Source organism: Coprococcus sp. AF102-57 (assembly GCF_027686195.1).
In the GTDB taxonomy this organism is placed as follows: domain Bacteria; phylum Bacillota; class Clostridia; order Lachnospirales; family Lachnospiraceae; genus Allocoprococcus; species Allocoprococcus comes.
On record NZ_JAQCSY010000027.1, the window covers coordinates 1 to 42,458 of the forward strand.

Below are 42,458 nucleotides of genomic sequence, written 5' to 3' on the forward strand. Positions count from 1 at the left end.
ATTTTGCGCAATTCAGAATATTCTGACATCAATTCAACATGCTTTTGCGAATGGCGCGGCTGAACATCCCCTTCCATTTGCCTTTCCATTTCTTTTTTCATTTCACATTTACAAAAAGCAGCCATACCAACACTTTGATACAACTGCTTACATTTTAAAACATCGATTGCATTTTAATTATCAGATATACGGTTGCAAAAACCGCAAACAGATACACACACCCAATAATTACAGAACTCTTTTTTCCTCTTCCCCATTTTCCCGTTGCAAGATACATTGCATCCAATACATCAAACAGAAAGAAAAACTGGAATACCGTATGTACAACTGCCTCGGCAAATCCTATTTTCCCACTTTTGTAGGTCATACGGATTACCTGGATTCCATAAAAGCTTCCCGGTAAAATAGCAAGCCATGTCGCAACAGCCGAAAAAACGACTGCTGCAATCAGCCACGGCAGCAATACCGGAGCAAAGATTATCGCGGCTCCCCTGCTTCCTACCAGCACTGCCATACTTACGAAAAAATAATAAATGAACAGAACCAGAAAATTCACACAGAAAAAGACAACCAGCCCATATTTATGGATCAGCATACGGTTCACGCATTCAATCAGATTCCCCGTTTTGTATATTTTAAATGACTGTCCAATATTTATGATTCCCACAGCTGCCACAAGTCCCCAATAAAAAAGCAGTGGAAGAAACACAATCACCAACGTTAATCCTATATGCCCCTCCGGGATTTTATCCAGCAGTCTCGTAACAAGAATAAAATATACATATGCAAGTGGTACACATAAAGTTAAAAGTATTATATAAAGAAATGTACTTTTCCGTGATTTTCTATTTTCCATATCCTGGCTCTCCGTATTTCAGAAAAAGGGAACCGTAATTTTCTATACAGCTCCCTCTTTTCCTGTTTTCTATTTATCTGCGTCCCATAAACGCTTCAATCTCATCGATTTGTCTCGGGATTGCTCTTGACAGATTTTCACATCCGTCTTCTGTGATCAGGCAGTTATCTTCCAGGCGGAATCCAATGCCCCATTCTTCATGATAAACACCGATATCTACACAGAATACAACACCCGGTACAGCAAGTCCGCTTCCTTCTACCACGTCATGTACATCAAATCCAACATGATGTGCTCCACCGTGCCACATATAAGTTCCAATATCTTCAAAATTTTTGCATATTCCAGCTTCTTTTAACTGTTCAAATGTGTATTTGCGGATGATCTTATCCACATCCAGAAGCGGTACACCTGGTTTCAGTGTACTGAACATATATTCTGAAGTATTGTAAATGCACTCATAAAGCAGTTTCTGACGGTCATTAAATCTTCCATTGCACGGAAATGCCCTGGATACATCGTTGATCTCATAATCCCATACAGCACCAACGTCATTCAGGATCATATCTCCATCCTGTGCCTGTCCGCGATAATCATAATAATGAATTTTAAAGTTGTTCTTTCCTGAGGAAATAATAGACGGAAATCCTGGTGAAAGCACTCCCCTCTGAGCCAGTGCATAATCAAATTCTGCTTTATACTGGTATTCGTACATTCCCGGTTTAGATGCTTTCATCATTGCTTCGATTCCGGCCTTTGTGATCGTTTCCGCTTTCTTCATCGCCTCGATCTCGCATGGTTTCTTGATCAGGCGAAGCTGCTTCATAATCGGATGAAGGTTGCCAAATCCAACAAACGGAGCATGTTCTTTCAGATAATTACCAAGACGGCATGCTTCTACCGCCGGCGTATTTTCATAAACCTTGTCAAAATCAAGATAAACTTTCTTTACATTGCCAGAAAATAATTGTCTGGAAAGATCATTCTGGAATGCTGCCACATATTTGTAATTCGTGATTCCTGAAAGTTCTTCTGCTTCCTCTTCTTTTATACGTCTTCCGGTCCAGCGTTCTGCAAATGCATCCGGAGGAAGAATATACAGAGTTTCTTCAATTGTTCCCTCTCCGACATAAGCCATCAGTACAATATTTTCCTGCTCGATTCCTGTCAGATACAAGAAGTTACGATTTGTAAAAAACGGATAATTCTCATCATTGGTCTTGATCGGTGCATGTCCGCTGAATACAACCACCAAAGATCCCGCTTCAAGTTTCTGATACAGGCTCTTACGATTTCCTGCGTAAAATTCCTTATTCATTTGTCAATCCTCCTGCGCTTAGTGTAAATATTTTTCTTTCAGATATTCAATATAATAATCGGTATTCAGCTCTTCTCCTGTTGCTTTTTTGAGCATCTCACGCGCAGAATAGGTCTGTCCGTACTGGTGAATATGTTCTTTTAACCAGTTTCCAATTGCAGATGAGTCTCCCTTTTCCAACTTTTCAAATGCATCCGGACAATCAGTAAGAAGCTTATGAGCAAACTGTGCAGCGTAAGCATCTCCAAGTGCATATCCCTGGAAATATCCTACACATCCGGAAGCCCAGTGCACATCCTGCAGGATTCCTTCCTGATGATTCTTTGGCATAAATCCCAGATATTCCTGATATTTTCTGTTCCATGCTTCTTCAATTGTATCCACTGTCAGTTTTCCATCAAAATATTCTTTTTCAATTTCGTAACGGATGATGATATGCAGGGTATTGGTAAGCTCATCTGCTTTCAGACGGATCAGTCCCGGTTTTACTTTATTGAGTGCCGCAAGGAATGTATCCAGAGAAATCTCTTTGTATTTTGAAACTTCCTGCTGCAGATATGGGTACAGGTTCTCCCAGAATTCTCTGGTTCTTCCTACATGATTCTCGTAGAATCTGGACTGAGATTCATGCATTGCACCTTCAATTCCGCCCCAGAGTCCGCTTTCTGCAACCTCATCGTTCGCATTATAATTATAGAGTCCGTGTCCGGTCTCATGAACCACTGCCAGAATCGCATGGATCAGCTCATCACAGTTTGTGGATGGTCTGGAATCACGAGGTCCGGTGCAGACACATACCGGATGATGGATCTCAAATAAAGTACTCTTATCTTTATCAAGTCCCAGAATCTCCTGCGCTTTCTTCACAATACGAAGTACTGTATCATGATCTGCTTCACATTCCAGAATGGAATCATCAATCTTACTCTGTTCTTCTCTTACCGCATTTAAAATTTCGCAGACAGCATCTTTGATTTTTGCCAAAATTGCATCAATCTCTTCCAGACGATAATCCTTATCAAACCGGTTCACCAGAACCTGATATGGTTTTTCATCCGGATTGATCGCTGTTGCTATCTTCTCCTGTAAATCAAACTGTTTTTTCAGTACCGGCTTAAAGCTTTCAAAATCATCTGCCTCATAGCATTTTCCCCATGCCAGCTGTCCATCTGCATTTGCCTGATTCAATTCTCCCTGCAGGCTTGCCGGAATCTGTACTGCTTCTTTATATTTTCCGATCAGATAACGTACCATACCTTTGTCTGTATCTGACTCAAAAGCTGTCTCTCCTTCCAGTGACTCTACCAGTTCTTTTATCTCTTTGCTTGTCAGTTTCTCATTAGAAAGCTCTGTCAGATATGCTCCGACTTTCCCTTCATAATCAAATCCGTCCTTCGGGCAGTTATTCCATCTGTCATAGTAAATGATATTATCCATACACTCCAGATAACGGAGTTTCATAACAATATCCTTCACCTTTTCCATCTGTTCTTTTGTAGCCATTACCGTACCAACCTTTCTCCTTAGACTAGTGTTTAAACTTTGGTTCGATTATACCATTTGTTTCCCCGTAGTGTCAATCTTTTGGCAAAAGCCGGTTCCTCTGTTATGCCTTTATTTCTTCACTGTAGATTCGTTCGATATGCATTGCCAGATACCCGATTTCCATCTCATCAAGTTCTTTTCCAATACTCTTTCCGAGCATATCGCAGACTTTTTTTGCAGTCATATACGCTTCCGGAAATTTGGATTCTATATATTCATTCATATTGATACGAAGATCCTCCCCCGTCATAGCACGTGCTACCATATATTTGATATGGTTCATCAGACGATTATAGGAAAGCGAGATCACATCGATCTTTTTTCCTGTTTCTTTTTCGATCATCTCAATACATTCTCTCACTGCACGGGCCGTCTGCATTGCCACAGACACTTTTTCATCCTCGATTGCTGAATGAATGTGAAGTGCCACGTATCCGATTTCATGCTCATCGATCGTGATCTGCATTCTCTTCTGCAAAATATCTCTGAGCACGGATGCTGCTTGAAATTCATTATGAAAAAGTACTCTGATATCATCTGTCAGTGGATTGCTGATCTGCTCCTGATTCCGGATTCGCGAAACAGCAAAGGAGATATGATCTGCCAGCGGGATCATGATCCGGCGGTCTACTTTCCCAAAAACTTTTTCTGCTTCCCGGATCACCTCATCTGCGATTTCCAGAAATTCCGGATCCATCTCCTGCACCAGAGATTTGGCAGATCCTCTGTCTGTCTGTTCGGTCAGGCGGTAAGTTGCTGTATCTTCTGTCACTTCAAAACGCTGACTGACCTTCTTTCCAAAGCCAATTCCTTTACCGAGAAGGACGTATTCCTGGTTATCCTCTGTATTGATTGCGATCACGCCATTATTATTCAAAATTTTGCTTACTCTGTACATATCTGATTCCCCCGAAGACGAGTTTTAAGTTCTGATTTTATCCTAGCAGAGAATGAGGGGAAAGTCAAAAAAAGGTTGAGAAAAAGGGAACGCAAATTTGGCTGTTTTCTGACGGGTGTGAAATAGCTTCCGCAAAAAACAAATAAAAGCAGAACGGGGCTGTTGCACGATGGATCGTGCTTAGCCCCGTAAGTTTGTTTGATGTTTTTGATGTGATTATCACAAAATCTGTGAATAGATTTTATTTGGTTTCCCGGATCTTCTTTCTGAGCGGAAGTACCATTGCAGGGGATACGGATAATTCGTCTAATCCCATGCTTAAGAATTCTTCGGTCAGTTCGAGGTCAGCTCCGAGTTCGCCGCAGATTCCGATCCATTTGCCTTCTGCGTGGGCATTTTCGGCTGCCATGCGGATCATTGCAAGGACTGCCGGGTGGTGCGGATCGTAGAAGGCATCCAGCTTCTGGTTCTGACGGTCAATTGCCAACGTGTACTGGGTCAGATCATTGGTCCCTACGCTGAAGAAATCCACTTCTTTTGCAAGCTCACGGCTCATCATAACGGCAGCCGGTGTCTCAATCATGATTCCCAGTTCCACATCCTCACGGAACGGGATCTTTGCCTCACGAAGCTCTTCTTTGACCTCTTCGATGATCACCTTGATCTGCTTCACTTCTTTTACCGAAATGATCATCGGGAACATAATGGCGATCTGTCCGTAAGCAGATGCCCGGTACAAGGCACGAAGCTGGGTCTTGAAGATCTCCGGTCTTGTCAGGCAGATACGGATTGCCCGGTATCCCAGTGCCGGGTTCTCTTCTTTGTCAAGTCCAAAGTAATCCACCTGCTTGTCTGCTCCGATATCCAGGGTACGGATAATGACCTTTTTGCCTGCCATATTTTCTGCAACCTGTTTGTATACCTGGAACTGCTGTTCTTCGGTCGGGAAATCTTCGCTTTCCAGATACAGGAATTCGCTTCGGAAAAGTCCGATCCCTCCTGCATCATTTTTAAGTACGGCGCCCACATCGGAAAGATTACCGATATTCGCATAGACATTGATCTTCTGTCCGGAAAGGGTGACATTCTCTTTGCCCTTCAGTTCTTCCAGAAGTGTTTTCTGTCTGCGGTCTTCTTCGCGCTTTTCACTTCATGGTCTCTTCATCCGGATCAATGTAGATGGTCCCGGTAAAGCCGTCGATGGCTGCCATATGTCCGTCATATTCTTTTGCAAGCCCTTCTCCCAAACCAATAACGGCCGGGATGTTCATGGTCCTTGCAAGGATTGCCGTATGGGAATTTGCTGATCCGTACATGGTTGCAAATGCAAGCACTTTGGACTTGTCGAGCTGAACAGTCTCACTCGGTACCAGATCATCTGCTGCCACGATCACCGGTTCGTCTGCCACAACACCGCTTTCCCCGGCATCCGAAAGGATACCGAGAAGTCGGTCCGATACATCTTTTACATCGGCCGCACGTCCCTGCATGTAAGCATCATCCATAGATGCAAACATCCGGGAGAAGTTATCTCCTGTCGTCGCAACAGCATACTCTGCGTTGACTTCCTGGGTGGTAATAATATTCTTAATCGAATCCACATAATCCAGATCCATCAGCATCATCTGATGTACTTCAAAAATTGCCGCATTGGCTTCTCCTACATCTTCCATTGCCTTGTCATACAACTCACCGAGCTGTGCGATCGCAGTCTCCTGAGCATCCTCAAAACGTGCCACCTCTGCTTCGGTATCCTCTACATGATACCGTCTTACCTGCTTTTCCTGTCTTTTATAGAAAGCAATCTTCCCGATGGCTACGCCACCAAAAACACTTTTACCACTTAGTGTAATCATAATCCTACAGATTCTCCTCTAATACTTTCTGGATTTCGGCGATTGCTTCTTCTTCGTCTTCGCCTTCAGCTGTGATGATAACCTCATTTCCTTTTTTTACACCAAGACTCATAACTGCCATAATGCTCTTTGCATTGACTTCACGTGTATCTCCTGCTTTTTTGATCTTAATATCTGAAGTTTTTTTCGCAATTGCTTTTACCAGAATTCCTGCCGGTCTTGCGTGGATTCCCTGTGTATCTGTTACTACATACTTAAATTCTTTCATGATAAATTCTCCTCGTCTTTTTCTTTCATTTTTAGTTTACTTTTTTGACAGCGTTTTGCTTGCCAAAGCACCGCCATTATTAAAACAGCTTTCGCTGTTCTATTCTACTGTATCTACGGCAAATAGTGGATCGCCGGCTTTAACTTCTCCCGTCGCAAGGAGACGTACTCTCTGATTCTCTTCCAGTTCTGTACAAAGTACCGGTGAACAAAGAGACGGTGCATGCGAAGTCAGGAATGGAATATCGATCTTCATAAGCGGATCCCCCTTCTTCACTTTCTGACCATTTTCTACAAATACTTCAAATCCTTCACCGTTCAGAGATACGGTATCAATACCGATGTGAAGCAGCATGCCAAGTCCGCTTTCTGTCTGGAACCCAAGTGCATGCTTTGTTTCAAATACGAAAAGCACTTCTCCATCTTCCGGTGCGCAGATCACAGCATCTTCCGGTGTAACAACAGCTCCGTCACCCATCATTTTTCCTGCAAATCCTTCATCCGGACAGGTTGTAATATCGCCTGCCATACCGGTGATCGGACTGGATACAACAATTGTATTTACCACTTTTTCCTGGGTTTCATTATTTTCATTTACAGTATCTGTATTTTCTTCAGCTGAATTCTCTTCTGACACAGCAGCGCTCTCATAATATTCATCCGGAGCTGTTTCCAGATAATCTTCCAGTTTAGACTTAATCACAGTTACCTGTGGACCATAAATGATCTGGACACCCTGTCCCTTTTTCACGATTCCTCTGGAACCTGTTGTCTTGATGATCTCATCATTTACGCGGGCTGCGTCATGAACTGTGATACGAAGTCTTGTTGCACAACAATCCACATCACTGATATTTTTCTTTCCGCCAAGTCCCTGTGTGATTGCCTCACTTACCGGATCTGCGGTCCCTGTATTCCCTGCTGTTTCTTTTCCTGCTTCTTTTCTGGCATTTACATCTGCCTTTGTATATAATTTTGTCTCTGTATCATCATCTTCACGTCCCGGTGTCTTGAAGTTAAACTTTTTGATCAGGAAACTGAAGATAAAATAATACAGGAAGAAATAAATAATTCCAACCGGAATGATCCGAAGCCAGCTTGTCTTTGCATTTCCCTGCAGGATACCGAAAAGGAACAGATCCAGAAAACCACCAGAGAAGGTAAGTCCTACTGCTACATTCAGGATATGTGCGATCATGTAAGCAGAACCTGCAAGCACTACCTGTACAGCAAAAAGTGCCGGTGCAACAAAAAGAAATGAGAATTCCAGTGGCTCTGTAATACCCGTCATCATGCAGGCAAGTGTTGCAGAAAGGAGAAGTCCTCCTGCCTGTTTTTTCTTTTCCGGTTTTGCACAGCGGTACATCGCAAGTGCCGCTCCCGGAAGTCCGAAGATCATAAAGATAAATTCACCTGAGAAATATCTGGTCGCATCTGCGCTGAAATGTGCGATATTTGCAGAATCAGCAAGCTGTGCAAAGAAGATGTTCTGTCCTCCCTGTACCATCTGTCCCGCAACTTCCATTGTTCCACCGACTGCTGTCTGCCAGAATGGCATGTAAAATACGTGATGAAGTCCAAACGGAATCAAAGCTCTCTTAATAATACCAAAAATCAGGGTTCCCAGATATCCGCTTCCGGTTACCAGTCCGCCAAGTGCATAAATTCCATTCTGTACAACCGGCCAGGCAAAATACATTCCAATCCCGACAAACATGTACACCAGTGTAGAAATGATCGGAACAAATCTGGACCCTCCGAAGAATGATAACGCATTTGGAAGAACGATTTTGTGAAAACGGTTATGCAGAGCAGCAACACCAAGTCCTACAATAATACCACCAAACACACCCATCTGTAAGGACTGGATTCCGCAAACAGAAGTGATGGTTCCTTCCAGTACATTCGAAGCGATCGTTCCATCTGCGGTAATCTCTCCTGTGATCACAAGCATTGCATTGATTGCAACATTCATAACAAAGAATGCGATCAATGCAGAAAGTGCCGCTACTTCTTTTTCTTTCTTTGCCATACCGATTGCAACTCCAACCGCGAAAATCAGTGGCAGGTTGTCAAATACAGCACTTCCTACTTTGTTCATGATAATGAGTAACGAATTCAGGATAGTTCCGTCTCCTAAAATTTTCTCCAGACCATAAGTCTGGATTGTGGTAGCATTGGTAAACGAGCTACCGAATCCCAGCAGCAGACCCGCTACCGGAAGAATTGCGATTGGAAGCATGAAGGATCTTCCTACTCGCTGCAATACGCCAAAAATTTTGTCTTTCATTGCATGTACTCCTTTTCCTCAAGAAATTTTAATTACCTGGCTTATGCCTATGATATTATTTTCTTTCGTGGAAGCCTTTTATCCGAATTTTTGACGCAAAAAAGGCACTAACCCCACACAAATATCAAAATAATATCTATGTATGGTTAATGCCTGCCGTACAGTTACACACCAAAATCTATAACTTACAATAATTTATTTTCCACTAAATGTCAAGCCTTTTCTGAAATTTTCTTTTTATAATCCTACGGACTGCACTAAAAGAATCAGAAGCATCAACGGTGCAATTACCTTGATCATTGCAACATAAAGCTTTTCTCTGCCAAACCTGTATCCGCCAAGTGTCACTTCATCGATGATCACTTTTGGTTTTACAACCCATCCAATCAGAATACAGGTAAGCAGTGCCACCATCGGCATCAGACAGTTATTGCTGATATAATCCATCACGTCCAGAATCTGCGCTACCGCGCCGTTCGGAAGTTTCAGTTCGAAATAAAGCTTGTTGTATCCAAGACATACGATCACACCAACGATCATTCCATATAAAGTAGTCAGGATCGTTCCTTTTTTTCTGGATACATGGAATTTATCCATCATGCTTGATACGATTGCCTCCATAACAGATACAGAAGAAGTAACCGCTGCAAAAGATACCATCAGAAAGAATACAATTCCTACCAACACTCCTGCTGCCCCCATTGCTTTAAATACTTTTGGCAGAGATACAAACATCAGTCCCGGTCCTGCAGACATTCCTTCGGTTCCCATAAAAGTATAAACAGCCGGAATGATCATAAGTCCTGCCAGAAGCGCTACAAGCGTATCAAAAAACTCAATCTGGTTGATCGACTTCATCAGATTGGTCTCTTTCTTCGCATAGGATCCGTAAGTAACCATAATTCCCATCGCCACGCTGATTGAGAAGAAAAGCTGTCCCAATGCATCCATCACAACCGAAAGGAAACTTTTAACCGTCATCCCTCTAAAATTCGGGATCAGGTAAATCGCCAGTCCCTGCATACCGGTTCTTGTCACTCCATCTGCATTTGTATGTTTCAGGGTAATGGAAAATACAGAAATTCCCGCAATCAGTACAAACAGGATCGGCATCAGAATCTTACTGTATTTTTCAATTCCTTTATTTACTCCTTTATAAACAACCGTTGCCGTAATAAGCACATAGATCAGCATCCATATGATCGGCTGTCCGACCTGTGTAATATAGCCTGTAAAATATCCGTCTTCTGCTGCCTGCGTCCCATAACCTGTGAGAAATGCCGACAAATATTTGAGTACCCATCCACCAATCGAGCAATAATACGGAAGAATGATAACCGGTACTGCACATGCAAGCACACCGATTCCTCCCCATCCTTTATGCATCTGTTCATATGCAGTAAGCGGACTCTGTCCTGTCTTACGTCCGATCGCGATCTCTGTTGTCAGCAACGTAAACCCAAAGGTAAGTGCCAGTACCACATAGCACAGAATAAACACTCCGCCTCCACCTTTTGCTGCCAGATACGGGAATCTCCAGATGTTCCCCAACCCGACTGCACTTCCCGCAGCCGCCAGCACGAATCCGATCGAGCCGGTAAAATTACTCCTCTTCTTTTCCATCTTTTCTACACTCCTTTTACAGTGGTGCCTCCGTACACACCATCTCCAGCTTTTTAATAATATGATGTGAGTGTCAATAAGTATCAATTGTTTATTTGTGCGAGCACAAACGCAATTGATACTTTTGACACTTACATCATAATATAGAAATTATATTTTTCTATAAGCCAAAAACACCTCCGCCGTATGGCGAAGGTCCCTTCTTTAGCTTTCTTCTTATTTTAACAATCGGATATAGGAAAGTCAATGGAAGTATTTTACTCATTTTCTTGATCTTTTTTACACTGGGGCAGGCTCTCACCTGCCCCTTTATGAGTAGTATATCAATAATTTTTACAAAACGTCTTATTTATGCAGTTGCCGGAAGAACACGGGATAAGAATGACTGCGTCCTTCTCTCTCTTGGTGCTGTAAAAATTGCATCCGGTCTGCCTTCTTCAACAACATATCCGTCTGCCATAAAGATGACCCGATCTGCCACATCACGTGCAAAGCCCATTTCATGTGTTACAACGATCATCGTCATTCCTTCTTTCGCAAGAGATTTCATAACATCAAGTACATCTCCTACCAGTTCCGGGTCCAGCGCCGATGTCGGCTCATCAAACAACAACGCTTTCGGTTCCATTGCCAGTGCTCTTGCAATGGCAACTCTCTGCTGCTGTCCACCTGAAAGTGTACTCGGATATACATCCGCTTTATCCTTTAATCCTACCTTATCCAGAAGTTCCAGTGCTTTTGCATGCGCTTCTTCCTTATTCATGTGTTTGGTAAGGATTGGTGCCATCATAACATTCTGAACAACAGTCTTAAGCGGAAACAGATTGAATTTCTGGAAAACCATTCCGACTTCCTCACGGAATTTGCGGATGTCACAATTCTTATCGAGAAGATTCTTTCCCTCATACTGTACGGTTCCGCCTGTCGGTCTTTCAAGTTGATTGATGCATCTTAAGAAAGTACTCTTTCCCGATCCGGAAGGTCCGATGATACAGACCACTTCACCTTCATTGATATCAAGATTGATATCCTTTAATACCTCCAGGTTCCCAAATTTCTTCGACAAATGATTTACTTTAATCATACCAATCACCTCATTTTCCTTTCTATCTGTTTCTGGACAATTATCAGTACCGAAAGTATCACCAGATAAAACGCTGCCAGTGCTGTGTATGTAGGAATTGCTTTAAAGCTCAACGCTGCATACGCCTGTGCCTGATGCGTGATCTCATTAACCGCAATCGCAGATAAAAGTGCGGTATCCTTAACAGAAATGATAAACTGGTTAAATAATGCCGGAAGTGCCGCTTTAAATGCCGGTGGGATAACCAGATGGATCATCGTCTGTGCACTTGTAAGTCCAAGTGATGCACCTGCTTCTTTCTGTCCCGGATCAATGCTCATCAACGCACCTTTTACAATTTCTGAAATAAATGCACCGGAATTCAGTGCGATAACGCCAATTCCCACTGCAGTGCTTCCAATATCGACACCCAAAAGCTTCGGAATTACAAAATATCCGTATAAAGCCTGCACCATAAGTGGTGTCGCACGAATGATCCAAATGTAAACTTCTGCAATTGCTTTCCCTATTTTATATTTCGACTGAAGCAGGTATCCACAGAGGCTTCCGATCAGGAAGCCAATTGTGATACCGACAACAGCAATTAAAATCGTAAGTTTTAATCCCTCAAACATCATTGGAAGTAAAACATTCAAAAAAGTCATATCCATATACTATCTCATCCTATCTTCTTTTTAGTTGCTGTCTGTTCTTTGATTATTCACACCATTTCGCATAGAGTTCATCTGTTGTGCCATTATCAATCAGTACCTTTACAGCTGCATTGATTTCATCATAATATTTGCATTCTTTAGAAATTGCTACGCAATACGGTGCCTGGCCCTGATTAAACTCATCCCCGACTACCTCCAGGTTGCTGTCCGGTGTTGTCTTAATATAGAAATATGCTCCAGGTCCATCCTGAATAACAGCATCTACTTTTCCCTGCTCCAAAGATTCATATGCAGTTGTGATCGTGTCATGTACTTCAAGCGTTGCACTTGTAAGGTTCTTGCTTGCATAAGTATGAGATGCGGTTCCCTTTTCAACGGCTATTTTTTTATCCTTCAGATCATCAACACTCTTAATTCCTTTATCGTCATTTTTATTTACCATAACGACCTGACCGGAATCACAATAGATATCACTGAAGTCCATAACTTCTTTTCTTTCATCTGTTGCACAAAGTGCTGCTGCTCCGATGTCCAGTTTATTTTCAGCAAGTGAAGTAGTAAGTGCCGAATAATCCATTGCCTGGAGGCCACCATCGATTTCGAATCCCAGAAGCTCCTGCAGATCATTTAACAGATCAACATCATATCCGATCAGCGTCTTTCCGTCCTCATCATAGTATGTAAATGGTCCGAAAAGTCCGGTTGTTCCGACTTTCAGTTTGACACCTTTCATGCTGTCCTTCAGCTCGTCTTCTGTATATTCTTTCTTTGTATCAGAGGTTTCCTTTGTATCTTCTTTTTTACTTCCACATCCTGCTCCAAGTACTGTTACCATTGCTGCACACATTAAAACTGCTATTAATCTTTTTTTCATAATAATAATCCTCCTTAACTGTGTAGTGAAAACGTAAGGGCGCATCACAAATTCTTTTGTAATGCGCCCTTGCATTTCCGTCCGCAGACACTCTCTCGTTCCCGGGATTGTTTGAGAAATTACTTTGCACTTCTGATTACTTTCTTTTCTGAAATACAAAAAGGATGCCGCATCTGATGCGACATCCTTGTCTGTTCTGTTCTTTATGAACTTGTGATTATTTTACCGCACTTTCACACTTTAGTCAATGAAACTTTTATCCAAAATTGCCAGTTTTATATGTTTCTTTTAAGTAAATTTTCACAAAATTGATTTTCTATAGTATATGTGTTACACTATTTTCAGATTCAAACTGACTGCAAAGGAATTCCTGCGCAAAAAGAATACAAAAAAGGAGATTACAAAAACTATGAGTCTTAACAGCACCCCTTCTGCAGATCGTGTACATATCGGTATCTTCGGTCGCAGAAATGCCGGAAAATCCAGCATCATCAACGCTATCACCGGACAGAATCTTGCCATTGTATCTGATGTTCTCGGAACAACTACCGATCCGGTTCCAAAGGCAATGGAACTTCTTCCCCTCGGACCTGTCGTGATCATTGACACCCCGGGGCTTGACGACATCGGAGAACTCGGTGAACTGCGTGTCAAAAAAGCCTACCAGATTTTAAACAAAACAGATATCGCTGTTCTGGTAATCGATGCCTCTCTTGGCATGACACCAGAAGATTTATCCATCTTAAAGAAAATACAGGATAAGAAGATCCCTTACGTTGTGGTAAAAAATAAATCTGACCTCTGCTCTTCTGCTGAAAATAGCGCAGTCTGTCCGAACCTGGATTCTATGCCGGATGCTTCTTTTCATATAGATGCTTCCAACAGTATCGAAGTCAGCACAGTAACCGGATACCATGTTCATGAATTAAAAGAACTGATTGCAAGCCAGGCTCCGGAAGAAGATCAGGATAAATATCTCGTCCGCGATCTTTTAAATCCAAATGATTTTGTCGTTCTGGTCGTCCCGATCGACTCTGCCGCCCCAAAAGGACGTCTGATCCTCCCGCAGCAGCAGACCATCCGCGATGTACTGGAGGCTGGTGCAATCTCTATTGTAACCCGTGACACAGAATTGAAGGAAACACTTTCGTCTCTTGGCAAAAAGCCACGCCTTGTCATCACCGACAGCCAGGCATTTGCCAAAGTGTCTGCCGATACACCGGAAGATATTCCACTGACCTCTTTTTCCATCCTGCTTTCCAGATACAAAGGAAATCTGAAGCTTCAGGTCGAAGGTGCACAGATGCTGGACAAGTTGGAAGATGGTGACAAAATCCTCGTCTGTGAAGGCTGCACCCACCACAGGCAATGTGATGACATTGGAACAGTGAAGCTTCCTCGCTGGATCCGCCAGCATACCGGAAATAAAGACCTGCACTTTGAATTCACAAGCGGGACCGAATTCCCGGTAGATCTCTCACCTTATAAACTCATTATTCACTGTGGTGGCTGCACCCTGAACGAACGCGAAATGCAGTATCGCCTCAAATGCGCCGAAGATCAGGGCGTACCGATCACGAACTACGGAACCGCTATTGCTCACCTGAAAGGGGTATTGGAGCGGAGTCTCATACCGGTTAGGGGAAGTTTGGAATAAGGTTACGGGCGAAGTAGGGACGAGGTGACGGTTTCACGCCGGTCTTCATCGCCTGCATTCTGTAAAATTTAATCGGGACGAAAGTTGCGACACCGGACTGATTCGCTGGAAAATCTAATGATTTTCCGGCTCAGGCAGTCCTCAGATTCCGTACTTGTAGTACGAAATCTGGTCACAATTTCCGTCCCGATTAAATTAACAGACTGCACGGCTCTTACGAATGGCGTGAAACCGTCACCTCGTCCCCGCTTCACCCTTACGTTATTCAAAGCTTCCGCATTGGCGCATCATAGATGCGCCTCGCTGTGGATGGAAGGATTGTTTGTTCAGAATTGAAATCCATTCTTATTATATTTACTTTTGTTCTGGCTTATATGTTATGAGTGATTTTGTTTTGGTATAGACACACATAACGGTTGAATAAAGCTTAAAGCCAGGTATCATTTTAAATTGTCTGCAGCGCCCAGGGCGTCGGATCACGGTGTGGATTTGGCGGTATATGGCGGTGTGTTACAGCCTGTTAATGAAAAAAAGAGAAAAGTGTGATCGGATTTCGTACCCCAAGTACGAAACTCCGAAGACTCCTGAGATGGAAAATCATCAGATTTTCCGTCGAATGAGTCTGGTATCACACTTTTCTCTTTCTTTTCATGTTACAGGCTGTTCACGCCAGAGTCCACCGCCAAATCCACACCGTGATCCGACGCCCGTCCCTGCAGCCAAATTTTCAATTAAATATTCTCAATTCTCTTGATCGCTTCCAACGTATTCTCGTAACTTCCAAATGCTGTCAGGCGGAAGTATCCTTCCCCGCTCGGTCCAAATCCTGATCCCGGAGTTCCGACTACATTTGCTTTTTCAAGAAGGAAATCAAAGAATTCCCATGAAGTCATGTTATCCGGCGTCTTTAACCATACATATGGTGAGTTCACTGCTCCGGATACCGTGTATCCGGCATTCTTCAGACCTTCATAAATCGTTCTTGCATTCTTCTGATAGTATGCGATCTGCTCTTTAATCTGTGCTTTTCCAGCCTCTGTATAAACAGTAGCTCCGGCTTTCTGTACGATATAAGGTGCTCCATTATATTTTGTTCCGTGACGTCTTGCCCACAGTGAATGAAGCATCACATCTCCGCACTTAAGATCTTTCGGAATGATTGTTGCGCCAAGACGTACTCCTGTAAATCCGGCATTCTTAGAAAAACTTCTAAGTTCGATTGCACAGGTTCTTGCTCCTTCACATTCAAAAATACTGTGTGGTACATCTTCCTCTGTGATATATGCTTCATATGCAGCATCATAAATGATCACTGCCCCGTTTTTATTTGCATAATCTACCCATTTCTGGAGTTCATCTTTTGTGATAGCCGCTCCGGTCGGATTGTTCGGGAAGCATAAATAGATCATATCCGGTACTTCTTTTGGCAGTTCCGGTACAAATCCATTTTCTGCTGTACAAGGCATGTAGATTACATTGCTCCATGTTTCTGTCTTTGGATCGTAAGTTCCGGTACGTCCTGCCATTACGTTTGTATCCACATATACAGGATATACCGGGTCTCCTACTGCGATTCTGCAGTCAGGTCCAAAGATCTCCTGGATATTTCCAGAATCACTCTTTGCTCCGTCTGAGATAAAGATCTCATCTGCAGCAATATCACATCCTCTTGCCTGGAAATCATTCTTTGCGATCGCGCTTCTTAAGAATTCATATCCAAGATCCGGTGCATATCCGTGGAATGTCTCTGCGTGTGCCATCTCATCAACTGCACTGTGAAGCGCTTCGATGATCGCAGGTGCAAGCGGCTGTGTTACATCACCGATTCCCAAACGGATGATCGGTGCATCCGGATTCGCTGCTGAGAACGCTGCAACTTTTTTGGCAATATTGGAAAACAGATAGCTTCCCGGTAACTTTAAGTAGTTTTCATTTACACTGTACATATGTCGTCTCCTTTGTGATTTGATCTTTATAGTACACCATCAAATACTTTAACCGCAGGCCCCTCCAAAAATACATGATTCACCTTACGGTCCCATCTGACAGATAACTCTCCACCTAATAATTTAACGATTACTTCCTCATCTGTCAAGTCATTCAGCACAGAAGCCACAACTGCTGCACATGCTCCGGTTCCGCAGGCAAGCGTTTCACCAACACCCCGCTCCCACACACGGATCTCCATCCGGTCCCTCGCAGTCACATGACAAAACTCGATATTTGCTCTCTCCGGAAATCTCGGATGAAATTCTAACTCCCTTCCTGTCTCTTCCAAAGAAATCCCGTTTATCTCTTCTGAAAAGATTACCGCATGCGGATTTCCCATCGAAATCCCGGTCATGCGGTAGTTCTTCTTCTGTACCTCAATCGGATCATTGATCACCAGATCCTTTTCACTCAGGATTGGAATGCTATGTGCGTTCAGTCTTGGAACACCCATATCTACCATAGCACCGCAGGCTTTCCCATCCTGAATATGAAGGTGCATGTTACGAATTCCGGATTTCGTCTCGATACTGAGAGTTTCCTTTCCGGTAAGTCTGTAATCATATACATATTTTCCCAGGCATCGGATGCCATTGCCGCACATCCCGGCAACAGATCCATCCGAATTGTATATCTCCATTTTAAAATCAGACACCTTTGACGGACATATCAGAATCAGACCATCCGCTCCGATCCCGTAATGCCTGTCACAAAGCGCTCTTGCAAATCCAGGTGGATCTTCCACCCTTTCTCTGAAGCAGTTTATACACACATAATCATTTCCAAGACCATGCATTTTTGTAAAGATCATATATCCTGCCTCTTCAATCTCCTTTATTCCGCCATAATACTAAGTACCATCTGAGCTGTCTCCACCATATTGACACCGCTCTCCATACTACATTTCTGCAGATAGCGATGCGCTTCTTCCTCCGTCATATTATTACGTTCCATCAGAAGACTCTTTGCCTCTTTTACAAGTGCCTGCTGCTCCGGATTCCGGTTCTTAAGCTCTGCTCTTCTTTTCTTTCTCCGCCTGCCAATCGATTGTGCCATCATCTCGATCGTGTTCATCAGATCAAATACCTTAAACGGCATCGACAGGCTGATCACTCCCGGCGTCCTGTCACTGCATTTCTCCGGCGATGCGATCAAAAGCATCTCAATCGTACCCGGCAGATAATCTCTCAATTCATTATATAACATATCTTTCATTTTATAACCACAAACTACAATTCCATCATCCAGATTATCTGCCAATTGAACCGCCTGTGCTCCGGTTACCCCCACACCAATCACGTCAAATCCATTTCGTACCAGTATATTGCGAATATTGGTTGCAATCTCCTTTTTTGGAAATACAACAATAATACTGCTCATAATACCAGCCTCCTGCCTTTAGAATTGGAAAGTTTCTTTAGAATTTCTGTAAGTACTCATTAATTTCCCATTCTGTAACCTGAGTGCGGTATTCTCTGTATTCTGCACGCTTTGACTCGATCAGCTTCTGTGACAGTTCTTCTCCCAGTACTTCCTGCATAAACTGATCTTTCTGGAATTCTGTGATTGCTTCTCTTAAGCTTGCCGGAAGCTCCTCAATTCCAAGTGCATTTTTCACCACATCTGTCATTTCGTAAATATTCTCATCTACACTCTCCGGCGGCAGGATCTTGTTTTTAATTCCTTCCATTCCGGCAGCCAGACATACGGCAAGTGCCAGATATGGATTTGCTGCCCCATCCGGACTTCTGAGTTCAACTCTTGTGCTTTCCCCTGATACCCGTGGAATACGGATCAGAGGAGTCCGATTATTGGCTGACCAGGCAATATATACCGGTGCCTCATATCCGGGAACCAGCCTCTTATAGGAATTCACGATCGGATTTGTGATAAAGCTGATCGCTTTGATATGTCTCATAAGTCCGCCGATAAAATAGTAAGCCTCCTGGCTCAGACCATTCGGATCTTTTTCATCTGCAAAAACATTCTTTCCGTCTCTTGACAGAGACATATTCAGATGCATTCCTGAGCCATGGATACCATCCTTTGGCTTTGGCATAAATGTAGCATGAAGCCCGTGTCTTTTTGCGATTGTTTTGGTAACAAGCTTAAATGTCATGATATTGTCTGCTGCATCCATCGCCTCTGTATATTCCAGATCGATCTCATGCTGTGCCGGTGCCATCTCGTGATGAGACGCCTCCACACCGTACCCCATATCTTCCATTGTAAGAACAATATCACGTCTTGCATTCTCTCCCTGGTCCAAAGGTCCCAGATCAAAATATCCTGCACGTTCATTGGAAATCGTCGTCGGATTTCCCGCATCATCCGTCTCAAACAGGAAAAATTCGCATTCCGGTCCTACGTTAAAGTCATATCCCATCTCTTTTGTCTCGGAAAGTACCTTCTTAAGAACATGTCTCGGATCGCTTTCGTAAGCTGTTCCATCCGGTCTGTAAATATCGCAGATAAATCTTGCAACCTTTCCCTGCTGCGGTCGCCACGGGAAAATTTCAAATGTATTCAGATCCGGGTGCAGATACATATCCGATTCTTCGATTCTGGCAAATCCTTCTATCGAAGATCCATCAAACATACATTTGTTATCCAGTGCTCTCTTAAGCTGGCTTACTGTAATCGCTACATTCTTCATTGTTCCGAAAATATCGGTGAACTGCAGCCTGATAAATCCCACGTCTTCTTCCTCGACAAGATTCAGGATATCTTCTCTCGTATAATTTTTCATACTCATACAAATCCTCCCGTTTTTACTACTCATAAAATGGCGTATTCACACTATCTCGCTTATCAGCCAGGTGATGTACATTCGCCAAATGCAGATCCGTTGTGCAAGCACAAATCTGCACTTGGCTCATCGTATCCACAAAAAGGGCGTTCTCAATCCATTTTGAAAACGCCCTTGTTTGTTATATTATAATTTTCGTCTGAATATTTGTCAATACTCTTAGTCTTCTACGAGTGCTGCTGTAATGATTGCCATAGAATAAACTTCTTCTGCATTGCATCCACGGGACAGGTCGTTGATCGGTGCATTAAGACCAAGAAGGATCGGTCCGTATGCATCAAAGTTACCAAGTCTCTGTGCGATCTTATATCCGATGTTACCTGCGTTGATATCCGGGAAGATAAATGTATTTGCCTGACCTGCTACTTCACTGTTCGGGCATTTTGTTCTTGCAACACGCGGAGATACAGCTGCATCAAACTGAAGCTCTCCTTCGATCGGAAGTGAAGGATACAGTTCTTTTGCTTTTGCCGCTGCATTACGCATCTTATCTACATCTTCACCCTTTCCAGATCCAAGTGTAGAGTAGCTTAAGAATGCAACCTTTGGATCGATACCAAAGTGTTTACCACATTCTGCAACTTCCCATGCGATTTCTGCAAGCTGCTCCTCTGTTGGTTTGAGATTAATCGCGCAGTCACCCATAGCAAGAACTTCGTTCTCACCTGTAGCTGACGGACGAACCAAAATGAAGCAGGAAGATACACAGCTTGATCCCGGTTTGGTCTTGATCAGCTGAAGTGCCGGACGTACGGTATCTGCTGTAGAGTAAGTAGCTCCTCCAAGAAGTGCATCTGCAACTCCCATCTTAACCAGCATGGTTCCAAAATAGTTGTTTCTCTTAAGTGTCTTTGCTGCCTGCTCCGGTGTAACACCTTTGCTCTTACGAAGTTCGCAGAACAGTTCTACCATCTCGTCAAATCTCTCATAATCATCCGGATCAATGATCTCTCCGCCACGGATGTTGTATCCATACTTTTCAGCTGCTTCTAATACTGCTTCTTTATTTCCAACAAGAATTGGTGTAAGGAAGCTTCCTGCTAAAAGACGGGAAGCTGCCTCAAGAATTCTCTCATCTGTTCCTTCTGTAAAAACGATCGTTTTTGGATTTTTCTTCAGCTCTTGAATCATCATGCCGAAGCCTTTCATATTGTCCATTAAATTGCCTCCTTATTTCGTGTGTTCGATACTTTCACATATACTTTACCACGTTTTTTTTGGATTGCAATTTAATTAAATTTTTAACAAGGATTGTATTTAAAAATAACCAAAAACCGGCGTTTTTTCCTTATTTACGGTATCCTTTATAGCCTTTCAAATTGTTGGCAAGAGCCATAACGATCGTATCTACATCATCTACCATCAGTTTTACACGTTCCGGAATCTGCTCTTCCTCTATCCCGTTTTCATATACATCTTTGAAATAGCCTTCAAAGAGCATGCACACCATCCGGTTTAATTTTACTGCATTGTCATATGTAATACCACCAACATTGATACACCGCTTGCACATCTCAAAATCACGTGCCAGAAAGCTTGGTGTCTGAAGCATATTGTAGAAAAAGCGGTTAACATTTACAATATCTTCCGGAAACATTTCATAATATTCCCGCATTGCTTCTTTGAGTTTTACATTGTTATACTCAAAAAATAACAGATTATATGCTTCCGGATTATGAAATGCCTCCGTTGCATAACAATCCCACACACCTACATATACCTGCCACATATTCTTCCAGGATTTCTCAGCCTCATTCAGCCTGTCTATGTAACCGGTTAAAATTCTGAGTTCTGCATAGTATAAAAGTTCAGACACATTATCAAAGTACCTGTACAGACTTGCTGATGAGCACCCCATCTCCTTAGCAATCCTGCGGATAGATACTGCCTGAATCCCTTCTTGCTGAATGATCTCATGTGCTTTCTGGATATAATCCCTTCTGGATAATCCTTTAAAATAATTGCTGCTCGTACTCTGCTTCTGTTCTTCCATAGTTGCCTCTCATTTTCCATGTGAATCTCTACACAGGTTGTATCCGGCACTCTTCCATACCGAATTCAACCATTTTTTAATTTTAGTCATATTACTCTTTATTATACATGATTCTGTTTTTGATATAAAATAGAAAAAAGCTATAATATTTCATAGCTTTTTTCTATACATTATACCTTTAATTTCCCAATTGTAAACAGTTTTTTAACAATGAAAAATAAGCTCCATTTTTGTACCTTTTCCTTCTTCACTTTCCACATGGATTTCTGCGTTATGCAAAAGTGCTCCATGCTTTACAATTGAAAGACCCAGACCTGTTCCGCCGGTCTCTCTGGAATGGCTCTTATCCACCCGGTAAAAACGCTCAAAAATACGCTCCTGATGCTCTTTTGGGATTCCGATTCCGGTATCCTGGACAATGACCTTTTTCCCGTTCAGTGTATTTCCAACCCAGATATTTACTTTTCCATTTTCTTTATTGTATTTGATGGCATTTTCACAGATGTTGTAGATCATCTCATCCAGGATCTGACGGATTCCAAAACATTCCACATGTTCTCCTACCACTTCAACCTGTATTCTGTGTTTTTCTGCCTGAAGTGCCAGACGGCTCACGATCTCCCTTGTCATCTGATACAGATCCACATTCTCTTTTTCAAGCTCCACACTGCCCTCATCCAGTTTTGACAGCTTGATAATATCACCGACCAGGGTGATCATCCTGCTTGCCTCTTTATAGATCCGTTCACTGAATCCCTGCATATCTTCCGATTTTACAAGACCGTTCATCATAATTTCTGCATATCCCGAAATCGAGGTCAGAGGAGTCTTCAGCTCATGGGAAACATTTGCAGAGAATTCTCTCCTCATCTGTTCAATTGCTGCTTTTTCTTTATTCTGCCTGTCAATTCTTTCAAGCAGCGGATGCAACTCTTCATATACATCATTTTCCAGTGGTTCTTCCAGATCCAAATTGTTAATCGGTGCAATCAGCCTTTTCACCTGATGCCTTGTCATAAACCATGCAACACACCCCATCATGACCCCGATCGCAATCATATACGGTAAGATCATAAATGCTGTATTCCAGACCGTATCCATGCCTCTTGACACACGCAGGACAGAGCTATCATCCATCTTCAACGCATAATAGTACATCTCCTGTCCTTTGCTGTCTGACATACGGATATCCTGCCCACTGCCATTTGCCAATGCCTCTTTGAATTCTTTTCTTGATTTGTGGTTTGCCAGCGTTTCCTGATCATTTCCGGTATCATAAAGTACTTTTCCGTCTTTATCGATCCATGTTACCCTGGTGCGCCTACTGACCTTATCCATGGTGCCAAAATATTCTTCTCCGGATATATCTATTGCCGCCCGGATATATTCTGCCTCCTGAACCAGTTCACTGCGCCGGATATCCAGCGCCTGCCGGTAAATAACCAGAGTAACCAGAATATACGAGATCAGGAGTGACATCGTAACCACAAAAATCATACTTTTCTGGATTCTATTTCGCATCGATCTCTCCTATACGGTATCCAACCCCCCGGACAGTCTCAATATATTCTCCTGCCTGTCCCAGCTTCTGGCGCAAGGTTCTTACATGGACATCTACCGTTCTGGTCTCACCGTCAAAATCATATCCCCAGATTTCTTCCAGTAATTTATCTCTTGTCAGAACAATATTCTGATTCTCCATAAGTTTTCTCAATAGCTCATATTCTTTCAATGTTAATGCTACCGGTTCTCCCGCTACCGTTACTTCATGCTTTTTACGGTTCATGCGGATCTCACCCAGCACATAGGTATCATCCTCTTCTTTTTTCGATGTCCGTCTGAGTACTGCACGGATTCTGGATACCAGTTCCATCATTCCAAATGGTTTGGTCACATAATCATCTGCTCCCGCATCCAATCCCATGACCTTGTCATATTCTGCACCCTTTGCCGTAACCATGATGACCGGAATATCTTTGGTTCTCCCGGAAGTCTTCAGCTTCTTCAGGATCTCCATTCCATCTTCTCCCGGGAGCATGATATCAAGCAAAATCAGCTCTGGCAGTTCCTCTGCCAGAGCTTCAAAGAATGATGTGCCTTCTTCAAATCCACGGGCCTCAAATCCCGTAGTTTCAAGTGTATATACTACTAATTCCCGGATGTTCGCTTCATCCTCCACACAAAAAATCATTCTCGTTCTCCTTTAATTTCTTTTAGATTGCAGTTCCGCCTGCATGAATACCTGTAATTGAAAATTCAACCCACTCTGCAATATTTGTTGCATGATCTCCGATCCTCTCCAGATATTTTGCGATCATGATCAGGTCGATTGCCTCATCTCCGGCACTTCCTTTGTGATCGGAAATAAATTTTACCAGATCTCCTTTTACCAGATCAAAAAGATCATCTACCTCATCATCTGCTACCATGACTCTTCTTGCAAGCTCCAGATCTTTCTGTACATAGGCAGATACACTGTCTCTTACCATCTTTACAGTCGCCTCTGCCATCCGGTTAATATCCTTCAGATTCTTTTCCTCTGTTGATTTTGTTGCGATCACAATATCTGCGATATCCGCAGTCTGATCTCCGATACGTTCCATATCCGTGATCATCTTAAGTGATGCCGAGATTCTTCGCAGATCCCGCGCTACCGGCTGCTGCTGAAGTAAAAGCTTCAGGCAGAGATTTTCAATTTCTTTTTCCATCTGATCGATCTCGCTGTCTGCTGTAATGACAGCCTTTGCTCTGGCAATATCATGCCCTTCCAGGGCTCCTGTTGCTTCCTCAATTGCCGTCTCGCAAAGTTCTCCCATATGAATAAGCATCTCATTAAGTTCTTCCAGCTGTCTGTCAAATCTGTTCCGCATTTAACCAAACCTCCCTGTAATATAATCTTCTGTCCTCTTATCGGACGGAATCGAGAATAATTTTTCAGTATCATTATATTCTACAACTTCTCCAAGAAGGAAAAATGCGGTATTGTCCGACACTCGGACTGCCTGCTGCATATTATGTGTTACCATAACGATAGTATAATCTTTTTTCAATTCCATCGCAAGGTCTTCTATCTTGGATGTTGAGATCGGATCCAGTGCGGAAGTCGGTTCATCCATCAGAAGTACTTCCGGTTCTACTGCAAGTGCACGTGCAATACAAAGTCTCTGCTGCTGTCCACCGGACATGCCAAGTGCACTCTTTTTCAGACGGTCCTTACACTCGTCCCAGATAGCTGCATTACGCAGTGATTTTTCTACAATATCATCCAGTTTTGCCTTTGAACGGATTCCATGCGTTCTCGGTCCGTAAGCAATATTATCATAAATGCTCATCGGGAATGGATTTGGTTTCTGGAATACCATTCCGACTCTTTTTCTCAGGACATTTACGTCCATTCCTTTAAAAATATTCTGTCCATCCAGAAGGATTTCGCCGTCAATCCGGCATCCTTCTACCAGATCATTCATACGGTTGATCGACTTGAGAAGTGTGGATTTACCACAACCACTCGGTCCGATAAACGCGGTGATCTTATTTGGCTCGATCTCAAGGTTAATGTTTTTCAGTGCCTTGAAATCGCCATAATATAAATCAAGATTTTTTACACTTATCTTTGACATTTTCTTTTCCTCTCTATGCTTTCGTCAGTTTCTTCGCAACCACACCGGAAAGGGTGTTGATCGCAACAACCAGTACAAGCAAAATAACAGCTGTCGCATACGCCTGGTTCATATACAGCCCTTCGCTTGACAGCATATACATATGAATTGCCAGTGTCCGACCGGAACCAAGTACATTCTTTGGCACCTGTGCAACCGTTCCTGCTGTATAAATCAGTGCTGCCGTCTCTCCTACGATACGTCCAATGGCAAGGATCACACCCGCAAGGATTCCAGGAACTGCCGATGGAAGCACGATACGGAATACAGTACGGAGCTTTCCGGCTCCAAGTCCAAAGCTTCCTTCTCTGTAAGAATCCGGAACTGCTTTAAGTGCTTCTTCTGTCTGGCGCATGATCAGCGGAAGAATCATGATCGATAAAGTAAATGCACCTGCCAGAACGGAAAATCCCCATTTCAGCGTATTCACAAAGAACAGCATACCAAACAGACCATATACGATAGACGGAATGCCCGAAAGAGTCTCCGTCGTCAGGCGGATCACTTCGATAAATTTATTGCCTTTTCCTGCATATTCTACGAGGAAGATTGCGGAAAAGATTCCGAATGGTACTGCAATCAGAAGAGAAAGCAGTGTCATAACGACCGTATTGATCAGCGCCGGTATAACAGATGCATTCTCTGATGTATAATGTAACGAGAACAGAGACGGCTTGATATACGGAATTCCATTTACCAGAATATAAAAGATCAGGAACAAAAGCAGTGCAAATGTGATAAATGCTGCAATCATTACCAGAAGCATCAAAATCATGGACCCCGGATGTCTTAAATAGCTCTTTACCTTATCTGCAAAATTTTCCCGGTTGACTCCAACAGGTTTTTTCATCTGATTACTCATGTTCACCCCTCCTCTTAAGCAGCGCAACACTAAAATTGATGATCAGGATAAATACAAAAAGTACAACTCCTGTAGCAATCAGCGCTTCCCTGTGAAGTCCGGTCGCATATCCCATCTCAATTACAATATTACCAGTCAGAGTACGGACACCGAGCAGAATATTATTGACCAGTCTAGGCTGGTTTCCTGCGATCATAATAACTGCCATAGTCTCACCGATCGCACGTCCGATTCCAAGTACGATTCCTGTGATCACACCGGACTTTGCCGCCGGAATCACAACTTTGAAAATACTTCTTTCCTGGGTTGCGCCAAGTGCCAGCGAGCCTTCATAGTACTGTGGTGGCACTGCACGCATTGCACTTTCTGTTGTCCCGATGATCGTTGGAAGGATCATCATACCAAGTACAATTGATGTAGTCAGGATTCCTTTTCCATCTCCGGATTTTTCAACCAGTCCCATCATCTTTAAAGTTCTTCCAAAGTCCCGAATGATCGGAACTACGATCACCATGCCGAAGAAACCATATACAACTGACGGAATTCCCGCAAGCAGTTCAGTTGCTGCTTTTAACGGTCTGTAAATTTTCTTCGGGCAATACATAGCCATAAATACCGAAGTCAGAATTCCGATCGGCACACCAAATATAATTGCTCCTGCCGTCACATAGATACTTCCGATGATCATCGGAAAAATACCAAAAAGTTCATTTCCCGGACGCCAGATATCACCGGTTATAAATTTTACAAATCCTATCTGTCTGATTGCAGGGATTCCATTTGCAAACAAGAAAATGCAAATGAGAGCTACCGCCAGCACCGAAGTGCAGGCGGCAATGAAGAACACTCCCTGCATGACTTTTTCAGTCCATGCTTTTGATTTCATTCTTTAATTTCCTCTTTTATTTATTTGGAAACTTCATCCCATGTTGTAACATCCCCAACATAGATTGATTTTACCTGATCTGCTGAAAGCTCATCTGCCGTGTTAGCTTTATTTACGATCACTGCAATACCATCTGTTGCGATTACTGTTGCTTCAAGTTCTGAAGCTTCGTCATCTTTCAGTTCTCTGGATGCCATACCAATGTCATAGCTTCCTTCGATCGTAGATGTCATACCTGTTGTAGAATCTGAAGTCTGAAGCTCAATGTCTGCATTTGGGTTTACTTTCTTATATGCTTCAATCAGTTTTTCCATCAGCGGTGATACAGAAGAAGATCCACCTACTACACATTTTCCAGATGGTTTTGATCCTGCATAAGCTTCTACATCCGATACCGGAATGTATTTTTCATTTGATACGATTTCCTGTCCTTCTGTACTCATAATATATGCCATAAAATCTTTTGCAACTTCATTATCAAGATCTTTCTTCACTGCAATATTGAAAGGTCTTGACACTTTGTAAGAACCATTTTCGATATTGTCTGCTGTGGCTTCTGCTCCGTCAATCTTCAGAGCCTTTACGCTGTCATTTAAAGATCCGAGTGATACATAACCGATTGCATATTCGTCACCTGCTACAGTTGTAAGCATTACCGATGTATTATTTGTAATCTGCGCATCTGTTGTTGTCATATCTACTTTCGTTCCGTCTGACTGTTTTTCTTCTATTCCGAACAGCTCAATGAAAGCTCCTCTTGTACCGGATCCATCTTCACGGGATACGATTGTGATATCATTTGATGTATCAAAATCACTTCCGCTATCTGCGCTGCTGTTATCCGTACTGTCCTCTGCGCTCTTGTCAGATGATGATCCTCCGCATCCAACTGCCATTGTTGCTGCCACTGCTGTTACAAGTGCTACTGCCATTAATTTTCTGAATTTCATAATACTAAAATCCTCCGTTTTATGTGTTTTTGTTTTTTCTTTTCTTCACGGTCTCTATCATATAAAATGGTTGTAAAATCTGAAATCCTGGCTGTGTAAAGTTTTTGTTAAATATGATTTTTTCTGTTCAGTGTCAAGAAAGCAGGAGCAGTCAGTTAACGTTGAGTATACTCCTCAACAATCAATTGACTGCTCCTGCTTTCTTATAATTACTTTCTTGTGTTTCTTTATCGGATCATAGGATTCTCAATGATCTCCGCATCCACTTCTTCTGTTTTCTCCGGAACCGGCTTCTCACCGCCTTCTTTCAGACATTCCAGAATTGCTTCATTCAGTGACAGCATCTTGTCATCCAGTGCCGATACCATATCCGCACATTCCTTTAGTTCCCGGCTGATATACTCCGGTGCCTGTCCTTCAAACTTGTAATAAATCTTATGCTCCAGACTCGCCCAGAAATCCATCGCAATTGTCCGGATCTGGATCTCGACCTTCGTATCCACCACACTGTCCGACAGAAAGATCGGAACGGACACCAGCATGTGGTAGCTCTTGTAGCCACTTTCCTTCGGATTCTTGATATAGTCTTTGATCGACAGAACCTTTAAGTCGCTCTGATTCCCGATCATCTCCGCAAGCCGGTAAATATCGGATGTAAACGAACAGATCAGACGGACTCCTGCGATATCATTGACATAGCGTACCATGTTCTCAATACTTGTCTCATATCCGTACCGCTTCAGCTTTTTCACAATACTTTCTGCGGATTTGATCCTAGTCTTGATATGCTCGATCGGATTATATCTGTGTACATGTTGAAATTCATCGTTCAGTATCTCCAGCTTCGTCCCTACTTCTTTCAATGCGGAATTGTAAAGAAACATGACGGTCTTCCAGCTGTCTACATCATCGTAATACTTCATTGCTGACTGCATGTAATCTCCCCTTTTTATGTATACTTCCCTCCGGAATCTATCTCCCTTTTTCGTCCCGAAAGTAAAATCAGTATACCATTTTTTCTCTTTGAAATCTATACAGCCCGGGCAAGCTTCATAGTATTTTAATAAATTAGATAATCTCAATCTGACACATTTCTTTTATTTTCGCATTGCATGAATCATTTCTACAATGTCGTATCCATAACGTTCACCCGTTGCCCAGCCATACCCTTCCGGATTTTCTTTCTGCCCCAGCCATTCCACATACGGTGCACTCCCCTTTGGCACATAAGAGTACCGGTCATCTACACATTCCCCGGAAAGAGCTTCGTCTGTCGCATAAGCTTTCAGATGCTGGATCTGTGCCCGGATCCCAGTTCTGACATCCGGATAGGAATTTCCCGGTACGCCTCCTCCCGTCGTCCCGATCCCGGCAAAATTATACTGGGTGATCTGCATATCCCCGCCGTACTGTAGCCAGCCTGTCTCTTTCATCGCCTGTGCAAATGCAACCTCGGGACGAACGCCTTCTGCCGTGGCTTCTTCATAATACATCTGCGCAAATGTCTCGATATCAGGGGCGCCTCCCTGCGCCAGAACTTCTGCCGGGTAGGTACTTCCGTGCGACTTAAAATAGTTCACCAGCTGCCATGCGCGGATACTGCTGATCCCCATCACCGGATACTGTCCCGGCTGGATGGATGCTTCTACCGCTTCTGCCTCGGCAATGGCTTTTGCTTCGGTGTCTGATAGCTGCTGCACTTCTGTCATCTGGGCTTTAATTGTGCTGTCTGCCTTTGTTGATTCCGTGCTGTCTTTCCTGCTTTTCTCTGTGTTCTTCTGCTTTGCAGTTTTTTCTGATTCTTCTATATAGGTTCTGCCTTTTTCATCTGCGTTCCCGGCTTTGGACTTACCATATATCATACCAATCGATACAAATATCATACAGATTCCCAGTATAACCCGGATTATAGTTTCTCGTTTTATTCCAGACATTTTTCTGATTTCCTGTCTTTTTTCTCTATCCTATTCCATGTTATTGAAAATGATTCTCTTTCTTTCATAAACTTTAGTATCAATATAGCACATCATATCAGAGAATCATAGAATAAAATCTGTCTCCTTTACTTTCTCCCCTAAATCCGCTATACTGAAAATCACTTGATACAAAAACATTCTTCGCCTGACCGGCATTTTTCATATTTATTATAAGGAGGATTTTACCATGTTCCGCTTATGGGGAAAAGAATTTAAAGACAATCATATGATCAAAGACACCACCATCTGTGATGACAGCGACGATACAAGAACCCACAAGATTTTCAATGCTCTGGATGAAATCTGCTATGAATTTGATCTCAGCAAACCGATCTGGCTGGATGTGAATATCAACGAATTCAAGCGGCATTCCAAAGCGAGATTCTATCAGGACAGTTTCGTGGATTCAATTGATTTTGATTTTCTGGAAATCCAGGTGATTGAAGAATAGAAAAAGAGAGGATTTTTCAGCCGCATGAAAAATCCTCTCTTCTTCTATCTCTTCGTTTCATCCGAATAAATTCCACTGGAAAGATATTTCTTTTCCTTGTTTACCTATCTATTTAATAGGTTTTTGTTGTTTTGAATTATATCGTCTTATAACATATATGCCAAGTATGAAAACTATGTTTTTATTTTTGTACAATCCAAACAGCATCTCTCCTGACATCTTCCTGTTAAATAAAAAGAAACAGAAATCCCAGACAGCTTTGCTTTAGCATCTGTCTGAACTTCCTGTTTCTTTTTATATTTCTCTCAAATTTTTTATTCTTCTAGAATCTTCACCCCAAACTTCGGAAGCATTTCTCCCTTTTCTACAGCATTTCCACTTAATAGATCCATCTTTCCTGCAAATTCTTCCGGAATTTTCAGATCTTCATCCTTAAAGTTCATCACAAAGTAGAAACTCTTCTCTTCTCCGTTACGTTTTACAATCTCCAGTCCGTTACCATTTTCTGCAACCGGATTTACCCTGGCATCTTCTGCTGCCATAGTAAGAATCTTATCTGTTCCAACAACTTCCATACAGCTTCCAATATAATATAATTTTCCTTTTCCATAATCATGTCTGGTCACTGCCGGCATGCCTGCATAGAAATCTTCGGCATATTCACCCAGTGCCTCCGCACCTTCCAGATGCATCAGATCACAGACGATCTTACATTTACTCTGGCTTCCGTCCTTAAAAGTTACTATATTATACTGTTCCGGCGCAAGAGCATCAATTTCTTCTACCCAGATACCGGCCATCTCTTTTAATGGTCCCGGATATCCGCCCAGATATACATTGTCCGACTCACCAACGATACCACTCATATAAGTCGTCACCAGAATACCGCCATTTTTTACATATTTCTCCAGTGCTTCCTTCATCCCCGGTTTTACCATATAAAGAACCGGTGCTACAATCATCTTATATTTAGAAAAATCTGCATCTACCGGAATCATTGTAACCCCCATATTATGATCATAGAAATAGCGGTAATACCGATGGATCTGATCCACATATTTGAGACTGATGGATGGTCCACTTGTGTATTCCAATGCCCAATAGTTATCCCAGTCAAAGATTACACCGACCTCTGCTTCATTAACAGTTCCCGGAATCACATTACTCAGTTTTTCCAATTCTTCACCTAACTGTTTCACTTCGCGGAACACTCTTGTATTTTCCGTTCCGGCATGAGCAATGACTGCTCCGTGGAACTTCTCACATCCGCCTACACTTCGGCGCAACTGAAAGAACTGGATTGTATCCGCACCGTGCGCCATGGTCTGATAGCTCTGCGCGCGCATCTGACCCGGACGTTTAAGTGAGTTATATGGCTGCCAATTCTGTTGGCTCGGTGTCTGTTCCATCAGCATAAACGGCTGATCTTTGAGTCCACGCATCAAATCATGCTTCATTGCGACCAGACTCCATGGTGTATTATAAGAAGGATAATTATCCCAGGAGATCACATCCATTTCCTTTGCCCATTTGAAATAATCAAGTCCTTTAAAGGTTCCCATCATATTTGTAGTGATCGGTGTCTCTTTGTCAAATTTACGGATTGCTTCTTTTTCCATCTTGAAGTTATTCAGCATTCCGTCTGAATTAAAGCGACAATAATCAATCGATAGTCCGGCAAAAGCTGTCATATGCGGTTCTGCCGCATCTTCAATCCCGTCACCAAGAGCATCCGGAAGTACTACTTCATCCCAGTCATAAATCGTATGTCCCCAGAATTCGGTATTCCATGCTTTGTTCAGTTCATCCAGAGTCTGATACTTCCCGCGCAGCCATACGCGGAACGCTTTTTCACAGTTTTCACAATAACATTCTCCACCGTATTCATTGCTGATATGCCAGCAGGTCACATGCGGATTGTCCCCGTAACGCTCAGCAAGTTTACCTGCAAGACGGGATGCAAACTTCTGAAACACCGGAGAATTCGGGCATGCATTGTGGCGCTGACCGAATTTGTGATGTCGTCCCTCGTAATCCGTTCTCGCTACTTCCGGATATCTTTTTACCATCCATGCCGGAAGCGCGCCTGTTGAAGTTGCAAGCACGATATCATAGTTCTCCCGGCTCAGCATATCAATGATCTCATCCAGTTCTGTAAAATTATAGATTTCTTCTGAAGGCTGGATCTTCGCCCACGAAAATACATTGATCGTAGCACTGTTGATCCGGGCATCCTTGAAAATGCGCATATCTTCTTTCCAGATCTCTTTTCCCCACTGATTCGGGTTATAATCTCCACCGTATAAAATTCTCTTAAATGGTCGTTTCATAATATCTCCTTTTTCTTCTTTTTCTTTTCTGCAACTGATATTCTGTCTTAATTATACCAAAACTGGACAGTTTTACCAGTGCAAAAAGACCGGCAGTCTCAAACCGCCGGTCCTTTCGTCATATTTTATTCTCATGGCATGTGATGTAATTATGCAAGTTTTTCGCCTGTGAGCATCTCATATGCCTGCAGGTATTTTTCGATTGTCTTATCCACGATCTCCTGTGGAAGTGTCCAGTTGTTATCTGGATTAGCTGTAAGCCAGTCACGTGCAAACTGTTTGTCAAAAGACGGCTGTCCGTGTCCCGGTTCATATCCGTCCGCCGGCCAGAATCTTGAACTGTCCGGTGTCAGCATCTCATCACCAATCACCATATTGCCTTCTTCATCAAGACCAAATTCAAATTTGGTATCTGCAATGATAATTCCTTTGCTGAGTGCATATTCTGCACATTTTTTGTAAAGAGCAATGGTGTTATCACGAAGCTTTTCAGCTAATTCTTTTCCTCTTCCCGGAAAATATTTTTCCAGGTGATCTACACTCTGTTCATAAGAGATATTTTCATCATGATCACCAATCTCAGCTTTTGTAGATGGTGTATAAATCGGTTCTGGCAGTTTGTCAGATTCTTTTAATCCTTCCGGAAGTTTAATTCCACATACTGTGCCATTTTCCTGATAGCTCTTCCAGCCGCTTCCTGTGATATAACCACGAACGATACATTCGATTGGAAGCATGTTGAGCTTTTTACACATCATGGATTTTCCTTCATATTTCTCCTGTTGGAAGAATTCCGGCATCTCTTTTGTATCTACAGAAATCATATGGTTCGGAAGAATATCTTCTGTCATATCAAACCAGAATTTTGACATCTGTGTCAGAACAGTACCTTTCTTAGTCACTTCATTGTTAAGAATTACGTCAAAGCAGCTGATACGGTCTGTTGCAACCATGATCAGGCTGTCGCCATTGTCATAAATCTCACGTACTTTACCTTCTTTGATCGGTTTTAATTCCTGCATGTTCTTACACCTCATTGATTCATTTTCTTAATAAATAAACGGAGTTTTCTTAACTCTCAATAACCGTAACACCTAACATAATGAGTGTCAAGAAAAACAGGCTTTCTTGCTTATTAGCATTTTTTATTAGCATTTATTACTTTAAAAACTGCCGGTATTTTCTACATACTTTTTCTTATACACATTAGACAAAAAATGGTTTTTCATTTTATGCACATTGCCTCGGTCATGTTTTTAAATCCACATTGGCATATCCGTATCCTTTTTCAGGATTTCTCAACTCTTCTATTGACTTTTGCATTTCGATGATTATACTTTATTATGATAAATCAATATCAATAATACATATTTAATATATTGTTCATATATTATTGGTATAGCAAAAGGAAGTGAAATTTATGCAGCAAGGCATAATAGAAAAAAATCATATGGACATTCTATGGCATGATTATGCACTGAATAAAGAAGATACCATTCCTATCACAAAGGCCGGGCTAATTGAAAAAGCCTCCGTTGTCGGTAGATGTGGCATGATGCTTCTTTCCTGTGGAACCGGAGCATGGCGTGTTCGAAGCTCCATGAATACCCTTTCCAGAGAACTGGGAATCACCTGTACCGCCGACATCGGCCTGATGTCCATTGAATACACCTGTTTTGACGGTGAAAACTGTTTTTCACAGTCGCTGTGTCTGACCAATACCGGTGTTAATACTTCGAAATTGAACCGACTGGAAAACTTCATCAACGATTTCCCAACAAAGGAAAAATATCTTTCCGGTGAACAGATTCATTCTTATCTGGATGAGATTGAACGGATCCATGGCCTTTACTCTCCAGTTGCACTCGGATTTGCCGCAGCATTTGCCTGTGGGGCATTTACCTTTCTCCTTGGTGGCGGACCGGTAGAAATGCTTCTTGCTTTTTTCGGTGCCGGTATCGGCAACTTTGTAAGATGTAAACTGACTAAGCATCATTTCACATTATTCTTAGGCATTACTGCCTCTGTTGCTGCTGCCTGCCTTATCTATGCTACACTTTTAAAAACAACTGAACTGTTGTTCGGCATTTCTCTTGCTCATGAAGCCGGATATATATGCTCTATGCTTTTCATCATTCCCGGTTTTCCATTTATCACCAGCGGAATCGACCTTGCAAAACTGGATATGCGATCCGGCCTGGAACGACTTGCTTACGCAATGATCATCATTCTTGTCGCAACCTTGACCGCCTGGATCATGGCACTTATCCTTCATTTAAAGCCAAGTGATTTCCCACCTCTTTCTCTCGCACTCTGGCAACATATACTATTCCGGCTTCTCGCCAGCTTCTGCGGGGTGTTCGGCTTTTCTGTTATGTTCAACAGTCCTAAAGAACTCTCTGCCACAGCCGGTATCATTGGAGCAATTGCCAATACACTCCGTCTTGAACTGGTAGACTTGGCCTCTCTGCCTCCTGCAGCCGCAGCTTTTATCGGTGCCCTGACTGCCGGAATTCTGGCTTCTGTATTAAAAAGCAAAATCGGTTACCCGAGAATTTCTCTGACTGTACCTTCTATTGTCATCATGGTACCGGGACTTTATCTTTACCGGGCAATCTATAATCTTGGAGTGATGTCTCTGCAAACCTCTACATCCTGGTTTGCAGCTGCAATACTTATCATTCTTGCCTTGCCTCTTGGACTTATCTTTGCAAGAATTCTGACAGACAAGACATTCCGTTATTGCACGTAAAAAAGAATTTTAAATAAAAAGATGCATCTGATCTTTTTTCAACCAGATGCATCTTTTTATTTACCATATACAATTTGATCCGCTTTTTCTATATGCCTTTCCAGTCTGTCAGAAAAGTGTTCCAGCGGAAGGAAAACCCCCATTTCATCAAATCTTTTTCCTTCTTCCTGCAAGAAATCCTGTCCGTAATATACCACAGAACTTGGCAGTTCCTTTTGAAGTTCCATCATAATATCCCACACAGCTGCATAAGCTTCAGCCTCCGTCTTTTTTTCTTTTACGGTATCCGGAAGTTCATAAACCAGAAGTATTCCGTTATGCTCTCCCATCTTATATTCCTGTGTTTCCATTGTTTCTGAATCATAACAATGCCTTTTCTTATATCCATGTGCCAGATACATTTTTACTTTATCACGCTTCTGATAAACTTTTCGAAATTTTTCATATTCTTTTTCCTTTACATGAATCGGAAGATTTTCCAGAAGCTTTCCCTCTTCATCTGTCAAAAAATAAGGATTTGTCTGTCCATCCGCATTAAATTTAAACGGTATCAGAAAAGCATTTCTTAAAAGATCGAACATACTGTTTTGGCACACAGCCATGAGAAATGCAGTCAGATCTTTATTTTCATATGCATCGAATAATGCAGCGGTGAACTGCTTTGCGGGAAGATTCTCTGTCACAAACTCATCTCCGGAATCAATGGCATCATAAAAAGTTCTTTTCAGTCGCCTGCATGCCTCCGGGTTTGCAAGAATCTTGTCAAATAACATCTCGGCTTTTTCTTCTCTTGGAAAAATGGTTGCCATATCTATCCTTCCTTTACTATAAATCATACGATTATTTTTTATCCGACTATATTATAGGGTTATCCTGGTTATTAGTAAATTACATAATTCATATTGTGATCATATCAATATGACATAAATCCAATTTGTATTTTTTTAAGAATAATGCCTGATTTCTTTCTTGAATCCATGCTCCTCTTTACATTTTCTATACACATGTTAAAATAATTTCATCAAATATTTTGAGCTATTGTGCAGAAAGGAATTTATCTATGTCAGATTATTATATTTCTCAAATCTATCCTTCTGACAAGCGAGCCAACGATGAAGTGGACGCGCTCCTTATCTCAGAAGGGATCCGCAGAGATGCTAACCTGGATTACACCTGCGGCATGTATGACGATGAGATGCACATTATCGCAACAGGAAGCTGTTTTGGCAACACCTTACGATGTTTTGCCGTAAGCCATGAACATCAGGGAGAAGGACTGATGAATTCCATCGTCTCTCATCTGATTGAATTTCAGTTTTCAAGAGGGAATACACACCTTTTTCTTTACACCAAATGTAATTCTGCCAAGTTCTTCGGTGATCTTGGATTCTATGAAATTGCCCGGATCGATGGACAGATTGTCTTCATGGAAAACCGAAAAACCGGATTTCAGAATTATCTGCGTACTTTTGCAAAAGATGCACTTCCAGAAGAATTGACTGCTGAGACTCCCACCAGAAAGATTGCTGCTCTCGTCATGAACGCCAACCCGTTTACCCTCGGACACCAGTATCTTGTAGAAAAAGCGGCTGCTGAAAATGATCTGCTTCATCTCTTCATTGTCAGTGAAGATGCCAGCCTGGTTCCATTCAAGATCAGAAAACAACTCGTCATGAAAGGAACAGCACACTTGAAAAACATCTGTTATCACGACAGTGGTCCATATATTATCAGCAATGCTACTTTTCCAAGCTATTTCCAGAAAGATGAGAATGCAGTGATTGAAAGCCACGCCATGCTGGACCTGACGGTATTTACGCAGATTGCAAAGGTGCTCAGTATCACTCGCCGTTACGTAGGGGAAGAGCCTACTAGCCTGGTTACCGGAATCTATAACCGGATCATGTCTGAAAAATTACCGGAACAGGGCATCGAATGTATCGTTGTCCCAAGAAAGACCTGTGAGGATACACCGATCAGCGCTTCCAATGTACGTCTTGCCCTGCAAAATGGTGACTATGATACCCTTTCGAAGCTGGTACCGCAAACCACACTGGATTATTTCAAAAGTCCGGAAGCAATTCCTGTAATCGAACGGATCAGACAACAAGAAAATGTTATTCATTATTAGGAGGATCTGCTATGAAAGGACAGGAAGTAGTATTAACCGACATGCTCGCCTGCCGCGAGCGCCGCGTTAATATACAAAATGAATATATTCAAAGATATCATTGCCCAGTGATTTCATTCTGCATGAATATTCCGGGACCTATAAAGACGAATGAACAGATCAAAAAAGCATTCCTTTCCGGAAAGGAAGCACTTTTTGCTGTATTACAAAAAGAGAACATTCCGATTCTTACCCAAACTGAGTTTGATGAGAAGACTGGAAATGAAATTATTCTTACAGTCGACTATCCGGCAGATAAAATTAAAGAACTAACAACAGAACTCGAAGAAAGCCATCCCTTCGGACGTCTTTTTGATATGGATGTGATTGGAACAGACGGAGAAAAACTCTCCCGCGGCGTCTACCGCAAATGTTTGATCTGCGGCTGTCAGGCACAGGAATGTGCCCGGTCACGAAAGCATACCGTCGCTGAAATGCAGGCGAAGATCGAAGAGATGCTCTCATAACAATATTGAGAAACGGGAGAATGCATTTTCAAACAGCATTCTCCCGTTTTTTAATTTCCATCACTATATTTCTGAAAATCTCTTTACCTGCTCCGGTTTCTCCGGATGTTCTCCTATCATCTTCTCCATCCAGACCATATGGTACCAACGCCCAAATTTATAACCACACTTCCGGAATTCTCCGATCAAACGGTATCCCAGATGTTCATGGAACTGCTTGCTGTTCTTTGTCAGATATTCATCGTCTTCTTCCGGATATCCAATGCATGCATATAGATTGATGATATTCTGTGCTTTCAGTGCAGTTTCAAGTGCCTGATAAAGCAGTTTTCCAACACCACTGTGCCTGCAACCCTTCTTTACATAAATCGTAGTTTCTGCCGACCAGTCATATGCAGCCCGTCCATAAAAAGCTCCTGCATATGCATAACCGATAATCTCGCTGTCTCTTACTGCCACCAGATACGGATATTTTTTCAGTGTGTGACGAATCCGTCCGGTAAACTCTTCCAGTGTCGGAACATCATATTCAAATGTAATTGCTGTGTCCGTTATATATGGTGCATAGATACTTAAAATTTCTGCTGCGTCCGCTTCGGTTGCCGGACGGATCTTGATTTCATTTGTATTCATTTTATGCTCCTGACTACTATATCCAATTCCTGTCAATTTCTTCTTTTAATTCACAGAACATTTTATAAAACTTCTGTTTTGCCTGCGTAATAATCCCCATTGCAATCTTTCGGTTATAAGAATGTATTACATTATTTCTTTCTTGTAATGCAGATAACCATAGTTCTTCATCCTTTATCATACCTGCTTTATATACTGTTTTGAGAATCATTTTCGGAGAATCTGTTGCTCCTTCTGCAAATCCATGTATCTCCAATATTTCTTTCATCATCTTCCATGACTGCTACACAATGTATATCATGTTTTTTTGCAAATGAAATAATTTCGTCTATAACTTCCGTTTTTATTCCTGTATTCGCAAAAGTCTGCATTTTTCCTTCCTCCCACTACCATAACTTTAATCAGAGAAATCATTATATTTATTCTCCTACTCTTCATACATTGATTTCTCCAGATATTATTCGACTGGTAATTCCGTTTAATCTATAAAAATTATCATACCATGAATCAAATTTCTATACAAGCAGGATTGTTTCTCTTGACACACCTTCGCTAACTGTATATACTGTATATATACAGTTATAACATTTTAAGCGAGGTGAAAACGTGAATATATTCATAGATAACAAAAGTGGTGCACCCATCTATGAACAGATTTTTACACAACTCAAATCGCAAATTATAAGTGGAACATTGCCATCTGACGAAGCTCTTCCTTCCATTCGAAGCCTTGCCAAAGATCTACGAATCAGTGTCGTAACAACCAAGCGGGCTTACGATGAACTGGAAAAAGAAGGTTTTATTTACACGATTGCAGCAAAGGGCTGTTTCGTTGCTCCACTTAATACGGATCTTTTGCGTGAAACAAATCTGAAAAAAATTGAAGACTACATGGAAAAAATAGTACATCTTGCAGCTTCCTGTAATCTAAGCGAACAGGAACTTACTGAGATGCTTCATTTCATGATGGAGGAATAGCTTATGACCACATTTGAAACAAATGCTTTAGAAATAAACGATTTGAATAAGAACTATCCTGGATTTTCCCTGAATCATCTAAATCTCACTCTTCCCAGTGGATGTATCTTAGGACTCATCGGTGAAAATGGTGCCGGAAAAACTACCACCATTAAACTAATTCTGGATATCATAAAAAAAGACAGCGGTTCGATTCGAATTCTTGGAAGAGACTGCACTTCTGCTACTACTATCTTGAAAGAAGAAATTGGCGTTGTATTAGATGAAGTTGGTTTTCAGGAATGCCTGACTCCTTTACAGATTGGACGCATTATGAAGGATATTTTCCACAACTGGGATCCTTCTCTATACGACCAATATCTCCAAAAATTTAACCTTCCAAATAAAAAAGAATTTGGTAAGTTTTCAAAAGGAATGAAGATGAAACTGGGAATTGCAGTTGCTCTCTCTCATCATCCTAAACTTCTGATCCTTGATGAAGCAACAAGCGGTCTTGATCCTGTAATGCGCGATGAAATCCTTGATATTTTCAATGATTTTACCAGAGATGAATCTCATGCAATTTTAATTTCTTCCCATATTGTAAGTGATCTGGAGAAAATTTGTGATTATGTTGCCTTTCTTCATAAAGGTAACCTTGTTCTTTTCGAAGAAAAAGACCGGCTTCTGGAAAAATACGGTATCATTCAATGTACAGAGGAACAGCTTCAGGAACTCAATCAATCTGCGGTCATCGGAGTCAAATACTCTTCTTACAATGTAGAAGCAGTAGTTCTTCGAGATCAGATTCCGGAAGGATTTAAGGTACATCCGATCAGTATAGAAGATTTGTTTATTTTTATGATAAAGGGGGTTCACTGAATATGAAAGGATTACTTCGTAAAGATCTTTATCTGATGATAAAATATTGTCGTTTATTTTTTATTCTGATTATTGTATTTTCCTTTGCCGGAGCATGGAATAACAATCTGTTTTTTGCATTATATCCTATTACAATTTCCAGTATTATCCCGGTAAACCTGCTTTCTTACGATGAAAAATCAAATTGGAGTCTCTATGCCTGTACCTTTCCCTGTAGCCGGAAAGAAATTGTATCCTCCAAATATATTTTAACAGTATGTACCCTTACACTTTCTGCCATCATTGTTGAAGTAGTGCAAACAATCAACATGATTATAAGACACAACTTTCATATTTCCGGTCTTCTTACTATTTTTACAATTATCTTTATAACCGGATTACTGCCACCTGCCTTTATGTTTCCGTTTACCTTCAAACTAGGTGCTGAGAAAGGTCGGTTTGCTTATTATATTGGATTTATTTTATTTTTCGCATTGCTTGGTTCGTTGCAATCTGTCATAAAAAATTTGCCTCTCGGACTTGCACATTTCCCTTTCCGAAGTGACTATATTTTGATTCTTTTTTTCATAGGTTTATTACTGTATATAATTTCCTGGATTCTATCCATAAAATTCTATCAGAACAGGGAATTCTAACATCATTATAGAAAGAAACAGCGGTTTACTTCCTTTTTTGTAAACCACTGTTTCTTTTTTTATTTCATGATTTTTTCCATTCTCTCTTTGATAATGTCTGCAATTTCCCATCCTGCATAACTTTCGCAGATACAATCTCTTGAAATCACACCGCCGGCTTTATCTATATGGCCACCACCGCTTCCGATTCCATCGCAGAGCTTTTCTGCCACTTCATTTGCAAGATACTCCCGATCCGCGCTTCTTATTGAAACCTGATATCCAGTGTCAATATCCGTATATGCAATGCTAACTTTGGCAACATCAACCTTTATCGCCATATCACCAATGATTCCAAGCACTGATTGCTCACAATGCATTGCACTGATCAAAAGATATTGCTTCTTTTTATCAAAATATGCATGGTACAAAGCTTCTCCTGCAATCATGAGGTCCTCCAGACTCATGGATGATTTTTTTAACCGTTCCAGTTCCGGATAATCTTTGCTTAACTCATCGCGCATCGCAATGTCATGCTTCTTGTACAAATCTACATAGGAAGAAGTATCTGTATACAATCCATATAAAAATGCAATACTTAACTTTTCATTCGCCTTTACATCATATCCTTCTTCTTTCAAAAGTTCCCAGACAATTGTAGAACAGCTTTGATAAGAATAGTCAATAAAAGCATTTTCTGTTTTTTTCATGGAAGGCATATGATGATCGATCATTGCTATATTATCCGCTTCAAAACGATATACATTTCCTCTTCCATATTGCCCATCAACCAGCAGTAGAAGATCTGTCTTTGGTAACTCTTTTACGTATTCTACCGGAATCTCACAGATATCAATCATGTACAAAAGATCTTTTTTTTGGATTTCATAATCTCCACTGTAAATAATTGACACATTGATATCGTGTAGTTTTAAATATGTATACACCCCATATGCCGCAGCCAGTGCATCTGCATCTGGACTGTTATGACATTGAATACATATATTTTTGTACTTTAATAGCTGATTTAAAAAACCCATTTGCTCATGCCTCTTAAATTACTCTCATTCTTTCAGCATATTACCACATTTTTCCTTAAAGGTAAATAATTTCCTATGTAATATATGTAATAAAAAAACTGCAAACCCTTACGGTCT

Annotated in this window: 39 protein-coding genes and 1 pseudogene; 8 read left to right on the forward strand and 32 right to left on the reverse strand. The window is 41.8% G+C overall.

Features of this window, described 5'->3' with window-relative positions; genetic code table 11:
• Positions 1–154 precede the first annotated feature (154 nt).
• The 11 genes and pseudogenes from PGZ10_RS14320 to PGZ10_RS14370 form a co-directional block, all read right to left on the reverse strand.
• Complete coding sequence (locus PGZ10_RS14320) at positions 155–856, reverse strand: hypothetical protein (protein WP_117559113.1); 702 nt, start codon at positions 854–856, stop codon at positions 155–157.
• 73 nt (positions 857–929) lie between these two features.
• Positions 930–2,174: an aminopeptidase P N-terminal domain-containing protein gene (locus PGZ10_RS14325; RefSeq protein WP_270541691.1), complete on the reverse strand. Its 1,245-nt coding sequence runs from the start codon at positions 2,172–2,174 to the stop codon at positions 930–932.
• 18 nt (positions 2,175–2,192) lie between these two features.
• On the reverse strand, positions 2,193–3,677 hold the full coding sequence (locus tag PGZ10_RS14330; protein ID WP_270541692.1) for a carboxypeptidase M32: 1,485 nt from the start codon (positions 3,675–3,677) through the stop codon (positions 2,193–2,195).
• 103 nt (positions 3,678–3,780) lie between these two features.
• Complete coding sequence (locus tag PGZ10_RS14335) at positions 3,781–4,617, reverse strand: PRD domain-containing protein (RefSeq protein WP_008368484.1); 837 nt, start codon at positions 4,615–4,617, stop codon at positions 3,781–3,783.
• A 241-nt stretch (positions 4,618–4,858) separates the two neighbouring features.
• Positions 4,859–6,473: pseudogene (gene ptsP, locus PGZ10_RS16885) on the reverse strand (phosphoenolpyruvate--protein phosphotransferase).
• Positions 6,474–6,477: 4 nt separating this feature from the next.
• The gene (locus PGZ10_RS14345) at positions 6,478–6,741 is read right to left on the reverse strand and encodes an HPr family phosphocarrier protein (RefSeq protein WP_270541693.1); all 264 of its coding nucleotides are present in this window, start codon (positions 6,739–6,741) and stop codon (positions 6,478–6,480) included.
• Between the two features lie 99 nt (positions 6,742–6,840).
• Entirely contained in the window at positions 6,841–9,030 is a 2,190-nt protein-coding gene (locus PGZ10_RS14350; RefSeq protein ID WP_117836346.1) for a PTS transporter subunit IIABC, read from the reverse strand.
• 237 nt (positions 9,031–9,267) lie between these two features.
• Entirely contained in the window at positions 9,268–10,653 is a 1,386-nt protein-coding gene (locus PGZ10_RS14355) for a sodium-dependent transporter (protein ID WP_270541694.1), read from the reverse strand.
• 349 nt (positions 10,654–11,002) lie between these two features.
• Positions 11,003–11,746 carry an amino acid ABC transporter ATP-binding protein gene (locus PGZ10_RS14360; RefSeq protein WP_373143560.1) on the reverse strand — a complete coding sequence of 248 codons (744 nt, stop codon included), beginning with the start codon at positions 11,744–11,746 and terminating at the stop codon, positions 11,003–11,005.
• Positions 11,743–12,387: an amino acid ABC transporter permease gene (locus tag PGZ10_RS14365; RefSeq protein WP_008368496.1), complete on the reverse strand. Its 645-nt coding sequence runs from the start codon at positions 12,385–12,387 to the stop codon at positions 11,743–11,745. Before PGZ10_RS14365 ends, PGZ10_RS14360 begins: the two co-directional genes overlap by 4 nt.
• Before the next feature lie 46 nt (positions 12,388–12,433).
• Positions 12,434–13,264, reverse strand: coding sequence for a transporter substrate-binding domain-containing protein (locus PGZ10_RS14370; protein WP_055249341.1), 831 nt, complete (start codon positions 13,262–13,264; stop codon positions 12,434–12,436).
• 409 nt (positions 13,265–13,673) lie between these two features.
• On the opposite strand from PGZ10_RS14370, the gene hydF reads away from it, so the two are divergent.
• Positions 13,674–14,921 carry a [FeFe] hydrogenase H-cluster maturation GTPase HydF gene (gene hydF / locus PGZ10_RS14375; protein ID WP_117836251.1) on the forward strand — a complete coding sequence of 416 codons (1,248 nt, stop codon included), beginning with the start codon at positions 13,674–13,676 and terminating at the stop codon, positions 14,919–14,921.
• Positions 14,922–15,652: 731 nt separating this feature from the next.
• Here hydF and PGZ10_RS14380 read toward each other — a convergent pair.
• From PGZ10_RS14380 to PGZ10_RS14450, 15 genes are all read right to left on the reverse strand, one after another.
• The gene (locus PGZ10_RS14380) at positions 15,653–16,867 is read right to left on the reverse strand and encodes an LL-diaminopimelate aminotransferase (protein WP_270541695.1); all 1,215 of its coding nucleotides are present in this window, start codon (positions 16,865–16,867) and stop codon (positions 15,653–15,655) included.
• A gap of 26 nt (positions 16,868–16,893) precedes the next feature.
• Positions 16,894–17,721 (reverse strand): diaminopimelate epimerase, encoded by an 828-nt coding sequence (gene dapF, locus PGZ10_RS14385; protein ID WP_117559128.1) that lies wholly within the window; start codon positions 17,719–17,721, stop codon positions 16,894–16,896.
• Between the two features lie 23 nt (positions 17,722–17,744).
• Positions 17,745–18,290: an ANTAR domain-containing response regulator gene (locus PGZ10_RS14390; protein WP_118199599.1), complete on the reverse strand. Its 546-nt coding sequence runs from the start codon at positions 18,288–18,290 to the stop codon at positions 17,745–17,747.
• 37 nt (positions 18,291–18,327) lie between these two features.
• The gene (gene glnA, locus PGZ10_RS14395) at positions 18,328–19,659 is read right to left on the reverse strand and encodes a type I glutamate--ammonia ligase (RefSeq protein ID WP_118199607.1); all 1,332 of its coding nucleotides are present in this window, start codon (positions 19,657–19,659) and stop codon (positions 18,328–18,330) included.
• Between the two features lie 219 nt (positions 19,660–19,878).
• Positions 19,879–20,868: a phosphate acetyltransferase gene (gene pta / locus PGZ10_RS14400; RefSeq protein ID WP_195250569.1), complete on the reverse strand. Its 990-nt coding sequence runs from the start codon at positions 20,866–20,868 to the stop codon at positions 19,879–19,881.
• 139 nt (positions 20,869–21,007) lie between these two features.
• Positions 21,008–21,712, reverse strand: a complete 705-nt coding sequence (locus tag PGZ10_RS14405) for a TetR/AcrR family transcriptional regulator (protein WP_008368506.1) — start codon at positions 21,710–21,712, stop codon at positions 21,008–21,010.
• A gap of 204 nt (positions 21,713–21,916) precedes the next feature.
• Entirely contained in the window at positions 21,917–23,233 is a 1,317-nt protein-coding gene (locus PGZ10_RS14410; RefSeq protein WP_117836253.1) for a sensor histidine kinase, read from the reverse strand.
• Positions 23,223–23,903, reverse strand: coding sequence for a winged helix-turn-helix domain-containing protein (locus PGZ10_RS14415; protein WP_055249350.1), 681 nt, complete (start codon positions 23,901–23,903; stop codon positions 23,223–23,225). Before PGZ10_RS14415 ends, PGZ10_RS14410 begins: the two co-directional genes overlap by 11 nt.
• 22 nt (positions 23,904–23,925) lie before the next feature.
• Complete coding sequence (phoU, locus tag PGZ10_RS14420; RefSeq protein WP_117836255.1) at positions 23,926–24,582, reverse strand: phosphate signaling complex protein PhoU; 657 nt, start codon at positions 24,580–24,582, stop codon at positions 23,926–23,928.
• Entirely contained in the window at positions 24,583–25,332 is a 750-nt protein-coding gene (pstB, locus tag PGZ10_RS14425) for a phosphate ABC transporter ATP-binding protein PstB (protein ID WP_055158199.1), read from the reverse strand.
• Between the two features lie 13 nt (positions 25,333–25,345).
• Positions 25,346–26,221 (reverse strand): phosphate ABC transporter permease PstA, encoded by an 876-nt coding sequence (pstA, locus tag PGZ10_RS14430; protein WP_442872548.1) that lies wholly within the window; start codon positions 26,219–26,221, stop codon positions 25,346–25,348.
• 4 nt (positions 26,222–26,225) lie between these two features.
• Positions 26,226–27,119 carry a phosphate ABC transporter permease subunit PstC gene (gene pstC / locus PGZ10_RS14435; RefSeq protein WP_008368514.1) on the reverse strand — a complete coding sequence of 298 codons (894 nt, stop codon included), beginning with the start codon at positions 27,117–27,119 and terminating at the stop codon, positions 26,226–26,228.
• 20 nt (positions 27,120–27,139) lie between these two features.
• Positions 27,140–28,069 carry a substrate-binding domain-containing protein gene (locus tag PGZ10_RS14440; protein WP_270541697.1) on the reverse strand — a complete coding sequence of 310 codons (930 nt, stop codon included), beginning with the start codon at positions 28,067–28,069 and terminating at the stop codon, positions 27,140–27,142.
• A gap of 227 nt (positions 28,070–28,296) precedes the next feature.
• Positions 28,297–29,004, reverse strand: a complete 708-nt coding sequence (locus PGZ10_RS14445; protein WP_022220501.1) for a GTP pyrophosphokinase — start codon at positions 29,002–29,004, stop codon at positions 28,297–28,299.
• A 162-nt stretch (positions 29,005–29,166) separates the two neighbouring features.
• Positions 29,167–30,003 carry a glucosaminidase domain-containing protein gene (locus PGZ10_RS14450; protein WP_270541698.1) on the reverse strand — a complete coding sequence of 279 codons (837 nt, stop codon included), beginning with the start codon at positions 30,001–30,003 and terminating at the stop codon, positions 29,167–29,169.
• A 229-nt stretch (positions 30,004–30,232) separates the two neighbouring features.
• On the opposite strand from PGZ10_RS14450, the gene PGZ10_RS14455 reads away from it, so the two are divergent.
• Entirely contained in the window at positions 30,233–30,496 is a 264-nt protein-coding gene (locus tag PGZ10_RS14455; RefSeq protein ID WP_055158192.1) for a hypothetical protein, read from the forward strand.
• Positions 30,497–30,810: 314 nt separating this feature from the next.
• Here the strand turns inward: PGZ10_RS14455 and PGZ10_RS14460 are convergent, their stop codons facing one another.
• Complete coding sequence (locus tag PGZ10_RS14460; protein WP_270541699.1) at positions 30,811–32,826, reverse strand: beta-galactosidase; 2,016 nt, start codon at positions 32,824–32,826, stop codon at positions 30,811–30,813.
• A 149-nt stretch (positions 32,827–32,975) separates the two neighbouring features.
• A complete protein-coding gene (locus PGZ10_RS14465) occupies positions 32,976–33,848 on the reverse strand; it encodes a phosphoribosylaminoimidazolesuccinocarboxamide synthase (protein WP_117559144.1) in 873 nt (290 codons plus the stop codon).
• A gap of 398 nt (positions 33,849–34,246) precedes the next feature.
• On the opposite strand from PGZ10_RS14465, the gene PGZ10_RS14470 reads away from it, so the two are divergent.
• On the forward strand, positions 34,247–35,578 hold the full coding sequence (locus PGZ10_RS14470; protein WP_270541700.1) for a threonine/serine ThrE exporter family protein: 1,332 nt from the start codon (positions 34,247–34,249) through the stop codon (positions 35,576–35,578).
• 56 nt (positions 35,579–35,634) lie between these two features.
• On the opposite strand, the gene PGZ10_RS14475 is transcribed toward PGZ10_RS14470, so the two are convergent.
• On the reverse strand, positions 35,635–36,387 hold the full coding sequence (locus PGZ10_RS14475) for a DUF4866 domain-containing protein (protein ID WP_117824664.1): 753 nt from the start codon (positions 36,385–36,387) through the stop codon (positions 35,635–35,637).
• 251 nt (positions 36,388–36,638) lie between these two features.
• On the opposite strand from PGZ10_RS14475, the gene citC reads away from it, so the two are divergent.
• Together citC and citX are read left to right on the forward strand one after the other, a co-directional pair.
• Positions 36,639–37,709 (forward strand): [citrate (pro-3S)-lyase] ligase, encoded by a 1,071-nt coding sequence (citC, locus tag PGZ10_RS14480; RefSeq protein ID WP_117824665.1) that lies wholly within the window; start codon positions 36,639–36,641, stop codon positions 37,707–37,709.
• Between the two features lie 11 nt (positions 37,710–37,720).
• Positions 37,721–38,215 (forward strand): citrate lyase holo-[acyl-carrier protein] synthase, encoded by a 495-nt coding sequence (gene citX / locus PGZ10_RS14485; RefSeq protein ID WP_117824666.1) that lies wholly within the window; start codon positions 37,721–37,723, stop codon positions 38,213–38,215.
• 63 nt (positions 38,216–38,278) lie between these two features.
• Here the strand turns inward: citX and PGZ10_RS14490 are convergent, their stop codons facing one another.
• Complete coding sequence (locus PGZ10_RS14490) at positions 38,279–38,848, reverse strand: GNAT family N-acetyltransferase (RefSeq protein ID WP_270541701.1); 570 nt, start codon at positions 38,846–38,848, stop codon at positions 38,279–38,281.
• Positions 38,849–38,864: 16 nt separating this feature from the next.
• Entirely contained in the window at positions 38,865–39,119 is a 255-nt protein-coding gene (locus tag PGZ10_RS14495) for an HI0074 family nucleotidyltransferase substrate-binding subunit (RefSeq protein ID WP_330414263.1), read from the reverse strand.
• 335 nt (positions 39,120–39,454) lie between these two features.
• Here PGZ10_RS14495 and PGZ10_RS14500 point away from each other — a divergent pair, with 335 nt between their 5' ends.
• From PGZ10_RS14500 to PGZ10_RS16960, 3 genes are read left to right on the forward strand one after another with little or no spacing between them, the layout of a single operon-like run.
• Entirely contained in the window at positions 39,455–39,826 is a 372-nt protein-coding gene (locus PGZ10_RS14500; RefSeq protein ID WP_008368544.1) for a GntR family transcriptional regulator, read from the forward strand.
• A gap of 3 nt (positions 39,827–39,829) precedes the next feature.
• Positions 39,830–40,687 carry an ABC transporter ATP-binding protein gene (locus tag PGZ10_RS14505; protein ID WP_055158176.1) on the forward strand — a complete coding sequence of 286 codons (858 nt, stop codon included), beginning with the start codon at positions 39,830–39,832 and terminating at the stop codon, positions 40,685–40,687.
• A gap of 2 nt (positions 40,688–40,689) precedes the next feature.
• Positions 40,690–41,322, forward strand: coding sequence for an ABC-2 transporter permease (locus PGZ10_RS16960; RefSeq protein ID WP_117824669.1), 633 nt, complete (start codon positions 40,690–40,692; stop codon positions 41,320–41,322).
• Between the two features lie 59 nt (positions 41,323–41,381).
• Here PGZ10_RS16960 and PGZ10_RS14510 read toward each other — a convergent pair whose 3' ends face one another.
• Complete coding sequence (locus PGZ10_RS14510) at positions 41,382–42,341, reverse strand: DHH family phosphoesterase (RefSeq protein ID WP_270541703.1); 960 nt, start codon at positions 42,339–42,341, stop codon at positions 41,382–41,384.
• Between the last annotated feature and the right edge of the window lie 117 nt (positions 42,342–42,458).

Bases quoted from the DNA above. Each gene is read 5' to 3' on its own strand.
- PGZ10_RS14390 (WP_118199599.1), bottom strand. From the start codon at position 18,290: ATGAGCAGTATTATTGTTGTATTTCCAAAAAAGGAGATTGCAACCAAT.
- dapF (WP_117559128.1), bottom strand. From the start codon at position 17,721: ATGATCTTTACAAAAATGCATGGTCTTGGAAATGATTATGTGTGTATA.
- PGZ10_RS14475 (WP_117824664.1), bottom strand. From the start codon at position 36,387: ATGGCAACCATTTTTCCAAGAGAAGAAAAAGCCGAGATGTTATTTGAC.
- PGZ10_RS14350 (WP_117836346.1), bottom strand. From the start codon at position 9,030: ATGAAAGACAAAATTTTTGGCGTATTGCAGCGAGTAGGAAGATCCTTC.
- glnA (WP_118199607.1), bottom strand. From the start codon at position 19,659: ATGAAAAATTATACGAGAGAAGATATCCTGAATCTTGTCGAGGAAGAA.
- PGZ10_RS14410 (WP_117836253.1), bottom strand. From the start codon at position 23,233: ATGCGAAATAGAATCCAGAAAAGTATGATTTTTGTGGTTACGATGTCA.
- citX (WP_117824666.1), top strand. From the start codon at position 37,721: ATGAAAGGACAGGAAGTAGTATTAACCGACATGCTCGCCTGCCGCGAG.
- PGZ10_RS14405 (WP_008368506.1), bottom strand. From the start codon at position 21,712: ATGGAAGAACAGAAGCAGAGTACGAGCAGCAATTATTTTAAAGGATTA.
- PGZ10_RS14320 (WP_117559113.1), bottom strand. From the start codon at position 856: ATGGAAAATAGAAAATCACGGAAAAGTACATTTCTTTATATAATACTT.
- PGZ10_RS14470 (WP_270541700.1), top strand. From the start codon at position 34,247: ATGCAGCAAGGCATAATAGAAAAAAATCATATGGACATTCTATGGCAT.
- PGZ10_RS14490 (WP_270541701.1), bottom strand. From the start codon at position 38,848: ATGAATACAAATGAAATCAAGATCCGTCCGGCAACCGAAGCGGACGCA.
- citC (WP_117824665.1), top strand. From the start codon at position 36,639: ATGTCAGATTATTATATTTCTCAAATCTATCCTTCTGACAAGCGAGCC.
- PGZ10_RS14495 (WP_330414263.1), bottom strand. From the start codon at position 39,119: ATGATGAAAGAAATATTGGAGATACATGGATTTGCAGAAGGAGCAACA.
- PGZ10_RS14505 (WP_055158176.1), top strand. From the start codon at position 39,830: ATGACCACATTTGAAACAAATGCTTTAGAAATAAACGATTTGAATAAG.
- PGZ10_RS14355 (WP_270541694.1), bottom strand. From the start codon at position 10,653: ATGGAAAAGAAGAGGAGTAATTTTACCGGCTCGATCGGATTCGTGCTG.
- PGZ10_RS14370 (WP_055249341.1), bottom strand. From the start codon at position 13,264: ATGAAAAAAAGATTAATAGCAGTTTTAATGTGTGCAGCAATGGTAACA.
- pstC (WP_008368514.1), bottom strand. From the start codon at position 27,119: ATGAAATCAAAAGCATGGACTGAAAAAGTCATGCAGGGAGTGTTCTTC.
- pstB (WP_055158199.1), bottom strand. From the start codon at position 25,332: ATGTCAAAGATAAGTGTAAAAAATCTTGATTTATATTATGGCGATTTC.
- hydF (WP_117836251.1), top strand. From the start codon at position 13,674: ATGAGTCTTAACAGCACCCCTTCTGCAGATCGTGTACATATCGGTATC.
- phoU (WP_117836255.1), bottom strand. From the start codon at position 24,582: ATGCGGAACAGATTTGACAGACAGCTGGAAGAACTTAATGAGATGCTT.
- PGZ10_RS14445 (WP_022220501.1), bottom strand. From the start codon at position 29,004: ATGCAGTCAGCAATGAAGTATTACGATGATGTAGACAGCTGGAAGACC.
- PGZ10_RS14335 (WP_008368484.1), bottom strand. From the start codon at position 4,617: ATGTACAGAGTAAGCAAAATTTTGAATAATAATGGCGTGATCGCAATC.
- PGZ10_RS14450 (WP_270541698.1), bottom strand. From the start codon at position 30,003: ATGTCTGGAATAAAACGAGAAACTATAATCCGGGTTATACTGGGAATC.
- PGZ10_RS14325 (WP_270541691.1), bottom strand. From the start codon at position 2,174: ATGAATAAGGAATTTTACGCAGGAAATCGTAAGAGCCTGTATCAGAAA.
- PGZ10_RS14455 (WP_055158192.1), top strand. From the start codon at position 30,233: ATGTTCCGCTTATGGGGAAAAGAATTTAAAGACAATCATATGATCAAA.
- PGZ10_RS14460 (WP_270541699.1), bottom strand. From the start codon at position 32,826: ATGAAACGACCATTTAAGAGAATTTTATACGGTGGAGATTATAACCCG.
- PGZ10_RS14330 (WP_270541692.1), bottom strand. From the start codon at position 3,677: ATGGCTACAAAAGAACAGATGGAAAAGGTGAAGGATATTGTTATGAAA.
- PGZ10_RS16960 (WP_117824669.1), top strand. From the start codon at position 40,690: ATGAAAGGATTACTTCGTAAAGATCTTTATCTGATGATAAAATATTGT.
- PGZ10_RS14345 (WP_270541693.1), bottom strand. From the start codon at position 6,741: ATGAAAGAATTTAAGTATGTAGTAACAGATACACAGGGAATCCACGCA.
- PGZ10_RS14380 (WP_270541695.1), bottom strand. From the start codon at position 16,867: ATGTACAGTGTAAATGAAAACTACTTAAAGTTACCGGGAAGCTATCTG.
- PGZ10_RS14415 (WP_055249350.1), bottom strand. From the start codon at position 23,903: ATGATTTTTTGTGTGGAGGATGAAGCGAACATCCGGGAATTAGTAGTA.
- PGZ10_RS14465 (WP_117559144.1), bottom strand. From the start codon at position 33,848: ATGCAGGAATTAAAACCGATCAAAGAAGGTAAAGTACGTGAGATTTAT.
- PGZ10_RS14365 (WP_008368496.1), bottom strand. From the start codon at position 12,387: ATGGATATGACTTTTTTGAATGTTTTACTTCCAATGATGTTTGAGGGA.
- pta (WP_195250569.1), bottom strand. From the start codon at position 20,868: ATGAAAGGCTTCGGCATGATGATTCAAGAGCTGAAGAAAAATCCAAAA.
- pstA (WP_442872548.1), bottom strand. From the start codon at position 26,221: ATGAAAAAACCTGTTGGAGTCAACCGGGAAAATTTTGCAGATAAGGTA.
- PGZ10_RS14510 (WP_270541703.1), bottom strand. From the start codon at position 42,341: ATGGGTTTTTTAAATCAGCTATTAAAGTACAAAAATATATGTATTCAA.
- PGZ10_RS14440 (WP_270541697.1), bottom strand. From the start codon at position 28,069: ATGAAATTCAGAAAATTAATGGCAGTAGCACTTGTAACAGCAGTGGCA.